Annotated in this window: 52 protein-coding genes, 2 pseudogenes, 1 riboswitch and 1 other annotated feature; of the genes and pseudogenes, 30 read left to right on the top strand and 24 right to left on the bottom strand. The window is 58.3% G+C overall.

Going from position 1 to position 57,531, the window contains the following annotated elements:
- Positions 1-334: 334 nt before the first annotated feature.
- The gene (locus tag NFS22_RS07425; protein WP_251317076.1) at positions 335-1,891 is read left to right on the top strand and encodes a glucosyltransferase domain-containing protein; all 1,557 of its coding nucleotides are present in this window, start codon (positions 335-337) and stop codon (positions 1,889-1,891) included.
- Positions 1,892-1,930: 39 nt separating this feature from the next.
- Here NFS22_RS07425 and NFS22_RS07420 read toward each other — a convergent pair whose 3' ends face one another.
- The gene (locus tag NFS22_RS07420) at positions 1,931-2,689 is read right to left on the bottom strand and encodes a MerR family transcriptional regulator (protein WP_251317075.1); all 759 of its coding nucleotides are present in this window, start codon (positions 2,687-2,689) and stop codon (positions 1,931-1,933) included.
- 64 nt (positions 2,690-2,753) lie between these two features.
- Positions 2,754-3,731, bottom strand: a complete 978-nt coding sequence (locus tag NFS22_RS07415) for a DUF4349 domain-containing protein (RefSeq protein ID WP_251317074.1) — start codon at positions 3,729-3,731, stop codon at positions 2,754-2,756.
- Between the two features lie 225 nt (positions 3,732-3,956).
- Positions 3,957-4,084, top strand: a riboswitch (FMN riboswitch).
- Positions 4,085-4,195: 111 nt separating this feature from the next.
- On the opposite strand from NFS22_RS07415, the gene NFS22_RS07410 reads away from it, so the two are divergent.
- Positions 4,196-4,822 carry an ECF transporter S component gene (locus NFS22_RS07410; protein ID WP_251317073.1) on the top strand — a complete coding sequence of 209 codons (627 nt, stop codon included), beginning with the start codon at positions 4,196-4,198 and terminating at the stop codon, positions 4,820-4,822.
- Between the two features lie 41 nt (positions 4,823-4,863).
- Here the strand turns inward: NFS22_RS07410 and NFS22_RS07405 are convergent, their stop codons facing one another.
- Complete coding sequence (locus tag NFS22_RS07405; RefSeq protein ID WP_251317072.1) at positions 4,864-5,283, bottom strand: YjdF family protein; 420 nt, start codon at positions 5,281-5,283, stop codon at positions 4,864-4,866.
- A gap of 539 nt (positions 5,284-5,822) precedes the next feature.
- Between NFS22_RS07405 and rsxC the strand changes: the two genes are divergently transcribed.
- Genes rsxC through NFS22_RS07385 form a run of 4 tightly spaced genes read left to right on the top strand, consistent with a single transcriptional unit; the run spans position 5,823 to position 10,266 of the window.
- On the top strand, positions 5,823-7,148 hold the full coding sequence (gene rsxC, locus NFS22_RS07400) for an electron transport complex subunit RsxC (protein WP_277614752.1): 1,326 nt from the start codon (positions 5,823-5,825) through the stop codon (positions 7,146-7,148).
- Positions 7,145-8,803 (top strand): RnfABCDGE type electron transport complex subunit D, encoded by a 1,659-nt coding sequence (locus tag NFS22_RS07395; protein WP_251317070.1) that lies wholly within the window; start codon positions 7,145-7,147, stop codon positions 8,801-8,803. The genes rsxC and NFS22_RS07395 overlap by 4 nt, the downstream gene beginning before the upstream one ends.
- Before the next feature lie 15 nt (positions 8,804-8,818).
- Complete coding sequence (locus NFS22_RS07390) at positions 8,819-9,409, top strand: Rnf-Nqr domain containing protein (protein ID WP_251317069.1); 591 nt, start codon at positions 8,819-8,821, stop codon at positions 9,407-9,409.
- 29 nt (positions 9,410-9,438) lie between these two features.
- Positions 9,439-10,266, top strand: a complete 828-nt coding sequence (locus NFS22_RS07385; protein ID WP_251317068.1) for an SMI1/KNR4 family protein — start codon at positions 9,439-9,441, stop codon at positions 10,264-10,266.
- 77 nt (positions 10,267-10,343) lie between these two features.
- On the opposite strand, the gene NFS22_RS07380 is transcribed toward NFS22_RS07385, so the two are convergent.
- From NFS22_RS07380 to NFS22_RS07320, 13 genes are all read right to left on the bottom strand, one after another.
- On the bottom strand, positions 10,344-10,526 hold the full coding sequence (locus NFS22_RS07380; protein WP_251317067.1) for a DUF1540 domain-containing protein: 183 nt from the start codon (positions 10,524-10,526) through the stop codon (positions 10,344-10,346).
- A 55-nt stretch (positions 10,527-10,581) separates the two neighbouring features.
- Positions 10,582-11,472, bottom strand: a complete 891-nt coding sequence (locus NFS22_RS07375; protein ID WP_251317066.1) for a DUF2238 domain-containing protein — start codon at positions 11,470-11,472, stop codon at positions 10,582-10,584.
- Between the two features lie 120 nt (positions 11,473-11,592).
- Positions 11,593-12,231: a hypothetical protein gene (locus tag NFS22_RS07370; protein ID WP_251317065.1), complete on the bottom strand. Its 639-nt coding sequence runs from the start codon at positions 12,229-12,231 to the stop codon at positions 11,593-11,595.
- Positions 12,206-12,721, bottom strand: a complete 516-nt coding sequence (locus NFS22_RS07365) for an RNA polymerase sigma factor (protein WP_251317064.1) — start codon at positions 12,719-12,721, stop codon at positions 12,206-12,208. Before NFS22_RS07365 ends, NFS22_RS07370 begins: the two co-directional genes overlap by 26 nt.
- Before the next feature lie 302 nt (positions 12,722-13,023).
- Positions 13,024-13,809, bottom strand: a complete 786-nt coding sequence (locus NFS22_RS07360) for an ABC transporter ATP-binding protein (RefSeq protein ID WP_251317063.1) — start codon at positions 13,807-13,809, stop codon at positions 13,024-13,026.
- A 1-nt stretch (position 13,810) separates the two neighbouring features.
- Complete coding sequence (locus tag NFS22_RS07355; protein WP_251317062.1) at positions 13,811-14,755, bottom strand: ABC transporter permease; 945 nt, start codon at positions 14,753-14,755, stop codon at positions 13,811-13,813.
- A gap of 272 nt (positions 14,756-15,027) precedes the next feature.
- Positions 15,028-16,137 carry an ABC transporter substrate-binding protein gene (locus tag NFS22_RS07350; protein ID WP_251317061.1) on the bottom strand — a complete coding sequence of 370 codons (1,110 nt, stop codon included), beginning with the start codon at positions 16,135-16,137 and terminating at the stop codon, positions 15,028-15,030.
- 127 nt (positions 16,138-16,264) lie between these two features.
- Positions 16,265-16,513, bottom strand: a binding site (T-box leader).
- Between the two features lie 115 nt (positions 16,514-16,628).
- Positions 16,629-17,270, bottom strand: a complete 642-nt coding sequence (locus NFS22_RS07345; RefSeq protein WP_251317060.1) for a type I phosphoribosyltransferase — start codon at positions 17,268-17,270, stop codon at positions 16,629-16,631.
- Between the two features lie 175 nt (positions 17,271-17,445).
- A complete protein-coding gene (gene tuf / locus NFS22_RS07340) occupies positions 17,446-18,648 on the bottom strand; it encodes an elongation factor Tu (protein ID WP_251317059.1) in 1,203 nt (400 codons plus the stop codon).
- A gap of 105 nt (positions 18,649-18,753) precedes the next feature.
- Entirely contained in the window at positions 18,754-20,859 is a 2,106-nt protein-coding gene (gene fusA, locus NFS22_RS07335; RefSeq protein ID WP_251317058.1) for an elongation factor G, read from the bottom strand.
- 15 nt (positions 20,860-20,874) lie between these two features.
- Positions 20,875-21,345 (bottom strand): 30S ribosomal protein S7, encoded by a 471-nt coding sequence (gene rpsG, locus NFS22_RS07330; RefSeq protein ID WP_120396256.1) that lies wholly within the window; start codon positions 21,343-21,345, stop codon positions 20,875-20,877.
- 161 nt (positions 21,346-21,506) lie between these two features.
- The gene (gene rpsL, locus NFS22_RS07325; RefSeq protein WP_251317057.1) at positions 21,507-21,929 is read right to left on the bottom strand and encodes a 30S ribosomal protein S12; all 423 of its coding nucleotides are present in this window, start codon (positions 21,927-21,929) and stop codon (positions 21,507-21,509) included.
- A gap of 203 nt (positions 21,930-22,132) precedes the next feature.
- Complete coding sequence (locus NFS22_RS07320; protein ID WP_251317056.1) at positions 22,133-22,375, bottom strand: ribosomal L7Ae/L30e/S12e/Gadd45 family protein; 243 nt, start codon at positions 22,373-22,375, stop codon at positions 22,133-22,135.
- A gap of 211 nt (positions 22,376-22,586) precedes the next feature.
- Here NFS22_RS07320 and NFS22_RS07315 point away from each other — a divergent pair, with 211 nt between their 5' ends.
- The 3 genes from NFS22_RS07315 to NFS22_RS07305 all read left to right on the top strand — a co-directional run bounded on the left by NFS22_RS07315 (position 22,587) and on the right by NFS22_RS07305 (position 27,004).
- Positions 22,587-23,891 carry a serpin family protein gene (locus NFS22_RS07315; protein ID WP_251317055.1) on the top strand — a complete coding sequence of 435 codons (1,305 nt, stop codon included), beginning with the start codon at positions 22,587-22,589 and terminating at the stop codon, positions 23,889-23,891.
- Complete coding sequence (locus tag NFS22_RS07310; RefSeq protein WP_251317054.1) at positions 23,884-24,129, top strand: ferredoxin; 246 nt, start codon at positions 23,884-23,886, stop codon at positions 24,127-24,129. The genes NFS22_RS07315 and NFS22_RS07310 overlap by 8 nt, the downstream gene beginning before the upstream one ends.
- 220 nt (positions 24,130-24,349) lie before the next feature.
- Positions 24,350-27,004, top strand: coding sequence for a leucine-rich repeat protein (locus NFS22_RS07305; protein ID WP_251317053.1), 2,655 nt, complete (start codon positions 24,350-24,352; stop codon positions 27,002-27,004).
- A 67-nt stretch (positions 27,005-27,071) separates the two neighbouring features.
- Here NFS22_RS07305 and NFS22_RS07300 read toward each other — a convergent pair whose 3' ends face one another.
- Positions 27,072-27,500, bottom strand: coding sequence for an RrF2 family transcriptional regulator (locus NFS22_RS07300; RefSeq protein ID WP_251317172.1), 429 nt, complete (start codon positions 27,498-27,500; stop codon positions 27,072-27,074).
- 595 nt (positions 27,501-28,095) lie between these two features.
- Here NFS22_RS07300 and NFS22_RS07295 point away from each other — a divergent pair.
- A complete protein-coding gene (locus NFS22_RS07295; protein WP_251317052.1) occupies positions 28,096-29,208 on the top strand; it encodes a D-alanyl-D-alanine carboxypeptidase family protein in 1,113 nt (370 codons plus the stop codon).
- A 19-nt stretch (positions 29,209-29,227) separates the two neighbouring features.
- The gene (locus NFS22_RS07290; RefSeq protein WP_251317051.1) at positions 29,228-30,463 is read left to right on the top strand and encodes an AGE family epimerase/isomerase; all 1,236 of its coding nucleotides are present in this window, start codon (positions 29,228-29,230) and stop codon (positions 30,461-30,463) included.
- 336 nt (positions 30,464-30,799) lie between these two features.
- Here NFS22_RS07290 and NFS22_RS07285 read toward each other — a convergent pair.
- Positions 30,800-32,188: pseudogene (locus NFS22_RS07285) on the bottom strand (MATE family efflux transporter); the annotation flags it as partial.
- Between the two features lie 576 nt (positions 32,189-32,764).
- On the opposite strand from NFS22_RS07285, the gene NFS22_RS07280 reads away from it, so the two are divergent.
- Positions 32,765-32,950: a hypothetical protein gene (locus NFS22_RS07280; RefSeq protein WP_251317050.1), complete on the top strand. Its 186-nt coding sequence runs from the start codon at positions 32,765-32,767 to the stop codon at positions 32,948-32,950.
- Between the two features lie 47 nt (positions 32,951-32,997).
- Here NFS22_RS07280 and NFS22_RS07275 read toward each other — a convergent pair whose 3' ends face one another.
- A complete protein-coding gene (locus NFS22_RS07275; protein WP_251317049.1) occupies positions 32,998-33,948 on the bottom strand; it encodes an ABC transporter substrate-binding protein in 951 nt (316 codons plus the stop codon).
- A 295-nt stretch (positions 33,949-34,243) separates the two neighbouring features.
- Between NFS22_RS07275 and NFS22_RS07270 the strand changes: the two genes are divergently transcribed.
- From NFS22_RS07270 to rnc, 4 genes are all read left to right on the top strand, one after another.
- A complete protein-coding gene (locus NFS22_RS07270; RefSeq protein ID WP_251317048.1) occupies positions 34,244-34,738 on the top strand; it encodes a hypothetical protein in 495 nt (164 codons plus the stop codon).
- Between the two features lie 315 nt (positions 34,739-35,053).
- Positions 35,054-36,451: an alanine/glycine:cation symporter family protein gene (locus NFS22_RS07260; protein WP_251317047.1), complete on the top strand. Its 1,398-nt coding sequence runs from the start codon at positions 35,054-35,056 to the stop codon at positions 36,449-36,451.
- A 65-nt stretch (positions 36,452-36,516) separates the two neighbouring features.
- Positions 36,517-36,750 carry an acyl carrier protein gene (gene acpP / locus NFS22_RS07255; RefSeq protein WP_251317046.1) on the top strand — a complete coding sequence of 78 codons (234 nt, stop codon included), beginning with the start codon at positions 36,517-36,519 and terminating at the stop codon, positions 36,748-36,750.
- Positions 36,751-36,834: 84 nt separating this feature from the next.
- Complete coding sequence (gene rnc / locus NFS22_RS07250) at positions 36,835-37,506, top strand: ribonuclease III (RefSeq protein ID WP_251317045.1); 672 nt, start codon at positions 36,835-36,837, stop codon at positions 37,504-37,506.
- 47 nt (positions 37,507-37,553) lie between these two features.
- Here rnc and NFS22_RS07245 read toward each other — a convergent pair whose 3' ends face one another.
- The 5 genes and pseudogenes from NFS22_RS07245 to NFS22_RS07225 form a co-directional block, all read right to left on the bottom strand.
- Complete coding sequence (locus NFS22_RS07245) at positions 37,554-40,694, bottom strand: tetratricopeptide repeat protein (protein ID WP_251317044.1); 3,141 nt, start codon at positions 40,692-40,694, stop codon at positions 37,554-37,556.
- A gap of 57 nt (positions 40,695-40,751) precedes the next feature.
- Positions 40,752-41,987 carry an RNA polymerase sigma factor RpoD gene (rpoD, locus tag NFS22_RS07240; protein ID WP_420908852.1) on the bottom strand — a complete coding sequence of 412 codons (1,236 nt, stop codon included), beginning with the start codon at positions 41,985-41,987 and terminating at the stop codon, positions 40,752-40,754.
- An 80-nt stretch (positions 41,988-42,067) separates the two neighbouring features.
- On the bottom strand, positions 42,068-43,831 hold the full coding sequence (dnaG, locus tag NFS22_RS07235; RefSeq protein WP_251317043.1) for a DNA primase: 1,764 nt from the start codon (positions 43,829-43,831) through the stop codon (positions 42,068-42,070).
- An 81-nt stretch (positions 43,832-43,912) separates the two neighbouring features.
- Entirely contained in the window at positions 43,913-44,917 is a 1,005-nt protein-coding gene (locus NFS22_RS07230; RefSeq protein ID WP_251317042.1) for a deoxyguanosinetriphosphate triphosphohydrolase, read from the bottom strand.
- A gap of 246 nt (positions 44,918-45,163) precedes the next feature.
- Positions 45,164-45,421 (bottom strand): annotated as a pseudogene (locus NFS22_RS07225) (tyrosine-type recombinase/integrase); the annotation flags it as partial.
- Between the two features lie 204 nt (positions 45,422-45,625).
- Here NFS22_RS07225 and NFS22_RS07220 point away from each other — a divergent pair.
- From NFS22_RS07220 to NFS22_RS07160, 14 genes are all read left to right on the top strand, one after another.
- A complete protein-coding gene (locus NFS22_RS07220; RefSeq protein ID WP_251317041.1) occupies positions 45,626-46,432 on the top strand; it encodes an ATP-binding protein in 807 nt (268 codons plus the stop codon).
- An 84-nt stretch (positions 46,433-46,516) separates the two neighbouring features.
- On the top strand, positions 46,517-47,026 hold the full coding sequence (locus NFS22_RS07215) for a helix-turn-helix domain-containing protein (protein WP_251317040.1): 510 nt from the start codon (positions 46,517-46,519) through the stop codon (positions 47,024-47,026).
- A 153-nt stretch (positions 47,027-47,179) separates the two neighbouring features.
- Positions 47,180-47,356 carry a hypothetical protein gene (locus tag NFS22_RS07210; RefSeq protein ID WP_251317039.1) on the top strand — a complete coding sequence of 59 codons (177 nt, stop codon included), beginning with the start codon at positions 47,180-47,182 and terminating at the stop codon, positions 47,354-47,356.
- A gap of 2 nt (positions 47,357-47,358) precedes the next feature.
- Positions 47,359-48,066, top strand: a complete 708-nt coding sequence (locus NFS22_RS07205; RefSeq protein WP_251317038.1) for an ATP-binding cassette domain-containing protein — start codon at positions 47,359-47,361, stop codon at positions 48,064-48,066.
- Positions 48,047-49,066: a hypothetical protein gene (locus NFS22_RS07200; protein WP_251317037.1), complete on the top strand. Its 1,020-nt coding sequence runs from the start codon at positions 48,047-48,049 to the stop codon at positions 49,064-49,066. Before NFS22_RS07205 ends, NFS22_RS07200 begins: the two co-directional genes overlap by 20 nt.
- Before the next feature lie 124 nt (positions 49,067-49,190).
- On the top strand, positions 49,191-49,880 hold the full coding sequence (locus tag NFS22_RS07195) for a response regulator transcription factor (RefSeq protein WP_251317036.1): 690 nt from the start codon (positions 49,191-49,193) through the stop codon (positions 49,878-49,880).
- Positions 49,877-50,902: a sensor histidine kinase gene (locus NFS22_RS07190; protein WP_251317035.1), complete on the top strand. Its 1,026-nt coding sequence runs from the start codon at positions 49,877-49,879 to the stop codon at positions 50,900-50,902. Before NFS22_RS07195 ends, NFS22_RS07190 begins: the two co-directional genes overlap by 4 nt.
- Before the next feature lie 110 nt (positions 50,903-51,012).
- Positions 51,013-51,678, top strand: coding sequence for an ABC transporter ATP-binding protein (locus tag NFS22_RS07185; RefSeq protein ID WP_251317034.1), 666 nt, complete (start codon positions 51,013-51,015; stop codon positions 51,676-51,678).
- Positions 51,679-51,692: 14 nt separating this feature from the next.
- On the top strand, positions 51,693-54,077 hold the full coding sequence (locus NFS22_RS07180; RefSeq protein ID WP_251317033.1) for an ABC transporter permease: 2,385 nt from the start codon (positions 51,693-51,695) through the stop codon (positions 54,075-54,077).
- 283 nt (positions 54,078-54,360) lie between these two features.
- Positions 54,361-54,489 (top strand): hypothetical protein, encoded by a 129-nt coding sequence (locus NFS22_RS23700; RefSeq protein WP_277614751.1) that lies wholly within the window; start codon positions 54,361-54,363, stop codon positions 54,487-54,489.
- A gap of 108 nt (positions 54,490-54,597) precedes the next feature.
- Positions 54,598-54,996, top strand: coding sequence for a DUF6608 family protein (locus NFS22_RS07175; protein WP_251317032.1), 399 nt, complete (start codon positions 54,598-54,600; stop codon positions 54,994-54,996).
- 31 nt (positions 54,997-55,027) lie between these two features.
- Positions 55,028-55,717, top strand: a complete 690-nt coding sequence (vanR, locus tag NFS22_RS07170) for a VanR-ABDEGLN family response regulator transcription factor (RefSeq protein WP_251317170.1) — start codon at positions 55,028-55,030, stop codon at positions 55,715-55,717.
- Positions 55,707-56,819: a sensor histidine kinase gene (locus NFS22_RS07165; RefSeq protein ID WP_251317031.1), complete on the top strand. Its 1,113-nt coding sequence runs from the start codon at positions 55,707-55,709 to the stop codon at positions 56,817-56,819. Before vanR ends, NFS22_RS07165 begins: the two co-directional genes overlap by 11 nt.
- A 262-nt stretch (positions 56,820-57,081) precedes the next feature.
- Positions 57,082-57,477: a CPBP family intramembrane glutamic endopeptidase gene (locus NFS22_RS07160; RefSeq protein ID WP_251317030.1), complete on the top strand. Its 396-nt coding sequence runs from the start codon at positions 57,082-57,084 to the stop codon at positions 57,475-57,477.
- Positions 57,478-57,531: the final 54 nt, after the last annotated feature.

Below are 57,531 nucleotides of genomic sequence, written 5' to 3'. Positions count from 1 at the left end.
GCAAGTTATTTTCCCACTTTTGCCAAGGAAATCAATTTTGGCGCTGTAGGGCGCAATGACCCCGGCGCGCCGTCGGGAAAACTTCTAACCAGCGGCGGGCCGAGTCGTCCCGCCCTACAAATTCGGCTGAATTTTCTGAAAAATTGATTTCCCTCCCGCCTTTGCAAGTTTACCTTGACTTTCACTGTTTTTGGGCCATAATGGAGATGAATCATGATAGCAATCTTCAAAATTGCGGCCAGCAGGCCGCCGAGGGCGGCGGTCCCTACTGTGGAGGACGGCCCGTTTGTCAGGATTCTTGACATTTGCTATAGAAAAAGGAGCGCTGTCCCCTATGGAGCACAACACCATCCAATGGCCCGCCCTTCCCATGCCCAGGGTATCGCCGGAATTCCGGCTGGCCTTTTTCACCGCCTGCCTGACTGGCTTTATCACCCACCTGTACCTGTTTACCAACATGCTGCTCAACCACGACAGCGTCCATTCCATTGTCTCCGCTAACGACGTGCTCTCCAGCGGGCGGTGGTCGGCCTGGCTGCTGTCCTCCCTCAGCACTCATTTTCAAATGCCGGTGGTCATTGGACTGATTTCCATCCTAGCTCTGGCCCTCGCCGCCGGGCTCACTGTCCGCATTTTGGGGCTGACCCACCGGGGGAATATCGTCATGGCCGCCGCTCTGCTGGTTACCTTCCCCTCCCTGTCCGGAATCTTCTCCTACCTCTTCACCGCTGATGCCTACTGTCTGGCCCTCCTTCTCAACACCCTGGCCGTCTGTTGTGCGAAAAAATACCGCTGGGGCTGGGCGGTTGCCATTGTGCTGATGGCCGTGGCCTGCGGCACCTACCAGGCCTTTTTGTGCTACGCCGTGGGCCTGTTCCTCTTTGACTGCATCCTCATGCTGCTGGAGGGAGAGGCCATCCTTCAAGTCATCTGGAAGGGGTTTATTTATGTGGGCATCTGCGCCGCCTCTCTGGTACTGTACCTTGTGGTTTTAAAGGTACTTCTTCTGGCCGCCCATACAGAGCTGGTGGACTATCAGGGGCTCAACCGCATAGGCCTTGACGGCCTGGCCGCTTTTTGGGAGCAAATTCCGGAGGCCTACGCCTCCTTTTTCACCTATTTCTTCCAGCCCAGCCACCTGAACCGGTTTTATCAGCTAGTTCAGCAGGCCGTTTTCCTGTTTTTGACGGCCATGCTGTTGTGGCTTGCGGCGCTGAACGGGCTGTTTCGGGACATTCCCCGGCTGCTGCTCACCGCAGGAGGGCTGGCGCTGGTCCCTCTGGCCCTGAACTTTGTCACCGTTCTGGCTGTGGGCTCTGTGGTGCACCACCTGATGATTTACTCCTTCGTTCTGGTCTTCCTGCTGGCAATCAAATTCGCTGAGCTGGTGATGGAAAAGCTGTTTTCTGCCGGATCATCCGGCTGGATGGGGGTGCTGGGGGTCAATCTGGCCCTGTGTGCCCTGCTGGTGTGGTGTGGATTTTACACCAATAATATCTCCTATCTCCGCCTCCAGATTCGGTATGACCAATCTGTGGCCCTGGCCAACCGGATCGTGGCCCGGGTGGAGTCTCTGGAGGGTTACACTCCGGACACCCCTATCGCCCTGGCCGGCGTCCTCTCCGACCGGGCCTATGGCAGAACTATCCCCGCCTTTTCTGACCCTGAGGCCATCACTGGTACAGACGACTCCCTGCTGCTTCACTACTACTCCGCCCACGACGTGCTGGAGTACTGCATCGGCCTGCGGATGCCCCGGTTCACCAGGGAACAGTGGGATTCGGTATACCGCTCCGATCTGATCAACGGTATGCCGTGCTGGCCCGCCAAAGGCTCCGTTATTCTCTATAACGGCGTAGCCGTGGTAAAATTGGGAGAATTTGAGGGATAACAGAGCGTGGGTACGGGATATTTCCCGTACCCACGTCTCTTATTTTGCCCAGTGGAGCACCGCGTCCCGGAGGAATCGGGCGCAGCCTGGCTGTTTCTTGTCGTAGTAGGCGGTAAAGCGCTCATCCTGAACATACAGTTCCGCCAGTCCCCGGTGGCGCTGGAGGTCATATTGATTGCCGGTGACGGTGAGCCAGCGGCGGTGGAGAGCGGTGATTTCCTTCCCCTCCTCCCCCGCGGGGTTGGCCCCGGCGGCCACAGCGGCGGCCAGCTTTTCCAGGATCTCCTTGCCCAGGCGGTCCCACTCGGCGTACTGCTCCCGGGTCAGGCCCATCACACGGGCATTTGCCTCATCTACCTCTGTGTTGCCGTACTTCTCCCTGATTTCGGCGCCATATCGCCTCTCGTTCTCCTTCACGGCGCGGCTTTTAAATGCCTCAAATTTCTGTTCATCTGCCATAATTTCATCCCTTTCTTGTGTTCGGATCGTCTCCTGGACGGAGTCGATCAGTCCCTGGACCCGGTCCCGCTCCGCCTCCAGGGCGGACAGATGCCCCCGCAGAACGGCCAGGCGGTCAAAGGAGGGATCGTCCAGACACTCCCTGATCCGGGCCAGCTCCACCCCGAGGGCCCGGTAGTATAGGATGTCCTGGAGCCGGTCCACTTCCGCCGGGCCGTAAAGGCGGTAGCCGCCCTCCGTCCTGCCGCTGGGCTTCAGCAGACCCAGCTTGTCGTACCAGCGCAGGGCGCGGGTGGTCACCCCCGACAGGCGCGACAGCTGTTGAATGGTGTATTCCATTCCCAATCGCCTCCTCAAACAGGATACTACCACTTGACGTTACGTCAAAGTCAAGGGATTTTGTTTATTTCTCTCCAGAATTATTGTCATCCTGCTTCCGCAGCTTTTTCAGCTCCCGCCGGCCAACAAACACGGCCACAGCTGCCACAGCAGCCAGCACTACCACCAGGAAGAAGTTGTAAGACATCCAGATCAGGAAATTCTGAAAACCCTGGCCCAGGCCCTGGACGCTGGAGTGGAAGCCGGCGGCCATCCGCTGGCCCAATGCGGCGGTGTCACCCACATCCTGGGTAACCCGGCTCACCTCGTTGAGGTAGACGTTGAAGGTGGCAAAGCTGATAAGGGCGTCGTAGCGGTTCAGCTCAGAGGAATACTGCTCGATCTGGTACTCCACATCACTGAGAGCGTTTTCCAGGGAAATAATGTCCTCCATGCTCTCCGCCTTCTCCAGCAGGGCCAGCAGGCGCTCCTGTTTGGTACGCTGGGTCTTCAAGCGGGCCTCGGTGTCGTAGTACCGCTCGCCTACGTCCTCGCTGTTCTCGTTTTTGCTGGTGATGTAGCCCAGGTCCCCGGCGCTGCTGAGGAACTGATCGTACTTCTCCGCCGGTACCCGGACGGTGTACTCCCCCCAGCGGTCGGCGTAGGCGTCCCGGTAACCGCCGCCATAGAGACTGGCCGTCTCAAAATAGCCGCCGCAGCTGTCTACCAGCTGGTTCAGAGCCTGGCGGCTCTGGTCAAACTCCTCCGTCTGGATGTGCAGCTCCGCCCGGCGGATCAGCTTGGCTTGGGGGTTTTGGTAGACGGAGCCGGTCTGGAACTCGCCGCTCCCCGGCTCCATGGGTGCGGGCATGGACTCGCCGCCGCTGGGCATCTCCCAGTAATTCTCATCCACTCCTTCCCACTCCGTCTGGGAAAAATCGGCGGAGGGCGCACTGGAAGAGGGCATGCTGCCCGCCATTGCCCCATTTGCTCCGGAACCTCCGCCGCACCCCGCCAGCAGCAGCGCCGCCGCCATACACACCGCAAACAACTTTCTTTTCATTGTATTCCTCCTCCGTTTCGTAGAGGCGGCCTGTGGCCGCCCTTCAAGGCAAGGTCCTCTTTTCGGGAATCTGCTCTTATCCATACAGACGCAAAAGCTTTCAAGAGGTTGCGCCCATTCAAAAATTTTTTAGAACAGGCAAATTTCAGCAATCACTGCTTTCCCTAAAATTGGGGGTTGCATTTTCCCTGCATCTGTCGTATAATGCTTTCAGACAACTGGATACGATGTCTTCAGGGCGGGGTGAAATTCCCCACTGGCGGTAAAGTCCGCGACCGGACACTTAAAACGTGTCCGCTGACCCGGTGAAACTCCGGGACCAACGGTTATAGTCCGGATGGAAGAAGATGTGTGTAAAACAATACACGCGCCGTTTTGGTGCGCAAAAGCACGCCTCCTTGTTTGTTTTGACACCTGGAAGACATGGTCTTTCAGCGGTCAAATGCAAAAAAGGAGTGTTTTTTATGTCCAATCCCGCAGCCCTCTCCAGAACCAAAAGCACCATCTCCATCCGCGCCATCACCGTCACCGCCATGCTCTCCGCGGTGGCCTGCGTCCTCAACATCTTCGACTTTCCCATTCCCTTCCTCATCCCTGCCTTCGTAAAAATGGACATCGCCGACCTGCCTGAGCTGCTGGCCGCCTTCTCCCTGGGCCCCGGGTACGGCGTGGCGGTCACCTTCCTGAAAAATCTGCTCAAGCTGATTATCAAGGGCACCTCCACCGCCTACGCCGGGGAGCTGTGCAACTTCATTCTGGGCACCGCCTTTTCCTTCACCGCCGGAGTGATTTATCACTACAAAAAATCCCGGAAGTCCGCCCTCATCGGCGCGCTGGCCGGCGCGGTGGTGATGGCCCTGCTCTCCATCCCCTGCAACTACTATATCTCCTACCCTGTCTACACCCAGTTCATGGCAATCGACAAGATTATCGCCATGTACCAGGCCCTCCGCCCCAACGTCAACGGCCTGCTGGAGTGCCTGATTGTCTTCAACGCCCCCTTCACTCTGCTCAAGGGCCTGCTCACCGCCGCCCTGTGCTTCCTGGTCTACAAGCCCCTCTCTCCTATCCTCCACGGCACAAGCAAGTAAAAGCCAAACAGTCCTCCCTATACCAAAAGCGGGACAGGTATCTACCTGCCCCGCTTTTTTGCGCGCTTTTTCTGTTGGCGCAGGAGGTACTTTTCCTGCCTTTGCTGCTCCCGGCGCTCTTGCGCATCCCGTTTCCGGGCCAGTCCCTCCTGCTCCCGCTGGCGGCTGAGGGCCTCCTGGGCCCGGGTGCTCACGCCCCGCTCTTGGGTGGCCGCCCTGGCCTCCCGCTGGGCCCGCTTGGGATTTTTCCGCTCCTTAACCGGGCGCTCTCCCTCCGCCGCCGGACTGAACCGCAGCCTGTACCACTCCTCTTCCAGCCATTCATAAATCCGGGCGTCGGTGGGCTCGGCGCCGAAGACTACCCGTGCCGCCGAATAGCCCTCCTTGTCCCAACGCTCCGCGATTCCCACCCAGAAGGGCGGCTGGAACAGCACGGTAAAGCTGCCTGCATTTCGGTCCATATTCAATTTCCTCCCTGATATTGCGTCAGAGAAGGGACGACCCGGGAGGGAGGGCTACTGACGGGAGCGCGGCCCGCGGACGGACTACCAACCGCCCTGTGTTTTTATCTCTGCGGGTCTATTATAGCAGAATTTAGCCAAAAATACAACCAAATCCAAAACCAAAGGAGCGATGAAACTATGGCAGTTTTCCAAGTGGAGCGCAACAAGGGCTATACTGTTATAAGCAGCCACCATTTATGAAACAAAGTCCACATCTATTTCTTTGGCGACGATGACCCAGCGGGAACAATATCGATCTTCCGTCTCCTGACGATATGCGAAATGATCCTGACATGCCAACGTGTGAGGATAGCAAAGGCTTTCGAACAGCAATCATACTATAGCTCTTGAACACAGTAAATTGGAAGGATTTAAATGTCTGCCGCATAGATTCTTAGGAATAATGAACGTTGACAGATGGCTTGGATTGGATTATGATGTAAGTTATATTATGTTGAGACAATCCGCTTATTCTGCCGAAGCGAGGTTTATTTCCTATGACCCACTCCTTTTTCGGCGGGGTGTATCCCGCCACGCGGAAAGAAATGACCCGGCGCAAACCTCTGGCCCGGCTGTCGGTCACCCCTCAGGAGATTGTCATTCCCCTGGTGATGTGCGCCGACGGCCTGGCCACCCCCATGGTCCGCCCCGGTGATCCAGTGCTGGTGGGCCAGCCCATTGCCCGGCGGGGGCAGACGGGGGCGGCCGCCTTTGCCAGCGTATCCGGTCGGGTGTCCGCCATTGAGGACCGCCCCCACCCCTGGGGCGGATATTCTCCCGCCATCGTCATCCAGAACGACGACCGCAGTGAACACTATGACGCCCGTCCCGCCCCTTTGGACCCCCGCCAGCTCACCCTGGAGCAGCTGGTGGAGCGGGTGGAATGGGCCGGCATTGTAGGCATGGGAGGGGGCTGCTTTCCCACCTGGGAAAAAATCGCCCGCTCCGCCGGCAAGGTAGATACCCTGATTGTCAACGTAGCCGAGTGCGAGCCCTACGTCACCGCCGACTACCGCCTGCTGCTGGAGCGCAGTGAGCACATCCTCCGCGGGGGACAGGCCATTGCCCGGTGTCTGCGGTGTGAGCGGGTGGTAGTGGTCACCGAGGGAGACAAGCTCAACGCCGTGGAGGCGGTGGAGCGCCGGCTGCGCCGCTCCGGAAACGGCCGGGTACAGATTATTCCCGTGCGCACCTGCTACCCCCTGGGCGCGGAAAAGCAGATCATCCAGACCGTCACCGGCCGGGAGGTCCCCCCAGGGGGAAACGCCATTGACTCCGGCTGCGCTGTGTTCAATGTGGCCACCGTCTTCGCCATTCAGGACGCCCTGTTCCAGGGCCGCCCCCTCACCCACCGGGCGGTTACCATCACCGGCGGAGCGGTCACCCGGCCCAGGAACCTGTGGGTGCCCATCGGAACTCCCCTGCGCCATCTGCTGGAGACCTGCGGGGGGCTGAAGGAGGAGGCCGCCCTGACCCTCACCGGGGGACCCATGATGGGGGTGGCCCTCCAAAGCCTGGAGGCTCCGGTGATGAAGGACACCAACAGTCTTGTGTCCCTCACCCGCTGGGAGCTCAAACCAGACGCCCCTGGAGGCGTGTGCATCCGCTGCGGCAAGTGCGTGGGCGCCTGTCCCATGCACCTGGCCCCCACCATCATCCGCCGTGCCCTGGAGGACCACGACCCGGAAAAGCTGTCCCGCTACCATCTTGAAGACTGCAACGCCTGCGGCTGCTGTTCCTTCATCTGTCCCGCCCAGATCCCCCTGGTGGAGACGGTGGCCCAGGCGGCCAATCTGCTGAAGAGAGGGGGGAGCGCCCGATGACTGCCAGCTTTGCTCCCAAACGCATGTCCCCCCAGCTGCGCCAGCCCTCCACCACCCGGGCCATGATGCTGGACGTGATGGTGGCCCTCACCCCCGCCCTGGGTATGGCTGTCTTCTTCTTCGGTCCCCGGGCGCTGGTCCTTGCTGCCGTGTCGGTGGGCTCCTGCGTCCTGTTTGAGGCTCTGTACCGTTTGCTCACCCGGCAGCGGCAGTCTGTCGGCGACCTGTCCGCCTGTGTCACCGGACTGCTGCTGGCCCTCAGCCTGCCCGCCAGCACCCCCTACTGGGTGCCGGTGATGGGGGCCGCCTTCGCCATTATTGTGGTCAAGCAGTTTTACGGCGGCATGGGCCGCAACTTTATGAATCCCGCCCTGGCCGGGCGGATGCTGGCCGGCACGCTGCCTATGCTGATGACCACCTGGCCTCAGCCTATGCAAAAGCTGTCTCTCACTGCGGTGGACGCGGTGTCCGCCGCCACCCCTATGGCCTACCTCCACGAGGGGTCCCTGCCCCCTGTGGCCCTGGATGCCATGTTCCTGGGGGCCAGAGGCGGCTGCATGGGAGAGGTCTCCGCATTCATGCTGTTGCTGGGACTGGTCTATCTGCTGCTGCGCAGGGTCATCTCTGCCCGGGTCCCCCTGGCCTATCTGGGGACGGTGGCTGTGATCGCCCTGCTCTCCTCCCCTGATGGGGTGTCCCCTCTGGTCTGGACGGGCTATCAGCTGATGGGAGGCGGCCTGCTCATGGGCGCCGTCTTCTTTGCCACTGACCCCACTACCTCCCCGGTTACCCCCCGGGGTCACATCATGTTCGGCGTGGGCTGCGGGCTGCTCACCGTGCTGCTGCGCTCCTCCAGCCCCTACCCGGAGGGGGTGGGTTGGGCTATTCTCACCATGAACTGCATGGTCTGGCTGTTGGACCGGCTGGGCCTGCCCCGGCGGTTCGGTATCGGCAACTTTGAGGCCACCCGGGCCGTTCTGGCCAACACCCGGGCCAGCCTGTCGGAAATCAAGTTTGTCCGTCCCCAGATGAACCTGCAGCTCCCCAAGTCCAGTGAGGGCCAGGCCCCCGGTGAGGCCTATCTGGACCTGCTGCGCTCCGCCCTCAAAACCTTTGGGCCCTTCGCCGGTGTGTTTGTTGTCACCTGTGCCGTCATTTTCGGTGTCCACCGCGTTACCGACCTGAACACCGCCCGTGCGGAGATTCAGGTCCAGCGCGAGATTCTGGCCCAGGCCATGCCCCAGGCCGTTGACGGGGCCGAGACCCCCTTCCACGCCGCCGGAGCCCTCTCCATTACCGCCGGCTACGACGGGGAGGGCCAGCTGCTGGGCTACTGTGTCTCGGTCCAGAGCCAGGGCTTTGGCGGCCCGGTCACCATGACGGTGGGGGTGGACCTGAACGGCGTGGTCACCGGCGTGGCCATTGAGAGCCACAGCGAGACCGACCGGGTGGGCACCGAAGCCATGACTCCCGCCGCTCTGGCCCGGTATGTGGGCCGCTCGGGTACTATCCGCACCTCGGGCAGCAACTCCGTAGATGTGGTCAGCGGGGCCACCGCCACCTCCAAGGCCATTACCGCCGGCGTCAACCGGGCTTTGAATATCGTAGCCAACCTGGACACCTCGGCAGTCATTGACTACTCGGACACCCAATAAAAGGAGGGCCGCCCTATGAACACTTCCCTTGAACTGGCCGCAGTGGCGCTGACCGCCCTGCTGTCGGAAAATCTGGTGCTGGTGTCCTGTATGGGCATTGGCACCCACCGGGAGTCCTTTCAGGACTCCCGGGAGGCCATCCGTACCGGTCTTTGCCTGACCCTAGTTATGGTATTGGGGGCGCTGAGCTCCTGGCTGCTCAATTTTCTGGTGCTCATCCGCTTTGGTCTGACCCACTTTCAGGTGCTGGCCTTTGCCCTGCTCATCCCCGGCCTTGTGGCGGGGGTACGCAAGTTTTTCAAAGCCTGCATCCCGGAGCTGTCCCGCCGGGTGGACGAAAATCTGGCCTCTATTTCCACCAACTGCGCCGCCCTGGGCTCCGCCCTGCTGATCTCCCAGCGCAGCTACGGTCTGGGCTCCGCCCTGATTTTTGCCCTGTGCGGCGGCCTTGGGGCCACGCTGGCCCTGGGCAGCTTCGCCAGCCTCCAGAAAGAGGTGGATCTGAACCGGTGCCCCAGGGCCTTCCGGGGTGTACCTATCCAGCTGATTACCGCCGGCCTGATGGCCATGGCTCTGGTGGGCTACTATGGACTGTATCTGGGCTGAACCGGCTTTTGGGCAGAGGGGGTCAAGATATGCTCTTCAAGCAGAGAAAAAATGCTGAATCCCAGGTTTTGGAATACCTGGATCAGCTGTCAATCAAATATCCGGCTGTGTTCCCTGTGTCTCTGCAAAGGTCCTCCATCACAGAACAGGATATCAAAGTGATCGAACAGGAATTGGGCTATCAGCTGCCAAAAACCTACGCCGGCTTTTTGCGGAGCTGCCAGCTGCCCGAGCGCCTGACAGTATCTGTGTGCTTCTGCGGCGACTACGCCAACTGTTATGAGCCTGCCCGGGAAGACGACCCGTTTGTCACCTTGGATATGGAATGGTACACCGCTTTGCACGGCGGCGCTGAGGAGTTCCTGGCCGCTGTACGGAAATGGGATATGCCCTTAGGCGAGGGGGATGATTCCTTTCTTGACGCGGGATTGCTTAAAATCGCTGAGTTTAAGGGATATTTCGTTTTCCTGAACCTGGTAACGGGTGAGGTGGTCCATATCTACCATGAAGCCGTTTATGATATGAGCATTGTGGACGGAGTAGATGTGACCAATTATCAGGCGGTCCGGGATTACCTCTATACCATCTGCAACAATTTCTGTGATTTTCTGCGTCTCGTCTGTACAAAGTCAATCTATGATGAGGACCGCATGGTTTTTAAGACCTTGAAGGAGCTCAAGGAAGAAAAGGCGGCATACCGGGCGCCCTCCATAGAAGAACAAAACGCAGTGAAGCAAAAAGCGGTTCAACAGGTTATGTCCGAGCAAAATATGAGCCGTGAGGAGGCCATCCAATTCCTGGCGGAGCTGGTGCAAATCACACCGGAGGAGTTTGTAAAAAATCTGAATCAGCGTTAATTATACAAGGGAAAGGCAGACCGAACTGGTCTGCCTTTCCCTTTCATTTCTCTATAAAGCCCGGAGCAACCTTTTCTTTACCGTCCGCCCAGTTTGAAGGAGGCGCACTCAGTGCCCTCGCATTTGGTGGGGGCACAGTCGCAACAGCCCACCTTGATCGACTCCAGAGAGCAGCAGTTCTGTGCCCCGGAGTGGTAGGCGCAGGTGTCCACAGAGCAGCGGATGCTGGTGTTGCAGGTTCTTTTGTCATTGTTGTTCATACGTTTAAACCCTCCTTGTTTCGGATGGGTTTAGTATGAAGCGGCGGCAGTTCTTCTATTCCTCAGGCGGGGTGGATTTTTTTTCTTTTTTAAACAGCTTGGGCTGGCGGGGGTCTAAATCCTCGGGCTGGACCTCCACCACCTGGGGAATGAATCGGCGGGCAAATTTTCCCTTCCCCCGGCTTTTCACATAGAAGTAGCCCACAACGGAAAAGACCACCGCACCGATAAAGTTGACAAACAGGTCCTTCATGGTGTCCAGAATGCCGATATCCAGATAGCCGCCCAGGCCCAGGGCGATCTGTTGTCCGTCGGCGGTGACCACAATGGTATCCACAATGTTGTCGATGAGCACCCGGTTGTTCCGCCCTGAGGGGTCCAGCATGACGGAGGAGATGGCGTTGACCACCGTGTCCTTTTGCATATCCAGCATAAGCAGCTGGTCCATGCCGCACTCAAAGAACTCCCACAGCACGCCGATGGTCATGGAGAAGCAGAAGGCCACAATCGACATAAACACCGGCGACAGGGACAGGGAAAATTTTTCCGTCCGGTTGAGCATATCCACCAGGGCAAAACCAATGGCGGCGCAAAGAAAGCCGTTGAGGGTGTGGAGAATGGTGTCCCAGTGTTTAAAGGTGGTGTAAAAGGAGCTGATTTCCCCCAAAATCTCCGCGGCAAAAATGAACAGCATAATAATGATTTCCAGCGTGTTGGGCAGGTCAATCATCAGTGTCCGCTCAAACACCGTGGGCAGCAGAAACAGTACCAGGGTCAGCCCGCACAAAAACACGCTCTCAAAGTCCCCATTGAAGAACTGGGCCACCATCGTTACAATCACCAGGACGCGCAGGGTAAAGTAGACCACCGCCACCGTCTTTTTACGCCGCAGAGCCTGGTGCGCCGCGGAGAGGACAGCGCCTACTCCTTTTTTCTTTTTTGCCATAGAAAAGTCTTCTTTCTGAATCGTATCTGAAAAGTAACTACAGTATAGCTCCTCCCTTCATGAAAGTCAAGGCGGCGGGAGACAAAACAACAGCGGGCCGGTCTCCCGGCCCGCCGCTTTTTATTTGATGATCAGATCGTCCAAAGATACACTGCTGTCACAGGCAGCTACAGAATTCCAGGTATAGGTTACTCCGTCGTTGTCGGGAATGTCCGCCTTAGCGGTCACATTCCCCTCTTCATCCTTCGTAAAGGTGTAGGCAAAGGCATCCTCTCCCGGTTTTCCAACCTTCATCGTGATGGTCCAGTTGTCCACTGTGCCCTCCACAACAGCGGTCAGATGGCTGTCCCCAGAGTCTTTCTCATAGGTATATTTCCCTGTTTCCTCCAGCGCGTCGGTGATGTCCACCTCATCCTCGCCGTTCAGAACCAGAATGGCCCGGCCGTCTCGCTCCTGAATCTCAGCCTCAGGAATCGAAAACACTGTAACGTCTCCCTCTGTCGTGGTAAGATCCATGCGGTAGTCGTCTACCTGAGTGGCAGACATGATTGTAAAAACGAATTCCTGGAGCCCCTCCGGATTGGCGGCGGCAACGCTCACCACCATCATGGCTACAGCTGCGGCGGCAATCAGGGCGGTGCGCAGGGGGCGGAAATGCTTCTTTTTGGTCTTCTCAGTCATGGCGATAATCTCCTCAATTTTATCCTCGGGAGCAGTGAGCTCCCGGCACGCTTCACGGTACAATTTCGGGTCGAACATGGACAGATTCCTCCCTTTCTTCCTCTTGGGACAGCTCCTTCCGCAGCCGGGCCCGGGCCCGGAGCAGCCAGGTCTGCACAGTGGACACGTTGGCACGCATGGCGGCGGCGGTTTCGGCCACGGACAGCCCCTCGTAGTAGTACAGGTAGATGGCCACCCGATACTTAGACTCCAGGGCCATCACCGCCTCCAGCACCTCGGCCTTGGCGGGGTCCTCCAAGACAGCGGCGTCGCGCCACTCCTCCAGCGGCACCGAGGTCCGCCGCCAGAAGGACCGCAGCACCTTGCGGCTTTCGTTCACCGCCACCCGCAGCAGCCAGTGCTTCATGTGCTCCTCGTTCTCAAACTCCTTTTTGCCCTCGTACAGCCGCAAAAGCACCGTCTGCATCACGTCCTCAGCATCCTGAGGACTATTCAGGGCATGGTACGCCACCCGGTAGATGGTGTCTCCGTAGGTCCGGGCCGCCCGGGCAAAGGCTTCGTCGGTCAAAGCCGCTCACCTCCTGGAATCTGTTCTGAAAGGCCTTTCATCAAGTAATATCCATGAGCAAGGGATAAAATCTCAGCAGAAGAAAAAATTTTTCAGGCCTGCGCTCAAAAGCCTCCCTTCGCAAAGGGAGGTGGCAAGCAAAGCCGTGACGGAGGGTTTTCCCAAATAGTGATATTCAAAATTACAGACAGCGGACCGACGAGGGCGGCGGCCCCTACTGATGTTCTCTTTGCGAAGGGGGCTTTCATGCATCGATTCTGCGCGTATGAAAAGGACCGCCGCGTTTTGCGGCGGTCCTTCGTTTATGACAGCAAGATCCGGTCATTGTCCAGGTTCTTCCCTGCACCTGCCTTGAATTTCAGCAGCAGGTCCTTGACGGTAAGCCCCTCCCGCTCTTTGCCCTTGATATCCAGCACGATATTGCCGCTGTCCATCATCAAGGTGCGGTTGCCCAGCTCCAGGGCCTGGTTCATGTTGTGGGTGACCATCATGGTGGTAATTTTGTGCTCTGCCACAATGTCACGGGTGAGCTTGAGCACCTTTTCCGCTGTGCCGGGGTCCAGGGCGGCGGTATGCTCGTCCAGCAGCAGCAGCTTGGGGGGATTCATGGTGGCCATCAGCAGGGTCAGCGCCTGGCGCTGTCCGCCGGACAGCAGGCCCACCGGCTGCTTCATCCGCTCCTCCAGCCCCATATCCAGCAGGGCCAGCCGGTCCCGGAACCGCTTCTTGTCCGCCGGGCTTACATGGGAGAACCACCCGCCGCTCCCCGCTGCCAGGGCCAGATTTTCCTCAATGGTCATCCCCGGGGCGCTGCCCCGCATGGGGTCCTGAAACAGCCGGCCGATCATCCTGGCCCGCTTGAACTCTGGCATAAAGGTGACGTCCTTCCCATCCAGCACAATGGAGCCGCTGTCAGTGAGAAAGCTGCCCGCCACCGCGTTAAACAGGGTGGACTTGCCTGCTCCGTTGGAGCCAATGATGGTGACAAAATCGCCAGGCTTCAGGTGGAGGGACAGATCGGTGATAGCCTTCTTCTCGTTCACCGTGCCGGGGTTGAAGGTTTTGGATATGTGGGAAATATTCAGCATATCAGTCCCCTCCTTTCCGGGCGGCGGCGACCATTTTGTAGGACAGGCGGCGGTAAATGGTAGGCCACTGGGCCTTGATATAGGGCACCGAGATGGCCAGGGCCACAATGACAGAGGACACCAGCTTGAGCATAAAGGCGGGCATATTCAGCCGCAGGGCCACGGCGTATACCAGCCGGAAGAGGAAGGCCCCCAGCACCATCCCCACCGCCCGGGTGAAAATGGAACCCCGGCCCAGGAGAGTTGTGCCGATGAGCAGGGAGGCCAGGGCGATAGTCACCATACCGCTGCCAATGTTGATCTCCGCCGACTTCTGAGACTGAGCCATCAGGCAGCCGGACAGGCCGGTAAAGGCGTTGGCCACACACAGGCCCACCACAGTGGTGAACACAGGGTTGATGGAGGAGGAGCGAACCATGTCCGGGTTGTTGCCGGTGGCCCGGATGGCCAGGCCCAGGCGTGTGTTAAGGAACAGGGTGAGAAAAACCACCGTCAGCACCACCGCAATGGCGGCGGTTACAGTTTTGTACTGGTTTTCCAGCGGCGTTCCAGCCAGCAGGTCCTTGACCATGGTGAACACGGTGTCCGCCTTGTTCAGGTTGACCAGGGAGGACCCCGCCATCACTGCGATATTCACCGAGTATAGCCCGGTATTGACGATAATACCGGCCAGCAGGCTGTCAATACCCATTTTGGTCTGGAGCAGGGCGGTGACAAAGCCGGAGCACATCCCCGCCAGCATAGCGGCAGGAATGGACAGCAGCGGGTGGCCCGAGGCGGCCACCATGGCCCCCACCGCCGCTCCCAGGGTGAAGCAGCCGTCGGTAGACAGGTCGCAGACGTTGAGCATGGAGTAGCTCAGGAACAGGGCCAGCACCGTAAGGGAGCAGATCAGTCCCAGCTCCAGAGCAGTTTGGCCTACGGCCAGCAGTGCGGATGGGTCCATGGTGGTTCCTCCTTAAACTTGCTTTTTATAAACAGGGCTGTTATAATATTGATATGAAGTCCCGGTGTCATAGTAATGCGGACGGATAGGATATGGCAGATGCTATGACAAATGAACAATTTGAGACTATTTTGGAAATGATACCATGATTTTAGACGGCTGTGAGGATATCGAAACCGCCAAGAAAAAAGTGGATGAACTAATCAAAAAGGCGACGAAGAAGGATTAAATTTGCAGCAGCAGCCGGGGAGGTCCCCGGCTGCGTTTCACGTTCAGCCGTTCAGGTCGTCAAAGCTCTCAGCGGTGGTGATGGTCTGAATCTTGGTACACAGGGGTTTGAAGGTGGCCTCAATAACGGCGTAGTCATAGCCCAGGGCCTCGCAGGTTTCGGTGTTGATGGTGGCGGTGCCGTTGTCAAAGGTCCGAACCGGGGTGGAGGCGGGGGCGGCGCTGTTGTACAGGATATCGAAGATCATGTCGGCGGTCTCACGGCCCAAGTTGGCGTAGTCCACGCCGTAGCCCAGGAAGGCGCCGTTGAGGGCAAAGGAATCCGCTCCGGTGTAGTGGGGGATACCGGCGTCAATAAAAATCTCATAGATGGCCAGGTAGGATTCCATAATGGTGTTGTCGGTGGGGGTGAAGATGGCGTCCACACCATCGGCTACCAGAGCCTGGGCGGCCTGGGCCACCTCGGCGGCGTTTGTGCCGGTGCGCTCCACATAGGCGACGCCCTTGGCGTCTAAATACTCCTTGGCGTGGGCAATGGGAGTTGCAGAGGCGTCCTGGCCCACATTGTACAGAAAGCCGATCTTGCCGGCATCCGGGTCGGCGGCGAAGATCAGATCCATCACGGCGTTGGTGTCCAGATAGTCGGAGGTGCCGGTGATGTTAGCTCCGGGATGCTCCAGGGATTCCACCAGTCCGGCGCTCACAGGGTCGGAGACGGCGGAGAAGACCACGGGAATCTGGCTGTCCTCAGTGGCGGCCTGCATGGCCATAGCCACGGGGGTGGCGATGCCCACCATCAGGTCCACGTCGTCCGCCTGGAAGTTGGAGATGATCTGATTCATCACAGCGGGGTCGCCGTTGGGGTTGTTATAGCTGATGGCAAAGGTGATGCCGTTCTGGGCACCCAGCTCGCCCAGCCGGGCCTGAATGTTCTCGTTGATCTGGTTCAGAGAGGCGTCGTCCACGTAGTTGCAGATGCCGATTTTGAAGACGGTACCAGGCTCGGGCATCTGGGCGCTGCCCGGCTCAGGACTGACGGTGCCGGAGCCGGAAGGCTGGGAGCTGTTCCCGCCGCCGCAGGCGGCCAGGGAGAGTGTCATGGCCAGAGACAGGGCCAAGGTCAGAGTCTTTTTCATCATGTTAGTCTTTTTCATTTTGGGTTCCTCCAATAAAAATATTTAGGCGGCAGATGTGGGGCCTTGCCGAGGCCCAGGTTTGTTGGAGCGGTTAGCCGAGGCTGTCTTTCTATTTTGGAGCAACAAAAAAACAGCCCCTTATCCCACATGGGACAAGAGCTGCACTCCTGCGATACCACCCAAATTGACGTTGCAAAAAACGTCCACTCGCTTCACGCGCCATCACGCGTGCCCGATGGATAACGGGTGGGTGCCCGTCGGCATCTACTTGGGTTGCCCCGTTCAAGCCGCCCTCGAAAGTCCATTCACTCAGCCGCGCCCCGTCCTGATCCCACCATCCAGGACTCTCTGAAGGTTTGCCGCACCGGCTACTACTCTTTCTCACAGGTTTATTTGCTGTTTGGTTGTTGTGGCTATTATATCCGTTCCTTTTTCATTTGTCAACCCCAATTTTTTAATTCACTAAAGAAAAATTTGGGGCGCACCCCAGTGCGCCCCCTTGCCCGCCCTTACAGAGCAGAATATCCGTATTTGTCCACAACGGCGTCCAGCTCCTGCTTCTCTCTGCACATGGGGCACTCCTCGGGCAGATAGCTGGCATAGCCGGGCAGATCATTGGTGTCAAACAGAGAGACCACCGGGATTCCGTCAATCTCCTTCTGGTGGCTGTAGATGGCGGCAATACCCGCCACATTGCCCTTGTAATATTCCACGCACTCAATGCCCTTGCGCACCGTGCCGCCGGTGGTAACGGAGGCCAGGAGCAAAAGTACATTCTTTTCTTCCAGCATAAAGCGGGCGTTGTCCCGGAAAATCAGTTTGCCATTGGTGCTTGGATGCTCTCGGAGGACATAAATCTCCTTTCCGGCGTTGATGGAGCGGAACCCACCTTGGGTCAGCTTCTGGGCCAGACAGGTGCCAATCACCCGGGTGCCGTCCATACAGAGGATGGTATCCATCATGATGTGCTGGGTCAGATTGAGCTGTGCCAGCTGCTGGGCCACCGCCTCCGCGTCACGGATGCAGGACTGCTGTCTGGTCACGTCAATAAAGTAATTCGTATGGCTGTTCCTGGTAGCAAAATGGCCCTTGGCCACATTCAGCGACACATCACCTACACAAACAGGGATCTTGAAAAATCTGGGCTCCATCGTTCTTCCTCCTTTGCTTTTATGTGGTTGGATTGTTCCTTTTCAAATATACCATATTTCAATGGCGTTGTCTATACTTTTTTGTTGAAAATAACAAATCTGTTTCAACGCTCCATTCTGTCTTCCGGAAAACAGAAAAAGAACGGGCCGAAGCCCGTCCTTTTAATGGCGGAAATTACTCGTTGATGCCGATAACCACGCCGGAACCTACGGTGCGGCCGCCCTCACGGATGGCGAAACGCAGGCCGTTCTCAATGGCAATGGGGGTGATGAGCTCCACGTCCATGTCCACGTTGTCGCCGGGCATGCACATCTCGGTGCCCTCGGGCAGGGTGATGATACCGGTCACGTCGGTGGTACGGAAATAGAACTGGGGACGATAGTTGTTGAAGAAGGGGGTGTGACGGCCGCCCTCGTCCTTGGACAGGACGTAAACCTGGCCCTTGAACTTGGTGTGGGGGTGAATGGAGCCGGGCTTGCAAAGAACCTGGCCGCGCTCGATGTCGGTCTTGGCGATACCGCGCAGCAGGCAGCCGGCGTTGTCACCAGCCTCAATGAAGTCCAGCGTCTTGCGGAACATCTCCATGGAGGTGACGACGGTGCTCTTCTTCTCCTCCTGCAGGCCCACGATGTCAACGGTCTCGCCGGCCTTCAGCTGGCCGCGCTCCACACGACCGGTAGCCACGGTGCCGCGGCCGGAAATGGTGAACACGTCCTCAACAGGCATGAGGAAGGGCAGGGAGTCGTCGCGGGGAGGAGTGGGGATATAGCTGTCAACGGCGTCCATCAGCTCCTTGATGCAGGCGAAGTCGGCGTCGTTTACGTCGCCGCTCTCGCAGGTCAGGGCGTTCAGGGCGGAGCCCTTGATGATGGGGATGTCGTCGCCGGGGAACTCGTAGTTGGACAGGGTCTCACGGACCTCCATCTCAACCAGCTCCAGCAGGTCGGGGTCGTCCATCTGGTCGCACTTGTTCAGGAAGACCACGATGGCGGGCACGCCTACCTGACGGGCCAGCAGCACGTGCTCCTTGGTCTGAGCCATAACGCCGTCGGTAGCGGCGATTACCAGGATAGCGCCGTCCATCTGAGCAGCACCGGTAATCATGTTCTTGATATAGTCGGCGTGGCCCGGGCAGTCCACGTGGGCATAGTGCCGGGCGTCGGTCTCGTACTCCACGTGGGCGGTGTTGATGGTGATGCCGCGCTCGCGCTCCTCGGGAGCCTTGTCGATGCTGGAGTAGTCCTCATACTGGGCCTGGCCCTTCAGAGCCAGATACTTGGTGATGGCGGCGGTCAGAGTGGTCTTGCCGTGGTCAACGTGACCGATGGTGCCGATGTTAACATGGGGCTTGTTGCGCTCGAATTTTGCCTTAGCCATTGGAATTTTCCTCCTTATATTTCAGTTATGCGGTTTGGGATAACGGGGCTGTGGACGTATTGTGGATATTTTATCCTATTTCGTCCATAATTGCAACCCTATTTTTTAATCCTGATTGCGGCCGCGCTCGGCTACGATCTTTTCAGCAATATTCTTGGGAATCTGCACGTAGCTGTGGGGCTCCATGGAGTACTGGCCGCGGCCCTGGGTAGAGGACCGCAGGTCGGTGGCGTAGCCAAACATGTTGGCCAGAGGCACCAGAGAGTCCACCTGAGTGGCGCCGGTGCGGTTCTCCTGACCCTGGATCTGTCCCCGGCGGCTGTTCAGATCGCCGATCACATTGCCCAGGTAGTCGTCGGGGACAATCACGTCCACCTTCATCAGGGGCTCCAGCAGCACAGGACCGGCTTTGCGGCAGGCCTCCTTGAAGGCCATGGAGCCGGCAATCTTGAAGGCCATCTCAGAGGAGTCCACCTCATGGAAGGAGCCGTCGTACAGGGTGACCTTCACGTCCACCACGGGGTAGCCAGCCAGCACGCCGGCCTGCATGGCACCCTGGATGCCCGCATCCACGGCTGGAATATACTCCTTGGGGATGGCGCCGCCCACAATGGCGTTTTCGAAGACATAGCCCGCGCCGGGTTCGTTGGGCTCCACACGGATCTTGACATGGCCGTACTGGCCCTTGCCGCCCGACTGGCGGGCGTACTTGGTGTCCTGCTCGGTGCTCTTGGTGATGGTCTCCTTGTAGGCTACCTGGGGCGCGCCCACGTTGGCCTCCACCTTGTACTCACGGAGCAGACGGTCCACGATGATCTCCAGATGGAGCTCGCCCATGCCGGCGATAATGGTCTGGCCGGTCTCCTCGTCGGTGTAGGTCTTAAAGGTGGGGTCCTCCTCAGCCAGCTTCATCAGGGCAATGCCCATCTTCTCCTGGCCGGCCTTGGTCTTGGGCTCAATAGCCACCCGGATCACGGGTTCGGGGAACTCCATGGACTCCAGAATGATGGGGTGCTTCTCGTCGCAGAGGGTGTCGCCGGTGGTGGAGTTTTTCAGGCCGATGACTGCGGCGATATCGCCGGAGTAGACGGTTTCAATATCCTCCCGGTGGTTGGCGTGCATCTGGAGAATGCGGCCAATGCGCTCCTTCTGCTTCTTGGTGCTGTTCAGCACGGAGGTGCCGGTGTTCAGCATACCGGAGTACACCCGGACGAAGGACAGGCGGCCCACATAGGGGTCGGTGGCGATCTTAAAGGCCAAGGCGGAGAAGGGGGCGTTGTCGTCGGCAGGACGCTCGTCCTCCTCGTCGGTGTCGGGGTTGACGCCCTGGATGGCGGGGATGTCCAGGGGGGAGGGCATATAGTCCACAATGGCGTCCAGCAGCTTCTGGACCCCCTTGTTCTTGTAGGACGTGCCGCACACCACTGGGACCAGCAGGTTCTCAATGGTGCCCTTGCGCAGGGCCTTGCGGATCATATCCTCGGGGACAGGCTGCTCCTCCAGCACCATCATCATGATCTCCTCGTCAATGTCGGAGACTGCGTCCAGCAGCTTGGTGCGGTACTCCTGGGCCTTGTCCATCATGTCGGCGGGGATGTCCTCCACACGCATGTCCTTGCCCAGGTCGTCGTAGTAGATGTCAGCCTTCATCTCCACCAGGTCGATGATCCCCTTAAAGGTCTCCTCAGAGCCAATGGGCAGTTGGATGGGTACAGCGTTGCACTTGAGCCGGTCGTGGATCATATCCAGCACGTGGTAGAAATCGGCGCCCATGATGTCCATTTTGTTGACGTAGATCATACGGGGGACCTTGTAGTGGTCAGCCTGGCGCCAGACTGTCTCAGACTGGGGCTCCACGCCGCCCTTGGCGCACATGACGGTGACAGAGCCGTCCAGCACACGCAGGGAGCGCTCCACCTCTACGGTGAAGTCCACATGGCCCGGGGTGTCAATGATGTTGATCCGGGTCTGGGGGAACTGGGTCTTGGTGCCCGTCCAGTAGCAGGTGGTGGCGGCGGAGGTGATGGTAATGCCCCGCTCCTGCTCCTGGGCCATCCAGTCCATGGTGGCGGTACCCTCGTGGGTCTCGCCGATCTTGTAGTTGACGCCGGTGTAGTAGAGGATACGCTCGGTGGTAGTCGTCTTGCCCGCGTCGATATGGGCCATGATGCCGATGTTGCGCGTATTCTCCAGAGATACTTTTCTAGGCATAGTGAGTCTCCTTTATCACCAGCGGTAGTGAGCAAACGCCTTGTTGGACTCAGCCATCTTGTGGGTGTCCTCGCGCTTCTTCACGGCGGAGCCGGTGTTATTGGCGGCGTCCATGATCTCGCCGGCCAGCCGCTCTTTCATGGTCTTCTCGCCCCGGTTACGGGCGTAGGTGGTCAGCCAGCGCAGACCCAGGGTCTGCCGGCGCTCAGGCCGGACCTCAATGGGCACCTGATAGGTGGCGCCGCCCACACGGCGGGCCTTGACCTCCAGGGAAGGCATGATGTTCTCAAGGGCCTGGGTATAAACCTCCATGGGTTCCTTGCCAGTCTTGTCCTTGATGATCTCAAAGGCGCCATAGACAACCTTTTGAGCCACGCCCTTCTTGCCATCCAGCATGATGCTGTTGGTGAGCTTGGTAACCAGGACGGAGTTGTAAAGCGGGTCGGGTAAAATCTCCCGCTTGGGTACATTTCCTCTTCTGGGCACTTTGCTTCCCTCCTTCTTATATAATAGAAATCATAGGTACTCGTCATGTCAAACATGGCGTGTAATGCCTGTCCGAGGTTTACCCTATATATGGTAAACGCCCGGCAAGGCTTGTTTGCCTTGCGCAAACGCACAATGCAAGTTCAGTGGGTCAGCAAGGATTACTTCTTGCCGGCCTTGGGACGCTTGGCGCCGTACTTGGAGCGGGCCTGCATCCGTCCGGAGACGCCCTGGGTGTCCAGAGTGCCGCGGATGATGTGGTAACGCACGCCGGGCAGGTCCTTGACACGGCCGCCGCGGATCATCACCACGGAGTGCTCCTGAAGGTTGTGGCCCACGCCGGGAATATAGGCGGTGACCTCCATCCCGTTGGTCAGCTTCACACGGGCGATCTTACGAAGGGCCGAGTTGGGCTTCTTGGGGGTGGAAGTACGCACGGCAGTGCAGACACCTCTCTTCTGGGGAGAGGGCAGGTCGGTGCTCTTGTTCTTCAGGGTGTTCAGACCGTGCTGAAGAGCGGGAGAGGTGGACTTGTAGGCTGCCATCGTGCGGCCCTTGCGCACCAGCTGGTTAAAAGTAGGCATGAATGGGTTTCCTCCTTTCCTGATTTCTGCCTCTGACAAGGCGTAATATATATTTTAACAAATTTGGGATTTTTTATCCCTCTTTTGTTAAAACCAATGAAAACACGGCGTGGGGCGCGACAACCCGGCCCGCCGCGTGTTTGAAATCGGACCTGTGCATACGGCGCGCCGGGGTCGTCGCGCCCTACAAAGGCACCATGGCATTATTTCAGCAACACCGCCACCGCTGCCCCCACGGCAATGCCGCAGGAGATGCCCAGCTCCTTCATGGAGGGCACCTGGCTGATGGGTACCTGACGGTTCACCGCCTCCTGAACCAGGGGCTGGAGCAGACGGGGATCGGCGTCCACGGCCATGTACAGCCGGGCGGCCCGGCCGTCCCGCAGAGCCCGTTTGGCCTGCTTGGCCCCCACAACCTTGTTGCCGCCGCTGAGTTCCGGAATCATTTTGGCATCCCTCACTTTCCCCTTGCTCAGGAGAACTTCATCGGGTAAAAAGGCGCAGAGCCCCTACCGCCACGAAACCGTATTATACCATTTCAATGTCCTTGCGTCAAGGACATTTCCACGGAAAGTTTTCAAAAAACCTTCAAATTTGTGCAACCAGCGGGGCCGTTTTTCGTCTATAATGGTAACCATATATAAAGGAGGACCTTTTATGAAACGCATCCTGTCCCTGCTCCTGGCTTGCGCGATGGGACTGCCCATGCTGTCCGGCTGCTCCCAGTCCAACACCAGGGAGCTCACCGCCACCCCTATCAAGCTCACCCAAGACGACATGATGGCCCACAACCTGGACGCCCTGACCGTCTATGCCGCCCTGTCCGATTTCGGGCTGGACCTGCTAAAGCAGACCCGGACCGCCAACGGGGAAAAGGCCATGGCCAGTGAAATTGACCACACCCCCTTCTCCACTCTGGTCTCCCCCCTGTCTGTGGCCCTGGCCCTGTCCATGACAGCCAACGGGGCGGACGGCAATACCCTGGCCCAATTCCAGGACGTGCTGGGGGGAGGCGTGGACCTGGTGGAACTGAACACCGCCTGCGCCCAGCTGATGGCGGACTATCAGGGGCTGGGCGGCTCCACCAAATGCGCCATCGCCAACAGCCTGTGGGTGGACCCGGAGGGCCAGATCAAAGATGAGTTCATCGGCCAGTGCCGGGGCATCTACGACGCCCAGGTCTTTTCCGCCCAGCTGTCTGAGCCGGGCATCGTTAAGGACCTGAACGGCTGGGTGTCCCAGCACACCAACAAGATGATCCCCAGCATCATTGACGAACCTTTTGAGCAAAATACCGCCCTTTTGCTGGTGAATGCCCTCTATTTGAAGAACAAATGGCTCCAGGGGTTCGACCCCCGGGCCACCCGGGAGATGGACTTCCACCACGCCGGCGGGCCCGACAGCCGGATGGAGTTCCTGTCCAAGCACAGCACGGAGCTGTCCTATATTCAGGACAAGGGAGCCCAGGGGGTGGTGCTGCCCTACGACGACGGGCGGCTGGCCTTCTTCGCAATTCTGCCCGATTTGTACCCGGATTCCCCTGATTTGGGCGAATGGCTGGACGATTTGGAGGGAAACAGTCTGGCGGAGCTCATCCAATGCCGGGAGGACGCCCTGTTTCTGAGCTTCGCCATGCCCAAGTTCATGGCGGAGTGGAAGGGCAATCTGGAGGAGGTCCTGCCCCTGCTGGGGCTGGAGGACGCCTTCTCCCCCGGCATGGCCGATTTCTCCAAAATGGGGGACAATTCCGCCGGATATTACCTCGAAAAGGTGATTCACGCCACAAAAATTGAGGTCGACGAGAAGGGCACCGAGGCGGCCGCCGCCACGGTGGTGGCCGCCTCCGGCGGCAGCGCCGCGCCGCCGGAGGCGGGCATTACCCTCATTCTGGACCGGCCCTTCCTCTACGGTATCATTGACCTCCAAACCGGCGTGCCCCTGTTTTTGGGGACCTATGAATAAACCGCGCCAAACCGGGCATACTGTGGGGACCAATATAAAAGGAGGGATCCCCATGCAGGTCCATGTCAACGGCGAGTGCATCGGCTGCGGCATGTGCGCCAGTGTCTGTCCCAACGAGTTTTTCATGACTGACGGCGGTACCGCCGCCGCCTTCTCCCCGGAGGTGGGCCCCGATCTGGCCGATCAGGTCCAGGCCGCCGCCGACGGCTGCCCGGTGAGCGCCATTGAGGTGCGCTGAACAATTTTTCCGCAGTAGACAGCAGCTGAGAAAGTGACGCCGCGCAAGCGGCGTCACTTCTGTTTTATCCGGCTTTTGCGGCAAAAAACATGGGGTGAATCTGAAATTTTCCTCTTCAACATTGGAATTTTCTGTAGTATAATAGACAGCAGAAACTCAAATGGGAGGCTGCCAGGCAAAAGCCTCCTGCATCACACAAATCTGCAAGGAGGTCACAAAATTGAAACGAATTTTTTCCATAGCTCTGGCGCTGTGTCTGTGTATTCCGGTTATTCCGGCGGCGCACGGGGAGGAGAATGTCCCCACCCCGCAGGAAGTTTACCAAATCCTGATTGCCCTGAAAACTCAGGCTGGTTATGAAGAGGGGGAGCCATGGGACAACTCAAACCACCACTACACCTGGCATGGCGGCCCTGTGGCGGGAGGCGTTACCAGCGGAGACGGCTGCGCCGCATTTGCTTTTGAGCTCAGCGACAAGGCGTTTGGCCGTCTGCCCGCAAGGACGTTTATAGCCGGAACGTTTCAGCTTTCCGATGTGCGCTCCGGAGATATCCTTCGGGTCAACAACAACAGCCACAGCGTAATTGTACTCCAGACCACAGACAGCGGCGTGATTGTTGCTGAGGGAAATTACCATGAGCATAGCGGAGCCGGCGTTGTCCACTGGGGCCGTACCTTGTCCAAGTCAGAGGTTGAGGCTGCCAATTTTTTCATCACCCGCTATCCTGAGGGATATGACCCCGGAGCAGATCCCGACGAGCCGATTGAGGGCGCGTCCGGAACCTTTGGGGGGCTTCGCTGGGTGGTGACAAACGGCGGTACGCTTACCATCTCCGGCTCCGGAGCTATGCCGGAGGTTGACATGAACGCCCTCCCCTGGGGAAATTACACGGACAGAATTGGAAAAATTGTGATTGAAAACGGTGTGACCACAGTGTCCGCCAACGCCTTCCGCCGCAGCGGCGCCCTCAGCGTGTCCATTCCCGCCAGCGTGAAATCCATTGGTGACAGCGCCTTGCGTGAATGTCCGGCGCTTATCTCGGTCACAATTTCCCAGGGTGTGGAAAGCATTGAGCAAAACGCCTTTCGCGGCTGCACCGCGCTTACATCCATAACTCTGCCTGCCAGCATCTCTTCAGTGGGGAGCGGAGCCTTTATGGGTTGTGCCAAGATGACAGAAGCAAGGTTTACGCCCGGCACCGGGGTAGTGGCCATGGGCGATAATATGTTTACCCGCTGCTATGAGCTGAGCAAGGTGACCCTCCCAAAGCAAATAGATTGCGTCGGCGATGGTATGTTTCAAAACTGCCTGCTGCTTACCAGCCTGACCATTCCGGAGGGTGCGGCCAGCATTGGCGCTTCGGCCTTCGCCTCCTGCTCCAGATTGACGCAGGTCTGGATCCCGGACAGCGTTACGACAATCGGAATCGCCGCCTTCTCAGACTGTGCTCTGAACGCCATCTACTTTGGCGGCAGTGAGGAGCAGTGGAACAGTATTTCAAAAGTCGGAGACACCGCAAATACTCTGTCCAGCGTAACAAAATACTACAACGCATCACCAACGGACACACCTGACACGCCCGATACCCCTGATAACCCCGATACACCTGATAACCCCGATACGCCGGACACACCTGATATTCCGGAACACGAGCACACCTATGGCTCCTGGATGATTGATGTGTACCCAACCGCTTCCCAGAGCGGCAGCAGGCACCGGACATGCACCATCTGCGGTGACGTTCAGACAGAACGAATTCCCGCCACCGGCGGCTCATCCTCCAATACAGGGAGCAGCTCGGGCAGTTCCAGCAGCTATACCACCACCATAACCCGGAACCCGGATGGCTCCACCACTACAACCAGAACTGACCACCGCACCGGAACCGTTACAGAGACCACAAAGAACCAGGACGGCTCCCAGACCGTGGTAGAGACCAAAAAGGACGGCACCGTAACCACCCGGGAAACCGACCGGACCGGCAATATAACCGAAACCCTTGTCAAACCGGACGGCTCCAGTGTGATTGAAGTGAAGCAGAAGGACGGCACCACCGCCACCATCAACATTGACGCCGACGGCCAGTCAAAGGCTGAGGTCAGCCTGCCTGCCTCGCTGGTCAGCGCGGCCCAGCGCAGCGTCGAGGTCCTCTCCCTGCCCATCCCGGAGCTCCAGGAGGTATCCGCCGTCACCGTAAATACAAACAGCAGAGAGCCTGTCAAGGTGGAAATTCCCGCCGCCGCCCCCACTTCCGGCACTGTGGCGGTGATTGTCCATAAGAATGGCAGCGAGGAGGTTGTTAAAACCTCCGTGTCTACAGAACATGGCGTGGCAGCCTCCCTGCCCAATGGAGCCACAGTGAAAATTGTGGACAACAGCAAAAACTTTATAGACGTACCCTCCCAGTATTGGGGAACTGAGGCCATCAACTTCGTCGCCGCACGTGAGCTGTTTTCCGGCACTACCGTGTTCTCCTTTGCCCCCGAGGAGCCCATGACCCGGGGAATGCTGATGGTGGTGCTGGCCCGCTTGGACGGCGCGGACATCGCCGGCGGAGGCACGTGGTATGAAAAGGGTATACAGTGGGCGGCCGCCAACGGTATCAGCGACGGAAGCAGCCCGGAGCAAAATATCACCCGTGAACAGCTGATTACAATGCTCTGGCGGTACATGGGATCGCCCTCCGCAGACGGTTCCCTGTCCAGCTTTGCTGACATGGACCAGATCAGCGGCTACGCCCAGGAGGCTGTGCGGTGGGCTGTGGAACATCACATTGTCAGCGGCCTGGACATCGCCCAGCTGAGCCCCCAGGGACACGCCACCCGCGCACAGGTTGCGCAGATGCTGAAAAATTTTATCGAAGGGATGCCCTGACAGCGGCACTGGAATCGAAAAGCGGTATAAAAGGGGCCGGGCGAAAAGCCCGGCCCCTTTTATACCGTCAAAAACCTCCGTCCCCATTGCGGTGAAAGGGAGGCTTTTGGAACATTGCGCTCAGCGGAGTTTTTCGCAGCTCCCCGTCCAGCACCTTCTGGATACGGGACAGCTCCCGGCACAGGCCGCAGCCGCCCTCCGGGTAGTTTTCACATCGGTACCCGCTCCGCTGGCAGCGGTTTATTAGAAGGGACTCCCCCAGCGCCTGAAACAGGTCGCTCAGACACAGCTCCTCACAGGGTTTTTCCAGCGCGTAGCCCCCGCTTGGCCCCCGGCGGCTGGATACCAGACCGGCGGCGTGGAGCTGCTTTAATATTTTCAGCGTGACAGCTTTGGACATGCACTCCTTCTCGGCGATGGCCGCAGCAGACAGCTGGCCCTCCCCATACAGAGCGTGGAGGATGCGCAGGCTGTAATCCATCTCCCGTGTCATCATCAAAAAACCACGCCCCTTAAAACGAACTATTTTAGTACATTATAGAATAGTTCTGTCCGATTTGTCAATCCATAGGGAAAAATAAGGTTGCTAATTGCCGCGCTTGGTGTTATAGTCAAAGTACTTCAAAGAATCTAAATGATTCGTCGGAGGTCTGCGGTAATTCTCGCCGCAGAAGGCCGCAGAAGCGGCCTCGCTTTGGATTTCATAGGCGGCACTTGCGTTTTTCAAGTGTGTTGACTATATAACTGGAGTGGGGAGATTATTAGGAAGTGATTATGTGAGATACAGGCACACGCGATATCAGGGAGCCCGATACCGAGGGAAACGGCGGCCCAGCCTATTTCAAAAAATCATATGTACAATCGGAATCGTCCTGGTCAGCGCGTTTGTCATTGGCAGTGTATACCAGAGGCGGGCGGCACAGCAGCCCTCATCCCCTTCCGGCCCGCAGCAGAATGCTGTTAATGTAACAGTACAAAACCGGCCTTCAGTCAATCCGATTCCCAACATACCCTTCCCCCCCTCCACTGAGCCGGGAACGGAGCCGGAACCCGCTGTTACAGTTGAAAACACCGGCGGGTTTGAGCTGCCTGTGGAGGGGACCCACGGTATTGCACTGGTTAATTTAAGGGTGTATTCCTCAGCGGGTTCTGACGCCCGGTCCACTGAAACTGTGCCGGCCGGCACGCCGTTTACCATCCTGCGGGAGAGCGGGAGCCGGGTGCTGGCCCGCTTCCAGGATGGCGGACAGGGCTGGGTCAGCAAAGATGATAGCATGGTCAATCTCCCGGACCTGATCCCCTCTATGATTTACCGTAACAGCAACGCCGAAGGGTCTCTGATGAAAAACCTGGGTATGGAACTGGATGGAATCACAAACCACCAGCTGTACCAGTCAAAGGTATACAACGGAAAGCTGGAACGGGAAGAATTCATCATGCCAGTCCAATACCGTATGGCAGAGAAGATTATGGAGGCCCAGCGGCTGGCCAGGGAGAGAGGGTTATCCATCGTCCTCTATGAGGGGTTCCGCCCCCACGACATCCAGATGGCGGTAGCGGATGCCCTCCAGCAGCTGGCAAGATCCAATCCGGATACCAGGCTGTCCATACAGAAAAACGGATTTAATATTTCGTACTACATCAACACCGGGGTGTCCAGCCATCAGATGGGCTCGGCGGTAGACGTCAGCCTGGCCCAGGTGGACAGCTGGGAGGAGCGTTCATTCCACGGAAACGCGGTAGCCGTACCGACCAGCTTTACCGAGTACTTCTACAGCGAAATCGCCACAGATAACCCGGATGGGATCCAGTTTTCCTCCAATCTGCGATATGGTTCCGCCTTGCCGGAGGATACCTCCACCTGGATGCCCACCCCTATGCATGAGCTGTCCTACCTGTCGGGAACCTTCACCGGCCCCACAAAGACCTACACCTCCGGGGCCTGGAAAACTGCCCTGGCAAACGGAACGGTCAAACGGGCCGAATTCTGGACCGCCGGCGCCCAGACCCTACAGGATATTTTCGTGGCGGCGGATATGGAACCGCTGGCCTCCGAATGGTGGCACTTTAATGATCTCGCGGCCTGGAGCACCGCCCAAAAATCAAAGGCGATGGGGGCGTTTGAGGTCGGCACGCAGTCGTTCAGCATGGTTCCGGCGGATGCGGCCGCCTTTGCTGAACATACCGGCAACACAGCTTCATAGACAAAAGGGGGACATTATCATGGAACGAAAATATTTGCTGGATACAGAAGAAAATAAGCAGTTTTTAAAGGAAATGGGAGAAAATCTCTTAAACTTTGGACGGAAGTTCCCCTCCCCGGGGGGCGGCTCCTACTACCTGGGGGATGACGGCACGCCCTGGCCTGAAAAGGGCCGTGAGACCTGGATCACCAGCCGCATGGCCCATGTGTACAGCATTGGCCACATGCTGGGAGACGGCGGCAGCGGCCGGCTGGCGGACGCCGCATTGAAGGGCCTGCGGGGAGAACTCCGAGACAGGGACCACGGCGGCTGGTACGCCGGGCTCAACGCTGACGGGTCCGTTATGCCCTCCAAGCAGTGCTACGCCCACGCCTTTGTGATTCTGGCCGCCTCCTCCGCCCTGCTGGCAGGCCGGGAGGGGGCCAAAGAGCTGCTGAACGACGCCCTGGCCCTCTACGACCTGCGGTTTTGGGATGAGGAAGAGGGCCTGTCCCGGGACACCTGGGACACCGGCTTTACCCTTCTGGACAGCTACCGGGGGCTTAACGCCAACATGCACTCGGTGGAGGCCTTCTTAGCTGTGGCTGACGCCGCCGGCGCGGAAACATACCGGGTCCGGGCGGGCCGCATCATCAACCGGGTGCTGGACTGGGCCCGAAACAGCAGCTGGCGCATTCCGGAGCACTTTACCAGCGATTGGGTCCCCCAGCCGGAGATGAACCGGGACCGCCCTGACGACCCCTTTAAGCCCTACGGAGCAACGCCCGGCCACGGTATCGAGTGGGCCCGTCTTATTACCCAGTGGGCGCTGTCCTCCTTTGCCAATCGTGAAAAGGCCGCCCCTTATATCAACGCTGCGGAGCGGCTCTACACCACCGCTGTGGGCGACGCCTGGAACACCGACGGCGCGCCCGGCCTGGTTTACACTACGGATTGGACCGGCAAACCGGTGGTCCATGACCGGATGCACTGGACCCTGGCCGAGGCTATTAACACCTCTTCCGTACTGTACCGGGTTACTGGACAGGAGCGGTACGCCCAAGATTACGCCCAGTTCATGTCCTATCTGGACAAAACAGTGCTGGACCATAAAACCGGCTCCTGGTTCCACCAGCTGGACCGGAACAACCAGGTAATCGGCACCGTCTGGCCGGGGAAATCCGACCTGTACCACGCCTTTCAATCCACCCTGATCCCTTACCTTCCCCCGGAAATTTCCATTGCCGCCGCAGCTGCAAAAAATCCCCTGGCATAAAGGGCGTTGCCATAAAAACATGGGAAAACCCAGTAAAATCAATGTTCTAAGGGCAGTAGAAAACGGGCGTTGTCGGCAAGACACCACCCGTTTCTGCGCCCTGGCGAACATCGCAGATTTTGAAAAAAGTCTGCGGCGTTTTTTCATGTTCCAACACCGAAAGGAAAGGACATGCTTTCGCAGATACTAATAACCTGTATTCACAGGCGTTGAACGCCGTCTGTGAATACAGGTTCTTAGCCTCCCGGAAGATTGGAACTATACCCTGTCCGGCCTGTGCTGCATCAACCGTGAGAGCAAAGACGCCATTCGTTGGTCTGCCCTGGATGCGGGGGCCTCATTTAAGGTACGGTAGGTCTGAACGATTACAGCCGCGCCAATCAAAAAGGTGAGCATGTCGGATACAGGCATGGAGTACAGTACGCCGTCCAGCCCAAACCAGCGGGGTAGCAGCAGGGCAAAGCCTACTCCAAACACCACCTCACGCACCAGAGACAAAGCGGTGGAGGACAGGGCTTTTCCCAGGGATTGCAGATAGATGAAGGTCCCCTTGTTCACGGTGGCCAACACCATCATGCACAGATAGATCCGGAAGCATTTGACGCCATACTGGGTGTAATAGGCACTTTCATTGGCCGCGCCAAATATTTGAATGAGCCGGGAGGGAAACAGCTCCACGATAAGCAGGGCCACACCGCCCACAGCGGCCTCCAGGGCCAGCAGACGGGTAAACAGCGATTTGGCCCGGTCCTTTCGTCCGGCACCGATGTTATAGCCCACAATGGGGATGCATCCCGCCGCCAGGCCCACGGCGATCGAGATGACAATCTGGAAGAATTTCATCACAATTCCCAAAACCGCCATGGGAATCTGGGCAAACTACTCCTGACCAAAGATGGAATCCAGCGCACCGTATTTCAGCGTCATATTTTGAATCGCGGCCATAGCCATGACCAGGGATATCTGGGACAGAAAGCTGCAAATGCCCAAAGGCAGGTATTCCCTCATCAGAGCGGGGTGGAAACGGAAGCTGCCCCGCTCCAGCTGGACTGCCTTCATGTGGCACAGGTACCACACAGACAGCACGGCGGTGAGCACCTGTCCCAGCACCGTAGCCACCGCCGCGCCCATCATGCCCCACCGAAAGACAAAGATGAAAATGGGGTCCAATACAATGTTCACAAAGGCCCCCGCCAAAGTGGCCGCCATGGCAAATCTGGGGCTTCCGTCAGAACGGATGATAGGGTTCATGGCCTGACCGAACATATAGAAGGTAACGCCTGCGGTGATCCAGAAGAAGTATTCTTGGGCGTGGAGGAAGGTCTTTTCGTTTACCCGTCCGCCAAACAGGGTAAGAATGGGCTCTTGAAGGACCAGATAAAGCCCGGTGAGCACCAGACTGGCGGAGATACACAGCAGCACAGCGCTGCCTATGCTTCTGTGGGCCTCCGCCCGGCGACCGGCCCCCAGGCTGATGCTGACAAAGGCACAGCAGCCGTCGCCGATCATCACTGCAATAGACAGCGCTACCACCGTCAATGGAAATACCACGGTGTTGGCGGCGTTGCCATAGGAGCCCAGATAATCTGCGTTGGCGATGAAAATTTGGTCCACAATGTTGTACAGCGCCGCCACCAGCAGGGAGATGACACAGGGGACGGCGTATTTGGCCATCAGCCTGCCAATGGGCTGAGTTTCGAGAAAGGTGTTTGTTTTTTGATCCATGGTACTACCTCCTGAACGTGAGAAAGCACACGGCCGCATGAGCTGGACTTATGCCTCATGGCCGCGCGCTTTCTGTTTAATTGTATTTATAGCAAACTTCAAAATTGCTGACACCGAAGCTGTAGGGGCGGCCTGCGGCCGCCCGCAGAAACAAATGGGCCTACCTGTAACAGGCGGGCGGCCAAAGGCCGCCCCTACATATGGCAGCAAATCTGATGATTGCTATAGGGCAAATGAAAACAACATGCAGCAATCAACCGGAATTACGCGGTGACGCTACACGTTGCAAAAACGAGTATATCAGATAAAAAAGCAAAAAGTCAAGTCCCTTTTGAAAAAAGCTATGGAAATCAATTTTGACGCTGTAGGGCGCGACGACCCCGGCGCGCTGTCCGCAAAAGCTGTCAACCGGCGGCGGGCCGAGTCGTCCTGCCCTACAAATTCGACTGGATGTTCTGAACATTGATTTCCGTAAAAAATCTCTTTAAAGATCGAATAAAGCCTACAAGTAAGGAACATTAAAGGGGTGCTTTGCGTCTATATACATGAAAACAAAATTTAGGAGGCAGTAATCACATGAAGAAAATAAATGTTTCAGATTTTGAGAAAGTGGCAGCGGACATGGAGGGGGACACAATCCTTTTGGAGCCCTTGGGGGATGGGGACTATATTTATGAAATCTCCACCCAGTGGGGAGAAATGGAGGGTGCCAGCTATGTGTTTCGTACGCTGCCCCAAATACGCGGGGAACAGGTGACGTAATCGAACTGCGGTTGATATCACGTCCGTTATTTTGACGTCTGCGCCACCTATTCCGGATAGAGAATCTGCGCCAGGTTTTGGTAGGCCTCTCCCCATCTGGCGTTGGGTTTCAGGTTGTAGAGCGCATGGTCCAGAGTATAAAAGCGCCCCTCCCGCACCGCGCGCAGTGAGCTCCATGCGGGGTTGTCCAGCAGACTGCTCTCCAGCATATCCTGAGCCCTGGTGGGGTCAGCCCCCTGGAGCACTGCAAAAATATAGTCCGGATCGGCGGCAATGATGGCTTCCAAACTCAGGTCCTCCAGCAGGGAGCTTCCGTCGGCCACATTGACACACCCAAGGTCAGCCAGCATCTCGCCCAGCAGAAAGTCTGTGCTGCCCTTCACCTTACAGCTGGAACCGGTGGCCCGCATGCACAAAATTGCGGGCGGCTCCCCCTTTTGCCGGGCAATGGCCTGCTCCACCTGCTGCTGTACTTGCAGGCCATAGAGCTGGTAGTTCTCCGGGCAGCCGGTCAGCCGGGTGCAGATCTCCAGCATTTGCAGATAATCGTCAAAGGACTGGATGTCAAAGTAGGCCACGGGAATGTTGGATTGTTCAAAAATCTCCAACAGCTCTACGTCGGCGGCGGTGTTGCAGCTGGCCAGCACCAGATCAGGCTGGGCCGCCAGCAGCAGCTCCAGGTTGGGCTCTTTCACTCCGCCCAGATTGGAAACATCCTCGCTCAGTCCCAAGTCAAATGAGGTCCAGGTGTCCCCCGCCGCGGCCACCAGGGTATCCTGTCCTCCGGCCAGGCACCAGATGTCAGCAAAGCTGCCAATCAGGGCGGCGACCCGCTCTGGCTGCTGTACAGTGACCGAGCGGCCCAAGTCGTCTGTAAAGGTGACCGCCTGCTCCTCCGGCTCCGAAGGGTCAGACTGCGGCTCCGGCGCCCCGGCACAGCCCGGCTGCATCAGCACTCCGAAGATACACACGGACGCAAAAATCCGTTTCCAATTCATGGTTTTACCTCCTTATATCCTGCCGTGTCTTTCGCTGTACGCTCAATGACATATTATAACAAATCCCGCTCCATAAATGAAGTGTGGATTTTATCTTTGATACATATGCGGCAGGATACGCCCAGGCGCCGCGGAACTCAATTTTCAGAAAATCACGCCGCATTTGTAGGGCGGGACGACTCGGCCCGCCCCACAGTGCCAAAATTGATTTCCGCGCCCAAACACAGAAACATCTTGCAGACCGTCCGTCAGTATGGTATTGTTTAGAAAAATAAATATAATACGAAGGTTGCACATGATGAAGCTTCACACACGGGAACTGGTCTTGTTTGGAATACTGGGCAGTATGACCTTTGGCGCCAAGGTGGCAATGATGGGACTGCCCAATATTGAACCGGTGTCTTTGATGATTATGCTGTTTGCTGTTTCCTTTGGAAAAAAGGCAGTTTATCCGATTTATACCTATGTACTTCTGGAATTTGTGTTGTATGGAATCAATATATGGTCGGTCAACTATCTGTATATCTGGCTGATTCTTGCCGGAGCGGCCTGGAGTTTGCGGGATATACGCTCACCCTTGGGATGGGCCGTGCTGTCTGGTGCGTTCGGCCTGCTCTTCGGTGCACTGTGCGCCCCCGTCTATCTTTTTTTCGGCGGAGCGCTGTTTGCCCTGAACTGGTGGCTCAGCGGGATTCCCTATGATCTGCTCCATTGCGCCGGAAATTTTGCTTTGGCCCTGGTGCTGTTTGTGCCCTTGCGGAAGCTGCTGGAGCGGTTGCAGAAGCGGTGATATTTATGACGAGCTTCAAAATTGCCGGTACCAGAACTGCAGGGGCGGCCATAACCTTTTTGAGTACAGACAGATGATCGGTTGCATTATAATAATCAACAATATCCATTGCGCCGGTTCGATCTGTTACATTGGCAGTCGTCACCATAATTGCGTGGGACAGCTCTAAACTGTCCACGCTAATATGTATTTTCCCCGCATCACAGCCCTTTTCTTCAGCGGTATCAGCATTTTTTTCATCGTCGCCGCATATCAGTCTGTCAGGGCCGCCCCGCCTTTGGCGGGGCGGCCCATTTTGTTTTGAGGTGATATGCGGTGGATTATTTAGCGCGGCTTGCGGACGCTCTTTGGAACCCCTGGCTGTTGGGGCTGTTTTTGCTGACAGGGCTGGTGTACTCCGCAGGTTCCGGATTTTTTCAAATTTTTGAGTGCCGCACCTGGTGGCGGGCTACGGTGGGGTCGCTGTTTCAGCGGCGGGGGCAGAAGACTGGCGGGCTGTCTCCGCTCCAGGCCCTGGCCACCGCTCTGGCCTCCACTATGGGCACCGGCTCCATTGCCGGGGTGGCCGCCGCCCTCACCCTGGGCGGACCGGGGGCGGTGTTCTGGATGTGGGTATCCGCCCTGCTGGGTATGATGACCGGTTGCGGCGAAAAACTGCTGGCTGTCAAATACCAGCGCCCCGGCCCGGACGGCCAGCTCCGGGGCGGCCCCATGTACTATCTGCGGGACGGCCTGGGCTCCCCCTTTCTGTCCGCCTGCTTCTGTCTGGCCTGCATCCCGGCCACTTTGGCGGGGGGAAATCTGATCCAGTCCTCCTCCATCGCCTCCAGTCTGGAGGCAGCCTTCGGCCTGCCCCGGCTCCTGGCAGGGGTTGTCACCGCCCTGCTGGCGGGACTGATAATGGCGGGCGGCTTGGGGCGGATCGCGGCGGCGGCCTCCGCTTTGGTGCCCACTATGGCCATGCTGTATCTGGGCAGTGGATGCGCCGTACTGTTGTACCACTGGGAGCGGGTCCCCGAGGCACTGGGGCTCATTTGCTCCTGCGCCCTCTCTCCCTCCGCGGCGGCGGCAGGCGGGGCAGGCTGGACTTTATCCGCCGCCCTGCGCTGCGGGGTGGCCCGGGGGGTATTCACCAACGAGGCGGGACTGGGCACCTCCGCCATGGCCCATGGCGCCGCCCGTGTGGATCACCCCGCCCGCCAGGGGATGTGGGGCATTTTTGAGGTCTTTTTGTCCACCCTGCTGGTGTGTACCGTCACCGCTCTGGCCATTTTGGTCAGCGGTGTGTGGACACCCGCCTCCCCTGACGCACTGACGGGCGCTCCCCTCACCGCCGCCGCGTTCGGCTCTGTACTGGGCCCGTTTGGACAGGGCGCGGTGGCTCTGTCGCTGCTGCTGTTCGCCTTCTCCTCCATCCTGGGGTGGAGCTTCTACGGCCAGCAGTGCCTGGAGTTTCTGTCGGGCCAAAAGCTGCTGGCCGTCTATCGGGCCGTCTTCCTTCTTTGTACACTGGCGGGGGCGGTCTGGAATCCGCAGGTCATCTGGCAGCTGGTGGACCTGTGCAACGCGCTGATGGCCCTGCCCAACCTGATTGCCCTGCTTTTCCTTGCGCCCCAGGCACTTTCCCTCCTTTCCGGGTGGAAGCGACAGCTTCAAACACAGGGCGGCAAAAATTTTAAGGTGCAGAAAATGGAAAAAACTATTGACAGTTGAACCAAATATGCCTATCATAAGGACAGAAACAGTGCTGAGGCACATATATAAAGGAGCGACACATTATGATCTTTGAAAAGCTGGCTGCCTTGATTGCCGAGCAATTCAATGTTGACACCGACAGCATCACTATGGATACCTCTTTTACCGACGACCTGAACGCCGACTCTGTGGACATTGTGGATCTGTCCATGGCCCTGGAAGAGGAGTTTGGCATTGAGGAACTGGGTGAGGAAGAGGCTTCCTCCATCTCCACTGTGGGCGATCTGGTTCGTTTTTTGCAGAATAAAATCGACTGAACGACGGAACTCCGCCTTCGGCGGAGTTCCACCATTTAAGAACCCGGCCTGTGTGCGGACGCGGCGGGTTCCAAGGAGTTTTAAATGAGTACTTTGGAAGAAAAGCTGGGCTACGCCTTTCAGGATTCCACTCTGCTGGAAAATGCCCTGACCCACAGCTCCCGGGCCAACGAGAGCCGGGGCAAGCTGCTCAGCAATGAGCGGCTGGAGTTCTTGGGCGACTCCATTCTGGGCATGGTGGTGGCCGACCACCTGTACCGCAACCACCCCGATCTACCCGAGGGCGATCTCACCCGCACCCGGGCCGCCCTGGTGTGCGAGGACAGCCTTGTGGAGGTGGCCCGGGAACTGGGCCTGGGGGAGTATCTGCGCCTTGGCAAGGGAGAGAGCTCCGGCGGCGGCCGGGAACGGCCCTCCATCCAGGCCGACGCGGTGGAAGCCGTGCTGGCCGCCATCTATCTGGACGGCGGCATCGGCTCAGCCCGGAAGTTTGTCCAAAAATATATCCTTCCCCGGGAGATCGCCGGCCTCACCAAGCCCCTGGACCACAAGACCGCCCTTCAGGAGCTGATCCAGCGGGAGAGCGGACAGGTCCTCCAGTACCGTCTGGTGGGCGAGGAGGGCCCCGACCACAACAAGCGTTTCTTTGTGGAAGTGGATCTCAACGGCAAGCCCGTCGGCTCCGGGTCAGGGCGCAGCAAAAAGGAGGCCGAGCAGATGGCCGCCGCCGCCGCCATTGAAACTCTATCCAAGTAGTAAACAGCCAGGAGGCTCCCCAGCCGGGGAGCCTCCTTCTATTTGCGTTATTTCTTAAAAAATCCGAACAGTCCGCCCCTCTTGGGCTTCTCCTTGGCCTTTGGAGGCTGAGGGGCAGGGGCGGGGGGCTTGGGCTGAGCCGCCGGAGAGGGCGCAACATAGGAGTAGGCCGAGGTGGGAACAACCTCCCCGTTCAGCCGCTTCAGCGCATCCTGGGCGCTCTGATAGCCCTTGTCAGCAGCCTTTTGATAATACTCCCGGGCCGTTTCCATATCCACCTGGACGCCGTGGCCCTCTTCGTAGCACTCCCCCAACAGGAACAGCGCCCTGGCCTGGCCCCGTCCGGCGGCCTTCTGGAACCACTTTACAGCCTCCAGATCGTCCTCCGCCACGCCGATTCCGGTGTAGTAGCAGTAGCCAAGATTGCACTGAGCTCGGGGCAGGCCCCGCTCCGCCGCCTGGCGGTATAGCTCCACGGCGTGGGCCTTGTCCTCCTCCACGCCCTGGCCCAGCTCGTAGCACAGCCCCAGAGAACAGGTGGCCGCGGCGCTGCCCTTCTCATGGGCCTGGCGGTACAGCTCCACCGCCTTCATAATGTCTTCTTGAACGCCGTAGCCGTTCTCATAGCACTCACCCAGCAGCTGCATGGCCCGGGGGTAGCCCTGGGCAGCGGATTTCTCAAACCACTGGAAGGCCTGGTCGTTGTCCTCCTCCACACCGATCCCCTGGTAGTAGCAGAAGCCCAGGTTGCACTGGGAGCGGGCGTGGCCCTGGCGGGCGGCCTGATGGTACAGCTCCACAGCGCGGGCCTTATCCATCTCCACCCCGTCGCCCAGCTCGTAGCACAGCCCCAGGGAGCACTGGGCGGGAGGATAACCCATCTCCGCCGCCTTCTGATACCACTCCACAGCCTTGTGGATATCCTTTTCCACGCCGTAGCCGTTTTCGTAGCATTCCGCCAGCAGGCTCATGGCCCGGGGGTAGTCCTGCCCGGCGGCCTGGATAAACCACTTGACAGCCTCGTTGTCGTCCTCTTCCACACCGATTCCCCGGTAGTAGCAGAAGCCCAGATTGCACTGAGCACGGGGATAGCCCTGCTCGGCGGCCTGGCGGTACAGCGCAATCGCCTTGGACATATCTTTCTCTACCCCGTCGCCGTACTCATAGCACAGCCCCAGCGCGCAGGTGGCCGGGACAAAGCCCGCCCGGTGGGCCATAGCGTACAGCTGCGCAGCTCTGGCCTCGTCCTTCTCCACGCCATAGCCGTTTTCATAGCACTCGCCCAGCAGCTGCTGGGCCCGGGGATAACCGTCCTCGGCGGCCTTGGTGAACCACTTGACAGCCTCATCGTTGTCCTCCTCCACGCCGATCCCCTGGTAGTAGAAGTAACCCAGGTTGCACTGGGCACGGGGATAGCCCCGCTCGGCGGCCCTGAGGTAGAGCTCTCTGGCCTTGTCCTTGTCCTCCTCTACCCCCCGGCCCAGCTCATAGCACAATCCCAGAGAGCACATGGCGGGCACGTTGCCCTTATCGCTGGCCTGCTGGTAGAGCTGAACGGCTTTTTCTATATCCGGCTCCACACCGTAGCCCCGGTCGTAGCACTCGCCCAGCAGCTGAATCCCTCTGGGATAGCCGTCCTCGGCGGACTTGGCAAACCACTTGACGGCTTCCTCGTTGTTCTCTTCCACCCCGATACCTACGTAGTAGCAGTAGCCCAGGTTGCATTGGGCACGGGCGTCACCCTTCTCGGCGGCCTGGCGGTACAGCTCAACAGCTCTGATCTTGTTCTCCTCCACGCCGGTACCCAGCTCATAGCACAGCCCCAGCGCACACAGAGCGGGCGGATAGCCCACATCCGCCGACTTAGTGTACAGTTCCACCGCTTTGTTGATGTCCTTCTCCACACCGTAGCCGTTTTCATAGCACTCGGCCAGCAGCTGCATGGCCCGGGGGTAGTCCTGCTCTGCGGCCTTCTCAAACCATTTGACGGCCTCCGTCTCGTTCTCCTCCACGCCGATTCCGGTGTAGTAGCAAAAGCCCAAATTGCACTGGGCCCGGGGCATTCCCCGGTCGGCGGCCTGGCGGTACAGCTCCACCGCCCTGTTCAGGTCCTTCTCCACTCCCTGGCCCAGCTCGTAGCACAGCCCCAGGGAACAATAGGCGGAGGTATATTCCTTGTCCGCCGCGCTCTGATACAGCTTGACGGCCCGGTCGTAGTTCTGTTCCACGCCCCAGCCCCGGTCATAGCACTCGCCCAGCAAAAACATGGCCCGGGGGTACTCCCGTTCGGCGGCCTTTTCAAACCACTTTACCGCCTCTTCGGCGTTCTCCTCCACGCCAATGCCTATGTAGTAACAAAAGCCCAGGTTGCACATGGCCGGGGGAAAACCCTGGTCGGCGGCCTGGCGGTACAGCTCTACCGCTCTGGCCTTGTCCTCCTCCACGCCTACGCCCGACTCGTAGCACAGCCCCAGGGTGCAGGCCCCGTCTGGGTAGTGCTGGTCGTAGGCGGCCCGGTAGAGCTCCAGGGCCTTTTCCACGTCCTTCTCCACGCCAAAACCGTTTTCAAAGCACTCCCCCATCAGCACCTGGGCCCGGGGATAGCCCTGCTGGGCCGACTTGGCAAACAGCTCCGCCGCCGCCTCATTGTTCTCCTCAAAGTAGATGCCCTGGTAGTAGAAGTATCCCAGGTTGCACTGGGCAGGGGCATAGTCCTGGTCGGCGGCCTCCTGGTACAGCTCGGCGGCCCTTCCCTTGTCCATCTCCACGCCGTGGCCCAGCTCGTAGCACAGCCCCAGCTCGGTGATGGCGGGGGCGTAGCCCTCCTCCGCCGCCGCGGTGAACAGCTCTGCCCCCCGGACCATATCCACCTCAGTACCGATGCCCCGGACACAGCACACCCCCAGATAGTACTGGGCGGCAATGCTGTCTCCCTCGGCGGCCTTTTGGAACCAGTAAAAGGCCTTCTCCTCGTCCTTTGGGGCTCCGTCGTCCCCGTAGTAGTAGCTGCGGCCCAGACGGTACTGGGCGTCCAGATCACCGTCCTCGGCGGCCTCGCGCAGGGCCTTCAGGTCCTCCTGCTTCTTCTCGGCCATATCGTTCAGACTGCTCATGACCTTAGGATCGATGTAGATCATCACCGAATCCTGGTCAAAGGATTCCGGGTTCATGCTCTTTTCCTCTGCCATCTTAAACACTCCCTTTCTCTATTTTCAGTGTCAGAAAGCTGGCACATTTGGGGACGCTCAATTTAAAAAGTCCTTCAGCTTTTTGCTGCGGGAGGGATGTCTCAGCTTGCGCAGGGCCTTTGCCTCAATCTGGCGGATGCGCTCCCTGGTTACGTTGAACTCCTTGCCCACCTCCTCCAGAGTGCGGGTGCGGCCGTCCTCAATGCCGAAGCGGAGCTTGAGCACCTTCTCCTCCCGGGGGGTCAGGGTGGACAGCACCTCCACCAGCTGCTCCTTGAGCAGGGTGAAGGAGGCCGCCTCGGCGGGCTCGGAGGCGTCCTCATCCGGGATGAAGTCACCCAGGTGGCTGTCCTCCTCCTCACCGATTGGGGTCTCCAGGGAGACGGGCTCCTGGGCAATCTTCAAAATTTCCCGTACCCGGTCGGCTGGCATGTTCATCTCCTCGGCGATTTCCTCCGGAGTGGGGTCGTGGCCCAGCTCCTGGAGCAGCTGGCGGGACACCCGGATCACCTTGTTGATGGTCTCCACCATATGAACCGGGATGCGGATGGTGCGAGCCTGGTCGGCAATGGCCCGGGTGATGGCCTGGCGAATCCACCAGGTGGCATAGGTGGAGAATTTAAAGCCCTTGACATAGTCAAACTTCTCCACCGCCTTAATCAGGCCCAGGTTGCCCTCCTGAATCAGGTCCAGAAACTGCATGCCCCGGCCCACATACCGCTTGGCAATGGACACCACCAGGCGCAGGTTGGCCTCGGCCAGCCGCTGGCGGGCCCGCTCCCCCTTTTTGATGGTCTTTTCCAGCTCCCGGCGCAGCTCCTCGGGGATCTCCTCCCCCGACTCTTTCAGTTCCTCCAGCTGCTCATAGGCGGCGGTACCGGCGGTCATGGCCTGGGCCAGCTCCACCTCCTCCTCTGAGGTGAGCAGGTTTACCTTGCCGATCTCTTTCAGGTACATGCGCACCGGGTCGTCGGTACCGAAGGTGTCCACCAGGGAGTTGGGGTCTACGATCTCCTCCTCAGGGATCTCCTCCATCTCCTCGGCGGGGGGCTCCACCGTGTCGGCCAGGTCGGGCATATAGTCCTCTCCCACCGTCTCAATGCCCAGATTCTCCAGCGTGTCGTAGATTTTATCCATCTGGTCCGTGCCCAGCTCCATGTCCTCCAGCACGTCCAGCAGTTCAGAGGAGGAGAGCTTGCCCTTTTTCTTGCCCCGCTCAATGAGCTCGGCCAGCTTCTCCGCCCCCGGGATGCCCTCCACCACCTTCATGATCTCCACCTTGCCGGTCTCCATCCTGATCTGGATATCAGAAGGCTTTTTCTCTTTCTTTTCCAGGATCATCTCAGGGACGTCGTTTTCTTTCTTTTTGGTGCTCATTTCTTCTCCTCCATATATGCTTTCTTCCGTTGATATTTTTTCTGTGCGGCCAGCAGGAGGTCGTCCCCCTGCTCCCCGCCCCCCCGCAGCAGACCTTCGCCGCGGATCAGGGATATGTAGTCCCGTATGGCCTGGCCGCTGTTGGCCACCGACTCCGGCTGAGCGGCCACCTGGGCCAGATGGTCCATCTCCTCACCGGTAAACTCTCCGGCCAGGGCGGCCAGCTGGGTGGACAGTCCCTCACGGGCCCGGGCGGCCAGCCGGTCGAAGGCCCGGCCAAGCAGCGGGGAGGAGAATTCTCCCCCTGTCAGCTCCCCCATCCGGCCCAGCAGGCCGGGGTCCAGCATCAGCAGCCGGAGCAGCCCCTCCTCCGCCCGGGCGGAGCGGATGTTCTCATACCGCAGTCCCCGGGCTCTGGGCTGGAGCTGGCTGGCCGGGGCCAGATCCCGGCGCTCCTGCTGCTTTTTCTCTTTGCGCAGGCGGCCTTTCAGGGCCCGGTCCACCTCCAGCTTCATGGTGTCCGGGGTCACCCCCGCCGTCTGGGCGGCGTGGCCCCCGTAGATTTCCCGCTCCACGGCGCTGCGCAGTCCCGCAACCAGCTGGGCCGCCTCCTGGAGGAAGGCGATCCGCTGGCCGTCGTCGGACAGGTCGTACTTTTTTTGAATCTGCGCCAGGCGGTAGTCCACCTGGTTCTCGCTCTGGTCCAGCAGCCGGGCAAAGGCCTCCCGGCCATAGGACTTGATGAGCTCGTCCGGGTCCTTAGCCCCCTGCACCCGCAGCACCTTTACCTTCAGCCCCGCCTTCTCCAGAATGGGGATGGCCCGCTGGGCCGCTTTCACCCCAGCCCCGTCGCCGTCGTAGGCGATAACCGCCTCTTTGAAGTACCGGGAGAGCAGCTGCCCGTGCTCCTCCGTCAGGGCGGTGCCCAGTGAGGCCACCGCGCTGTCAAACCCCGCCTGGTGGAGGGAGATGGTGTCCATATACCCCTCCGTCAAAATGACCCGTCCCGCTTTGGAAGTCTTGGCGATATTCAGGGCAAAGACATTGCGGCTCTTGTTGTACACCGGGGTATCCGGGGAGTTGAGGTATTTGGGGGTGGAGTCGTCCATCACCCGGCCACCAAAGCCGATTACGCCGCCCCGCACGTCAATGATGGGGAACATCACCCGGTTGCGGAAGCGGTCATAGATGCGGCCGTCCTTGCTGCTCACAGCCAGGCCGGCGTCCAGCAGGTCACGCTTGTCATAGCCCTGGGAGGACAGCTCAGTGATAAGCCCGTCCCAGCGGTTGGGGGCAAAGCCCAGGCCGAAATTGGTCAGGGTCCGTTTGGACAGCCCCCGGCTCTGGAGGTATTGAAGTCCCTGCGCCCCCTCCGGGCCGTTGAGCCAGCGGTGGAAGACCCGGGCGGCCTGCTTGTTCATCTCCAGGATTTTTTCCCGGCGCTCCCGGGCTCCGGGGGAGGAGCCGAACTCCGGCACCTGCATCCCCACCCGCTGGGCCAGCACCGCGACAGCGTCTTTAAAGGGCAGATTCTCCAGCTCCATCACATAGTTGATGGCGCCGCCCCCCTTGCCGCAGCCGAAGCACTTGTACATCTGCCGGTCAGGCACCACGTGAAAGGAGGGGGTCTTTTCGCTGTGAAACGGGCAGCAGCCCCAGTAGCTGCTTCCTTTTTTTGTCAGCCGCACCGATTCTGACACCAGATCCACAATATCGGTCCGGGCCAGCAGCTCATCCAAAAATCGTTCCGGCAAGGGCAAAGGTTTTCCCCCCTATTTGTATCCGTTTTATGGGCAAATTATCCCAAAACACGCTTTATTCTCCCACAGCGGCGGGCACGGTTACAGGACAGTCCAGCCTTTGGGAATAAAAATCTCCTTATAGGTCTCCACCGCGAAGGGGTCGGTCATGCCGGCGATGTAATCGCACACCGCCCGGTCAACGCCCTCCTCCGCCCGGATGGACTGGAAATCGTCGGGCAGCTGGTCTGGGTGCTTCCGGTAGTAATCAAAAAGTTGGCGGAGCATATCCTGGGCCTTGCCCTCCTCCCCCTTGGCCATGGGGTTGGTATACACGCTGGCAAACATGAAGTCCTTCAAAGCCAGCATGGCCTCCCCCACTTCCGGCGACTGCCTGATCTCATCCTGCCCCTGGCTGGCCCTGATAGCGTCGGCCACCAGGGTGTTAATGCGCTCACTGTGGGTAAACCCCAGTATACGGGAGATGTCCAAAGGGATATCCATGGGGTAAATCACCCCGCCCCGCAGAGCATCTTCAATGTCGTGGTTGATGTAGGCGATATGGTCGGCCAGGCGGACAATCTGGCCCTCCAGGGTGGCGGCAGGCGCACCCTTGGTGTGGCAGACAATGCCGTTGCGCACCTCCCAGGTCAAATTGAGGCCCTCTCCCCCCTTCTCCAGCCGCTCCACCACCCGGACAGACTGCTTGTAGTGGGCAAAGCCCCCTGGCATAACCTCATTCAGCAGCCGCTCCCCGGCGTGACCGAAGGGTGTGTGCCCCAGGTCGTGGCCCAGGGCGATAGCCTCGGTTAGGTCCTCGTTTAAAAACAGGGCTCGGGCCATAGTTCGGGCAATGCGGCTGACCTCCAGGGTGTGGGTCATCCGGGTGCGGTAATGGTCCCCCTCGGGCTGGAGAAAGACCTGGGTCTTGTGTTTCAGCCGGCGGAAGGCCTTGGAGTAGACAATGCGGTCGGTATCCCGCTGAAAGGGAGTACGGACGGCACATTCCTTTTCCGGGCGCACCCGGCCCCGGCTTTGAGATGACTTGCAGGCCAGCGGGGACAGCATGGCTTCCTCCCGCTTCTGCATCTGTTCCCGTAGCGTCATGGGCAGCCCCTCCCTCTTTTTTGTCCCGATTACTTATACGAAAAAACTTCTTGGATTCCTCCTTTTTCAGATGAAAATTTATGGTGAATTTAGATTATCTCTTTAGAAGTTCTTATATGTCGGTATAGCCCGTATTTTCGGGCTTTCCCGGCATTTTAGATATGGGGAGAAGTTCTTATATACCCTCATAACCTCTTAGGTTTTCCCTCTCAATGGTAGTAAAAGAAGTAGTAAATCTGTCTGCGGCTATGCTGCGATCAGCCTTTCCATTTCAGCCCTTGCGGAAGCGAATGTTGCGTGTGCGTAATAGTTCAGCGTCATGGTAATGTTGGAATGTCCCATGATATACTGTAACGCTTTCGGGTTCATGCCCGCATTGGCTAAGTTGGTGCAGAATGTATGGCGCAGGGTGTGGGGTGTCATTACTTTGGGTAAGGCTTCCTCATGGCACTTGTTGTACTTCTTCGCAAGCCCCCGGAACATGGTAGCATAGTTCACATTAGTGTAAATGTTTGTTATTGAATTGTCAAGAGAAAGGAATCGGCAGACAGACCGTGCCACCCAACAAAGAAAACTTCTTTATCAGGCGCCCCCGGATTGGTCCAGAAAGCCACCATGGGGAACTCGTGGAAGTCCAGGCACACACCCCGCCCGCTCTCCCGGTGGAGGAGGGAGGCCTTTCCTGAACGCAGCATGGAAAAAATAATGGTGCCATCTCAGCAAAGCTGCCGTAGTCCAAAGGGAGCATTCCGCTCTCAGGACTTTCTGAGCGCCAGAACGCTGGCCGGACAGTCCGCTCTCTGGCTGCTCCATGGGCTGCTGGGCGTTTTGGCGGTCTGGCTCTCCAGAGGCTGGGAACTCAACCGCAAATCCGCGTTCCGGGCCGTCTCCGCGCTTAAGCTGGCGGGATTTCTCAGGGTCATCACACTGTCGGAGCAGACCGTTCTGGCGATTCCCGACGATACCCTCTATATGCGGCAGTTCCTCGCCCATGAGAAGTACGGAGAGGCTGTCCGCTACCTGGATGAATTGCAGGCCCCGGTGCGGAACCTGACCGCCAACCTCTGGACAGGGGACGAGACGGCGGACTACCTGATCAACAGCAAGGCGGCTGCGGCGGAGGCCGATGGCATCCGGTTCCAGGCCCAGGTGGAGTTCCCCCGCCGTACCAACATCCGCAGCGTGGATCTGTGCGCGATTTTAGGGAATCTGCTGGACAACGCCATCGAGGCGGCCCGGCAGGTGTCGGACCCTTCGGGCCGCACGGTGGCCCTCACCATCCGCCGTATCCACCAGATGCTGGTCATCAAGGTGGAGAACAGTTTTTCCTCTGTACCCGTCCAGGAAAATGGCGAACTGAAAACCATCAAGACCGGGGGCGGTCTCCACGGCTGGGGCCTGAAAAGCGCCCAGACCGCCGCAGAAAAGTACGACGGCATGGTGCAGGCCGGTGTCTCCGGGGAGGTTTTCCGGGCGGTGGCTACGCTGTCCTATCAAGGAATGGAGGACCGGTAAATCCCCCATGTTAATTTGCGTTGCTTGCGGCAACGGGCAGTTTCTTATACAATACCAGCAGTAACCGAAAGGAGGCTGTCCCCGATGTTGAGCGAAAACATAAAGACACGCAGAAAATCAAAGGGCCTCTCCCAGGAGGAGCTTGCCATCAAGCTGAATGTGGTGCGGCAGACGATCTCGAAATGGGAACAGGGCTTATCGGTCCCGGATTCTGATATGCTGATCTCGCTTTCAGAAGCGCTGGAAACGTCTGTCAGCACCCTGCTGGGAGAGACGGTCATTGAGCCCAAAGCTGACGACCTGAAGGCAATTTCTGAAAAGCTGGAGGTCATCAATTTACAGCTTGCGCAGAGGAAGGAGCGACGAAGAAAAATACTCCATTGGCTGCTGCTCTCACTGTGCGCGATTCTCATCACCGTCTCTGCTGCCCTGGCCGTGTTAAACAGCCCCTACTTGGGCTGGGATTACAGCGACCCTGAAACCGCCGTTTTCGGCGCGGCCTTTCACGTATTTGAGTGGCTGTTTGTCCGGTCAGCGCCGGTGATCCTGCTGGCCGCAGTTGTCGGAATTTGTTTGACACGGAAGAAAAAATAGAACTTCTCGTCCATTGGGCGCTTACTCTCTGCGGGTAAGCGCCCCTTTTCGCGGTCAAAAACCAACCGTTTGCGGACATTCCCGCACAGCGCCCGGTTTTCTGTTATGATGCAGATACATCAAAGGAAGCACTGCTTCAAGGAGGAAACTGTTATGCGTCATGTTTATATTCGTGGTATCCTGGCTCTGATCTGGCTGGCGGCGGCGGCCGTCAGCGGCCTGTCCGGCAATCTGGAGTGGGCCGGGCTCTATGTCCTGATGGGGGCGGCCTTTGGGTATTCCGCCTGGGCCTCCTGGAAAAAGGCGAAGAACGACAAGAGGGGGAGCTGACCATGGGCGAAAATATCCTGGAGCTGCAAAACCTCACCGCCTGGTACAGCGAGGGGAAGAACGTGCTGTCCGGCTTCTCCCTCCAGCTGCGGCCCCATGAAGTGGTGGGGCTGATCGGCCTGAACGGGGCGGGCAAGACCACCTTCTTAAAAACCCTGTCCGGTCTCCATGAGGGCTTCCGCTGTGACAGTCTCCGTTTGAACGGCCAGCCGGTTACTTTCCGGGACAAGGGCTTCAAGCTGTGCCGGTACACCGTCTTTGCCGAGGACAACTCCTTCCAGTATTTCACCTTCTGGGAGTACCTGTCCTATGTGGCGGCGGCGTACAAAATGAAATTGCCGGACGTGACAGAGCTGGTGCGGGGCTTTCACTTCGAGGACTACACCAACACCCTGCTGAAAGACCTGTCCACCGGCAACAAGAAAAAAGCGTTTCTGATTACGGCTTTTGCCCTGCAACGGCCACTGCTTTTGCTGGACGAGCCGGTAAACGGGCTGGATTTCCAGAGCACGGAGTATCTGTACCGGCTGATCGCCGGGTATAAAGAGCACGGGACAGTTCTGTTCTCCTCCCATATCCTGGAGAGCATCACCCTGACCTCGAACCGGGTACTGGTGCTGGAGGACGGACAGATCCGCCGGAGCTTTGAGGGCGGTGAACTCAACGCCGTCAACATTCGGGAGGCCCTGCATGATGAAAATGAGCTTTGACGTCACCGCCAAAAAGCTGTTTGGCGTCAGATATGAGCGGCTGATTCGGACGCTCTTTCTGGAGCTGGTGGTCTTTTGGGGACTGCACATCGCCGGGTTCCAAGTAGAGATCGCCCCCTTCATCCTGTACCTGATGTCCGGCGCTTTCTCCGGCGGGATCATGTGGCAGGCCCTCTCCTCTGACGGCAGCCGGGCCAACCTGGAAAATCTATTCATGCTCCCCTTTGAGGGTCGGACCCTGGTGTTTTCCTACGTGGCCGCTCTGGGGGCCTACACCCTGCTCACCCAAACCGCCGGACTGCTGGCGGTGGTCTGGGCAGTCGGCCACTGGAGCTGGACAGAGATCATGGGGAGCGTCCTCTGTGCCCTAGCCGCCATTGTGATTGTCTCCTGTCTCTATCCCCTGCGCCTGGGCCGCGTGGACGCCTACGCCTTTTATGTCCGGCCAGCCAGCCGCGGGCGGACGGTCAAAGTCCACCGCCGCTACTCTGTGCGGCGCTATCTGTTCCGCTATCTGATGGCCCACAAAAATTATCTGGTCAACACGGCGGCCATGTGGGGCGTGGCCTGTGTCCTGCCGGTGCTGCTGGGGCAGATGGAGGCCCGGTTCGTTCTGCCCATCGGCTTTGCCATCCTCTCCCTGAACACCCCCATCTGCATCTTGCTGTCCTGCGACCCGGCACTGGAGCGGGCGGTGTGGTTCCTGCCGGGGCAGGGGAAGGCGTTCTGCGTCCCCTACTGCCTGTTCATTTTCGGGTGCAATCTGGCGGCGGACATTGTTTTCCTGTGCAGCTGGCAAATCCAACTCGGCGGGATCGGCCTGCTCCATGCTTTGACGGCGGCGGCCTTCGCTCTGCTGAGTGCCACTGGCTCCGTCCTGCTGGAGTGGTACTGCCCCATCCGGGGATGGAAAATCGAGAGCGACCTCTGGCACCATCCGCGAAAATACGTTGTGCCCGCTGTTATGCTCCTGCTGGCCGGGCTGGTGAGTATGGTCTGAAACAATTTTCTGCCTGGGCGGACGGGATCGCTCAGGCAGAATTTTTTCAAAAAGACAGACCGCTGTAACATTTCGCGGACATTTGTCTGTTATACTGCCCTTATCACCAAAAGGAGGACAGGCCATGAAACGGATACTGATTGTGGAGGATGACGCACTTTTGAATAAAACCTTAGCCTATAACCTGGTCTCCGATGGCTGGGACGTCACCCCCGCCCTGAATGCCAAAACCGCCGCCGATCTGCTGGCCGGAACAGAATACGACCTGGTGCTGCTGGACATCAATCTGCCGGACGGGAACGGCTATGACCTGTGCAGACTTGTCAAGCCGGAGCACCCGGATACGGTGGTGATCTTCCTCACCGCCAACGACCAGGAGAGCGACCAAATCCGGGGCTATGAGGCTGGAGCGGTGGACTACATCACCAAGCCCTTTTCCATCGGGGCCTTGCAACGGAAGATCCGCGCCATGTTCGCCATGCTGGAGCACCACAAGCCGGCAAAGGATCTCTACGACGACGGCAGGCTGTTCCTGGACTTCTCGGAACAAGCCGCCACCCTGAACGGGAAGCCTCTCAGCCTCTCCTCCATGGAGTACAAGATGCTGTACCTGTTCTGCAAAAATCCCCGCCAGGTCCTGACCCGGCAGCGGCTCCTGGAGCGGCTGTGGGATGTGGACGAGAAATTTGTGGACGAGCACACCCTGACCACCTCCATCAGCCGTATCCGGGGCAAGATTGAGGCGGAGGGCGACACCTATATCAAGACAATCTACGGCATCGGCTACCAGTGGACAGGGGGCGAGCGGAAATGAGGCGTATGCCCGTCAAAACCATGTTCCTGCTGGTGGAAACCGGCGCGGTGGTCTCCATGCTGGCCCTCTCCTTCCTCCTCTCCGCCGTCACCGGCCAGGGGGGAGTGCTGCTGGCCGGTGCGTTGCTGACGGCCTGCGCTTTATTCTGGCTGTTCCTGCTGACACTGTGTTTCGCCAAGCGGCTGTCCCAGTTCACCAGCGACCTGTGCCAAACCATGGACAGCATGATTACCGGTGGCCAGGAGCCGGCCAGAGCCGAAGACCGTGAGACCATCTTCGCGCGCATCAGCTACCGCCTCTCCCGGCTGTACGGTATCCTCCAGGAAAACCGGCGCAAGGTGGATGAAGAGCGGCAGGAGCTGCAAACGCTGGTGTCGGATATTTCCCATCAGGTGAAAACGCCGGTGGCAAATCTGAAAATGGTGACGGACACCCTGCTGGCAAAGCCGGTCACAGAGCAGGAGCGGCGGGACTTTCTACAGGGCATACGCAGCCAGACAGACAAGCTGGAATTTCTGGTGCAGTCCATGGGGAAAGCCTCCCGTCTGGAAACCGGGGCAATCACCCTGGACAAGAAGGACGGCGCGCTGCTGGACACTTTAGCTCAGGCCATGAGCGGCATCGTCTACAGTGCGGAGCAAAAGGGCATCTCCGTCGAGGTACAGTGCCCTGACGACCTGCGGGTTTCTCACGACAGCAAGTGGACGGCGGAGGCCCTGTTCAATCTGCTGGACAACGCGGTGAAGTACACCCCGGCGGGCGGGAAGATCAGCGTGTCGGTGGAGCAGTGGGAGATGTATGTCAAACTGGACGTGACCGACACCGGCAAGGGCATCCCGGAGAGCCGTCAGGCCGCCATCTTCCGGCGTTTTTACCGTGAGGAGGAGGTCCACGACCAGCCGGGGGTGGGCATCGGGCTGTATCTGGCCCGGGAGATTGTCACCCGGCAGGGCGGCTATATCCAGGTGGCCTCGAAACCCGGCCGCGGATCTACGTTTTCGGTGTTCCTGCCCCGGCGGTAAACTGTTCACAAAAAATTCACATTCAAAGCTCCAATTCGGACATTTCTGAGACATTTGGATTTTACAATCGCTCTGCAACAGGCGAAGAGCCGTGAAAGGAGCAGACAAAAATGAACGTATTACAAACCATCGACCTGAAAAAGCAATATGGCAGCGAGCCGAACATCACCCGCGCCCTGGATGGGGTCAACCTCTCTGTGGAGCAGGGGGAGTTCGTGGCCGTGGTGGGGACCTCCGGCAGCGGCAAGTCCACCCTTCTCAATATGATGGGCGGTCTCGACACCCCCACCTCCGGCAGCGTCATCGTCCGGGGGGACGAGCTGGCAAAGAAGAACGACGAGGAACTGACCATCTTCCGCCGCCGGAACATCGGCTTCATCTTCCAGAACTACAACCTGGTTCCCATTCTGAACGTCTACGAGAACATCGTCTTGCCCGTAGAGCTGGACGGGGACACGGTGGACCAGAAGTTCATGGACGAAATCGTCCACATGCTGGCCCTGGAGGATAAGCTGCAAAATATGCCCAACAACCTCTCCGGCGGACAGCAGCAGCGGGTGGCGATTGCCCGGGCCCTGATTACCAAACCGGCCATCGTCCTGGCGGATGAGCCTACCGGCAACCTGGACAGCAAGACCAGCGCCGATGTGCTGGGCCTGCTCAAGCGCACCAGCACGCAGTTCAACCAGACCATCGTGATGATCACCCACAACAACGAGATCGCACAGCTGGCCGACCGCATCGTGCGGATCGAGGATGGCAAAATCGTGGGCTGAGGGGGGTGGCAGCAATGACTTGGCCTTTTGAAAACGACACCAGCGCGGTGGAGAAGAAGCTGGCAAGCCGCAGCATCAAAGCCGACAAGCGGCGGAGCATATTTGTCATCCTGACGATTGCCCTGGCCGTCTGCCTCATGGGAAGTCTCTGCTTTCTCTACTCCGCCCAGCAGCTGAAGACCCTGGACGGCATCCTGGGGCAGTATCAGGCCGGGTGCGTCGGGCTGACCCGGGAGGAGGTCACCCGGCTGGCGGATACCGGAAGGTTTGAAAAATGGGGCTGTACCATTGAGGTGGGAACCGCCCGCCATAAGGACAGCATTTTGCAGATCAGCTATGTCAGCCCGGAGATGATCGACCTGATGGGCTACGGCAGGATTACCGGGACCTATCCCCAGGCGGAAAACGAGCTGTGTGTGGAGCGCGCCTTTTTCCGCTGCTTCGGTTTGCCGGAAGAAGTCGGTCAGACTGTCGTTCTGGACCTGGACGATGGAGAGAAGACCTATACCGTCACAGGTATTCTGGAAACAGAGAACATCAGCCGTATCTTCACGGTTTGGATTTCGGAGTCCGCAGTGGAGCCGGAGAGTCCCTATGAACTCCGGTTTCGCTTTGCCGGGAGCCAAGGGATGGAACTGGCCCAGCTTCGGGCGGACATTGAGCAGTTCTTCGCGGAAATGGGCATCCCGGAGGAGCAGACCTTCTACAGCTCCAACTACTTTGACATGGTGGACATCTACTTGGGCAGCGGGATGGAGGTCTATGCCGCAGCGCTCCTGATTGCCGTGGTGTGCGCCATTGTGATCTACAACATCTTCTATATCTCCGTCATGGGCAAAATGCGGGAATATGGCCGACTGAAGGTACTGGGGACCACACCCAGGCAGCTCAAGCGGGTGGTCAAGCGGGAGCGCCGCTTCCTGACCGCTATCGCCATTCCCCTGGGGCTGGTCTGCGCCGCAGGTATCGCGCTGATCGCCGTTCCCGGCTACTGGTCCTGGGGTGACAATATCCGGTCTGCGGTGATAGTCTCCCTCCTGACCTATGGCACCGTTTTGATCGCCACCAGGAAACCCATGGCAATGGCGGGAAAGGTCTCCGCCATTGAGGCCATCCGCGCCACCGCCTATTCCCAGCAGCAGGGCCCCAGTGTTTCCAGGCAGCTCCACCGCCGCCTGACCATGCCCCGGCTGGCCTGGATGAACTTCTCCCGGAACCGGAAAAAGGCGTTTGTCACCACCCTCTCCCTGAGCCTGACCGGGATTCTGCTTCTGTGCGTTTCCGCCTACGCAAACTCGGTGGACGTCAAAGAAATGGCCCAGTCCCAGTTTGGGGACCGGAGCCAGTATCTTCTGCAATACGAGAATTACGCAGGCCGGGAATTTGTGGAGATGCAGAGGGAGAATCCACTGGACCAGACCCTGCGGAAGGAGCTGTCTGCCCTTCCCGGTGTGGATTACGTTACGGCTTACAGCATGACTTGTGTGGAAATTCCCGCTGTCAGCGCCATTCCGGGCAATCGGGAGCATGAGCCGTTTTTTCTGCGCGGCATTTCCGAGGAAAAAATGGCAGAGATGTACGCCGGGGAGGCCGTTTTGGAGGGAACGGCGGATTACCGCCAGCTGCTGGAGGGGAATGGCATCCTGGTCTGCCCGGCAGGCAGTACGCTGAAGGAGGTCTATCGGACTGGCTATCAGCTTGGGGATACCATTACGGTTTCCTGTTACAACGGACAGAGCAAGACCTATACCGTCATGGGCATTGTCAAGGATGTTCAAATTGGCAGCTCCACCCATTTCTTTATCCTGCCCGAGGCGGAGTTGTCCGCCCTCTATCCGGAAATCTCGGACTTTACCGGCTATGTAAACATCCACGCCGAGCAGGACAGCCCACAGCTGCGGCGGGCGGTATTCAGCGCCATACCTGACCAGCGAGTGGAAATTTCCGGCCTGGACGATTTGGCCGCCGAGCTGGAGCGCGGCCTGCGGGACGAGTTGGCCCGGGACTACGGCATCCTGGTCTTTATCTTTGTGTTTTCCCTTATCAACCTCGCCAACACCTTGATTACCAATCTTCTCACCCGCCAGCAGGAGTTCGGCGTGTTCCAGTCCGTTGGCATGAGCGGCCGGCAGCTGTCCAGCATGCTGTCCTTTGAGTGCCTGTACTATGTTGGCATCACGCTGCTGGTCACCCTGACCCTGGGGACGGCGTGCAGTCTGGTTGTCTGCAAGGTATTCGATCAGATCGGCCTGTTTGGAACCCTCACCTACCATTTCCCGGCGCTCCAGGTTCTGCTGTTCGCCGCCGCGCTGCTTGTGGTGCAGGGGGTGTTCTCCGCCTGCGCGGTCCGCTATACCAGAAGGCTCTCTCTGGTGGAGCGGATCAAGGCGGTGGACTGACCCCGCCTGAAATGGAACGATTACAGTCAATTGAAAAACTAAAAAGAAAAAAGAAGATCTGGAGCAGCAGCTGAATACCGAGACCGATGAGGCCAAAATCAAGGATCTGGAGCATCAGTTGGCCCAGGTGGAGCGGGAGGTGAAGCAGAAGGATAACGATACATACCGGTGTCAACACACCACAGTCAGACAGCTCTCCTGATTTCCGGAAAAGCGGCGGTCTTGAGGAATCAATGCCGCCGCTTTCCTCCACTTAGATAAACTATTTTAGGAGATTTTGAGCATGGAAGATTTGAAAACCCTGTTGGCATATTTCAAGGAACACAAAAAAGGCGTCATCGTGATCCTCATTGCAACGGTCATAGGGGCCGCATTGGGGGTGACAGCTTTTTATAACGGCTGGCTTGGCTGAAAATTGACCGTAGGAAAAATTTAAGAAATTCCATAGGGAAAACGCAGGAAAAAGAAAAACAATCTTGATATAATGTCAGTGAAATCTTATCCTGGAGGCAAAGGGAAAATGAGTAAGCAAAAATGGATCAATCTGGTGTCGGTGTATTCCGTCATCTATACCGTGATTACGCTGCTGAACAGCGTGTTGTATCTCTGTAATGGCATTTACGAGGACCCCAGCGGCAACTGGCACGAACTGGATAGGGCCATCATCCTGCTGATCGGCGTCGCGGCGTTTGAGCTGTGTACCAGTCTGCCCATTAAGCCGTTGATTTTGCGGTATGTGGTCGCGTACATCCCGTCCCAGCTGATGGCTTTCGCCTATGTCTGGTTTACCAGTTTGCGGGAACCATTGGCGAAAACGGCGTACCAGGATATTTGGCTCAACTTTACGGGGCTGTTTATCGTGCTGAGCGTTGCCAACACCATTGTTGGCATTTGCAAGAAAAAAAGGGAGCGGAAGTAAAGTGACAAGTGCTGTAAACAACCTCACCCACATTCTGGTAGTTGACGATGAAAAGGAGCTGGCCGACGTGCTGGAGCTTTACCTCGCAAATGACGGCTACACAGTCCACAAGTGCTATACCGGCGCGGAGGCCATGGACTGCATTGCACACACAGACCTGGATCTGGCGCTCCTGGACGTGATGCTCCCCGACGCGGACGGCTTTCAGCTGTGCAAGAAGATCCGGGAGAAGTCCTACTGCCCCATCATCATGCTCACAGCCAGAGGGTCGGACGGGGACAAGATCATGGGCCTGACCATCGGGGCCGACGACTACATCACAAAGCCCTTCAATCCCTTGGAGGTGGTTGCCAGGGTCAAGACCCAGCTGCGGCGGTACAGGCTCTACAACGGCTCCGCTCCAAACCAGGACGAACCGGCCCATGAATACGACATTCGGGGGCTGACGCTCAACCGGGACAGCCACAAGTGCTTTCTGTTTGGGAGAGAAGTGCAGCTGACTCCCCTGGAGTTCTCCATCCTCTGGTATCTCTGCGAGCGGCAGGGGGTTGTCGTCCCCTCCGAGGAGCTGTTTGAGGCGGTGTGGGGCGAGAAGTTCCTAAAAAACAACAACACCGTCATGGCCCACATCGGGCGGCTGCGGGAAAAGCTGGACGAGCCTGCCCGAAGCCCCAGGTTCATTAAAACGGTATGGGGGGTTGGGTACACTATTGAAAAGTAAGAATGACTTCGGCCAGTTCCGCAGGAAGATATTACTCCGCACCATAGCTGTGCTGGCGGCGGCCGCCGCTGTGGTCTACCTCATTTACGCCGTACTGCTGCGGGGCCGCTTCGCCAACGGAATGGTGGCTCTGTTTCAAAATACCCTGGGCATGGACTACGATGCCGCCCTCCGGTTCTATGAGCGCACCTTCCGCAGCCACATGGATGCCATCATTCTGCTGTCCCTCCTGCTGGTGGCCTCTGTCCTGTTCTACTTTTACCTCCGCTGGCTGACCCGGTATTTTGAGGACATCAACAGAGGAATGGATGCTCTGCTTCAAGACGTGGCGGGAGAAATTTCCCTGCCCCCGGAGCTGCTTCCCATTGAGCGCAAAATGAATCTGGCAAAGCACACCATTGACCGGCAGAAAAGCGACATGCTCTTGGCTGAACAGAAAAAGAACGATTTGGTGATGTACCTGGCCCACGACCTGAAAACGCCCCTGGCCTCCTCCATCAGCTACCTGAACCTGCTGCGGGATGAAAAGCAGTTCTCCGAGGAACTGCGGGAAAAGTATCTCACCATTGCCCTCGCCAAGTCGGAGCGGTTGGAGGATCTGATCAATGAGTTTCTGGAAATCGCGCGGTACAGCCTGTCCACCATCACCCTGCAATACAGTGAGATCAACCTGACCCGCCTGCTGGAGCAGCTTGTGTATGAGTTTCAGCCGGTTCTGAATCAGAAGGGCCTGACCTGCCGCCTTGCGGTTGGGGAGGATATTTTGCTGAACTGTGACGCCGACAAGATACAGCGGGTCTTTGACAACCTTTTGCGCAATGCGGTGAATTACAGCTACGACGGAACCGAGATCACCATTGAGGCCGAGAGCGGCGAGGACTGCGTAAAGCTGAGATTTTCCAACCACGGTGGAACCATTCCCCAGGAGAAGCTGGAGCGAATCTTCGAGCAGTTTTACCGGCTGGACACGGGGCGCAGCTCCAGCGGGGCCGGGCTGGGCCTCGCCATCGCCAAGCAGATCGTCACGCTCCACAAAGGGATGATTACTGCGGAGAGCAGGGATGGCCTGACAGTCTTTACGGTGACGATTCCTGTTTTATAGCAATCACAAACACTAAAAATCACGGAGAGACACATAATGAATAACAAGAAACTGTCGGTGTATTTGATTGGCACAGAGGTACTGCTGATCCTCTGCATCGCGTTGGCGAACCTCAATCCGTCACCGGTTCTCTATTTTGTTTTTATAATTTCCTGTACGGGCTGGTATTCAGTCTTTTGGTTCCGCTATACTGTCTGCGGAGAGAAAAGGAATCACTTGCTTCGGCCGCGTAAAAAGGCTGGGCCCACGGCAATTTGCCGTTTTGTTTGCATTTGCGATATTTTCCGTTGGCGGACAGCTGATCCCCAAAATGGCTGTGGGGGAACAGATACCGTGGCATCTGCTGCCGTTAGGGATTGTACCGCTTATCATGACCACGTTTTTTGAGGAGTTCCTGTTTCGGGGCTTTGTGCAGAGCAGGGCCGAGCAGCAATTTGGCTGCTTGCCCGCAATTTTGATTTCCGGGACGATGTTCTCGCTATATCATCTGGGCTATCCCGGTTTTCGCGCCTGGGAGGATTTGCTCCTGCTCTTTACGGTAGGACTTGGATTCGCGGCTGCCTACAGGCTTTCTGGTAATAATCTGATCGTGTCGTACTTCGTAAACCTGCCGAACGCTTTTGTTACCTACATACTCAGAAGCTGTACCAATAGATAAAAAGGTGCTATAATGAGGGTATGATACAGAAAAATGAGAGACGCAGGTATGCGA

The organism is Flintibacter muris (assembly GCF_943192995.1).
GTDB classification, from domain to species: domain Bacteria; phylum Bacillota; class Clostridia; order Oscillospirales; family Oscillospiraceae; genus Lawsonibacter; species Lawsonibacter muris.
The sequence above is the reverse complement of the archived record's forward strand: the minus strand, read 5'-3'. Positions and strand labels throughout refer to the sequence as shown.

Bases quoted from the DNA above. Each gene is read 5' to 3' on its own strand.
- NFS22_RS07425 (WP_251317076.1), top strand. From the start codon at position 335: ATGGAGCACAACACCATCCAATGGCCCGCCCTTCCCATGCCCAGGGTA.
- NFS22_RS07420 (WP_251317075.1), bottom strand. From the start codon at position 2,689: ATGGAATACACCATTCAACAGCTGTCGCGCCTGTCGGGGGTGACCACC.
- NFS22_RS07415 (WP_251317074.1), bottom strand. From the start codon at position 3,731: ATGAAAAGAAAGTTGTTTGCGGTGTGTATGGCGGCGGCGCTGCTGCTG.
- NFS22_RS07410 (WP_251317073.1), top strand. From the start codon at position 4,196: ATGTCCAATCCCGCAGCCCTCTCCAGAACCAAAAGCACCATCTCCATC.
- NFS22_RS07405 (WP_251317072.1), bottom strand. From the start codon at position 5,283: ATGGACCGAAATGCAGGCAGCTTTACCGTGCTGTTCCAGCCGCCCTTC.
- rsxC (WP_277614752.1), top strand. From the start codon at position 5,823: ATGACCCACTCCTTTTTCGGCGGGGTGTATCCCGCCACGCGGAAAGAA.
- NFS22_RS07395 (WP_251317070.1), top strand. From the start codon at position 7,145: ATGACTGCCAGCTTTGCTCCCAAACGCATGTCCCCCCAGCTGCGCCAG.
- NFS22_RS07390 (WP_251317069.1), top strand. From the start codon at position 8,819: ATGAACACTTCCCTTGAACTGGCCGCAGTGGCGCTGACCGCCCTGCTG.
- NFS22_RS07385 (WP_251317068.1), top strand. From the start codon at position 9,439: ATGCTCTTCAAGCAGAGAAAAAATGCTGAATCCCAGGTTTTGGAATAC.
- NFS22_RS07380 (WP_251317067.1), bottom strand. From the start codon at position 10,526: ATGAACAACAATGACAAAAGAACCTGCAACACCAGCATCCGCTGCTCT.
- NFS22_RS07375 (WP_251317066.1), bottom strand. From the start codon at position 11,472: ATGGCAAAAAAGAAAAAAGGAGTAGGCGCTGTCCTCTCCGCGGCGCAC.
- NFS22_RS07370 (WP_251317065.1), bottom strand. From the start codon at position 12,231: ATGTTCGACCCGAAATTGTACCGTGAAGCGTGCCGGGAGCTCACTGCT.
- NFS22_RS07360 (WP_251317063.1), bottom strand. From the start codon at position 13,809: ATGCTGAATATTTCCCACATATCCAAAACCTTCAACCCCGGCACGGTG.
- NFS22_RS07355 (WP_251317062.1), bottom strand. From the start codon at position 14,755: ATGGACCCATCCGCACTGCTGGCCGTAGGCCAAACTGCTCTGGAGCTG.
- NFS22_RS07350 (WP_251317061.1), bottom strand. From the start codon at position 16,137: ATGAAAAAGACTAACATGATGAAAAAGACTCTGACCTTGGCCCTGTCT.
- NFS22_RS07345 (WP_251317060.1), bottom strand. From the start codon at position 17,270: ATGGAGCCCAGATTTTTCAAGATCCCTGTTTGTGTAGGTGATGTGTCG.
- tuf (WP_251317059.1), bottom strand. From the start codon at position 18,648: ATGGCTAAGGCAAAATTCGAGCGCAACAAGCCCCATGTTAACATCGGC.
- fusA (WP_251317058.1), bottom strand. From the start codon at position 20,859: ATGCCTAGAAAAGTATCTCTGGAGAATACGCGCAACATCGGCATCATG.
- rpsL (WP_251317057.1), bottom strand. From the start codon at position 21,929: ATGCCTACTTTTAACCAGCTGGTGCGCAAGGGCCGCACGATGGCAGCC.
- NFS22_RS07320 (WP_251317056.1), bottom strand. From the start codon at position 22,375: ATGATTCCGGAACTCAGCGGCGGCAACAAGGTTGTGGGGGCCAAGCAG.
- NFS22_RS07315 (WP_251317055.1), top strand. From the start codon at position 22,587: ATGAAACGCATCCTGTCCCTGCTCCTGGCTTGCGCGATGGGACTGCCC.
- NFS22_RS07310 (WP_251317054.1), top strand. From the start codon at position 23,884: ATGAATAAACCGCGCCAAACCGGGCATACTGTGGGGACCAATATAAAA.
- NFS22_RS07300 (WP_251317172.1), bottom strand. From the start codon at position 27,500: ATGATGACACGGGAGATGGATTACAGCCTGCGCATCCTCCACGCTCTG.
- NFS22_RS07290 (WP_251317051.1), top strand. From the start codon at position 29,228: ATGGAACGAAAATATTTGCTGGATACAGAAGAAAATAAGCAGTTTTTA.
- NFS22_RS07280 (WP_251317050.1), top strand. From the start codon at position 32,765: ATGAAGAAAATAAATGTTTCAGATTTTGAGAAAGTGGCAGCGGACATG.
- NFS22_RS07275 (WP_251317049.1), bottom strand. From the start codon at position 33,948: ATGAATTGGAAACGGATTTTTGCGTCCGTGTGTATCTTCGGAGTGCTG.
- NFS22_RS07270 (WP_251317048.1), top strand. From the start codon at position 34,244: ATGATGAAGCTTCACACACGGGAACTGGTCTTGTTTGGAATACTGGGC.
- acpP (WP_251317046.1), top strand. From the start codon at position 36,517: ATGATCTTTGAAAAGCTGGCTGCCTTGATTGCCGAGCAATTCAATGTT.
- rnc (WP_251317045.1), top strand. From the start codon at position 36,835: ATGAGTACTTTGGAAGAAAAGCTGGGCTACGCCTTTCAGGATTCCACT.
- NFS22_RS07245 (WP_251317044.1), bottom strand. From the start codon at position 40,694: ATGGCAGAGGAAAAGAGCATGAACCCGGAATCCTTTGACCAGGATTCG.
- rpoD (WP_420908852.1), bottom strand. From the start codon at position 41,987: ATGGAGACCGGCAAGGTGGAGATCATGAAGGTGGTGGAGGGCATCCCG.
- NFS22_RS07230 (WP_251317042.1), bottom strand. From the start codon at position 44,917: ATGACGCTACGGGAACAGATGCAGAAGCGGGAGGAAGCCATGCTGTCC.
- NFS22_RS07215 (WP_251317040.1), top strand. From the start codon at position 46,517: ATGTTGAGCGAAAACATAAAGACACGCAGAAAATCAAAGGGCCTCTCC.
- NFS22_RS07210 (WP_251317039.1), top strand. From the start codon at position 47,180: ATGCGTCATGTTTATATTCGTGGTATCCTGGCTCTGATCTGGCTGGCG.
- NFS22_RS07205 (WP_251317038.1), top strand. From the start codon at position 47,359: ATGGGCGAAAATATCCTGGAGCTGCAAAACCTCACCGCCTGGTACAGC.
- NFS22_RS07200 (WP_251317037.1), top strand. From the start codon at position 48,047: ATGATGAAAATGAGCTTTGACGTCACCGCCAAAAAGCTGTTTGGCGTC.
- NFS22_RS07195 (WP_251317036.1), top strand. From the start codon at position 49,191: ATGAAACGGATACTGATTGTGGAGGATGACGCACTTTTGAATAAAACC.
- NFS22_RS07190 (WP_251317035.1), top strand. From the start codon at position 49,877: ATGAGGCGTATGCCCGTCAAAACCATGTTCCTGCTGGTGGAAACCGGC.
- NFS22_RS07185 (WP_251317034.1), top strand. From the start codon at position 51,013: ATGAACGTATTACAAACCATCGACCTGAAAAAGCAATATGGCAGCGAG.
- NFS22_RS07180 (WP_251317033.1), top strand. From the start codon at position 51,693: ATGACTTGGCCTTTTGAAAACGACACCAGCGCGGTGGAGAAGAAGCTG.
- NFS22_RS23700 (WP_277614751.1), top strand. From the start codon at position 54,361: ATGGAAGATTTGAAAACCCTGTTGGCATATTTCAAGGAACACAAAAAA.
- NFS22_RS07175 (WP_251317032.1), top strand. From the start codon at position 54,598: ATGAGTAAGCAAAAATGGATCAATCTGGTGTCGGTGTATTCCGTCATC.